The sequence below is a fragment of the Nocardioides albidus genome (assembly GCF_006335005.1).
GTDB lineage: Bacteria > Actinomycetota > Actinomycetes > Propionibacteriales > Nocardioidaceae > Nocardioides > Nocardioides albidus.
In genome coordinates this window covers 413,549-467,760 of record NZ_VDMP01000024.1, presented here as the reverse complement: position 1 = coordinate 467,760, position 54,212 = coordinate 413,549, and the positions used below count along the sequence as shown (strand labels likewise).

56 protein-coding genes, 1 pseudogene and 1 riboswitch (1 of these 58 cut by a window edge) are annotated in these 54,212 nt (G+C 71.9%); of the genes and pseudogenes, 33 read left to right on the top strand and 24 right to left on the bottom strand.

Annotated elements, in window-relative coordinates:
- The 9 genes from FHP29_RS13160 to FHP29_RS13120 all read left to right on the top strand — a co-directional run.
- Positions 1 to 343, top strand: the 3' end of a protein-coding gene (locus FHP29_RS13160) for a DUF881 domain-containing protein (protein WP_139623287.1). The gene continues 464 nt to the left of window position 1, outside the view; the window shows 343 of its 807 coding nt (coding positions 465-807); its start codon lies beyond the left edge, outside the window; the stop codon is at positions 341 to 343.
- Between the two features lie 10 nt (positions 344 to 353).
- Positions 354 to 743, top strand: a complete 390-nt coding sequence (gcvH, locus tag FHP29_RS13155) for a glycine cleavage system protein GcvH (protein WP_139623286.1) — start codon at positions 354 to 356, stop codon at positions 741 to 743.
- Between the two features lie 40 nt (positions 744 to 783).
- Complete coding sequence (locus FHP29_RS13150; RefSeq protein ID WP_139623285.1) at positions 784 to 1,296, top strand: FHA domain-containing protein; 513 nt, start codon at positions 784 to 786, stop codon at positions 1,294 to 1,296.
- Positions 1,296 to 2,027, top strand: a complete 732-nt coding sequence (gene ftsR / locus FHP29_RS13145) for a transcriptional regulator FtsR (protein WP_139623284.1) — start codon at positions 1,296 to 1,298, stop codon at positions 2,025 to 2,027. The genes FHP29_RS13150 and ftsR overlap by 1 nt, the downstream gene beginning before the upstream one ends.
- A 41-nt stretch (positions 2,028 to 2,068) precedes the next feature.
- Complete coding sequence (locus tag FHP29_RS13140; protein WP_139623283.1) at positions 2,069 to 2,539, top strand: bifunctional nuclease family protein; 471 nt, start codon at positions 2,069 to 2,071, stop codon at positions 2,537 to 2,539.
- A gap of 172 nt (positions 2,540 to 2,711) precedes the next feature.
- Positions 2,712 to 3,311 carry a MerR family transcriptional regulator gene (locus FHP29_RS13135; RefSeq protein WP_139623282.1) on the top strand — a complete coding sequence of 200 codons (600 nt, stop codon included), beginning with the start codon at positions 2,712 to 2,714 and terminating at the stop codon, positions 3,309 to 3,311.
- A 15-nt stretch (positions 3,312 to 3,326) separates the two neighbouring features.
- Positions 3,327 to 3,417: riboswitch (glycine riboswitch) on the top strand.
- Positions 3,418 to 3,502: 85 nt separating this feature from the next.
- Positions 3,503 to 6,340, top strand: coding sequence for an aminomethyl-transferring glycine dehydrogenase (gene gcvP, locus FHP29_RS13130; protein WP_139623281.1), 2,838 nt, complete (start codon positions 3,503 to 3,505; stop codon positions 6,338 to 6,340).
- 13 nt (positions 6,341 to 6,353) lie between these two features.
- Positions 6,354 to 7,661, top strand: a complete 1,308-nt coding sequence (locus FHP29_RS13125; RefSeq protein ID WP_158296561.1) for a serine hydrolase domain-containing protein — start codon at positions 6,354 to 6,356, stop codon at positions 7,659 to 7,661.
- A gap of 21 nt (positions 7,662 to 7,682) precedes the next feature.
- Complete coding sequence (locus FHP29_RS13120; protein ID WP_240044482.1) at positions 7,683 to 8,525, top strand: thioesterase family protein; 843 nt, start codon at positions 7,683 to 7,685, stop codon at positions 8,523 to 8,525.
- Between the two features lie 65 nt (positions 8,526 to 8,590).
- Here FHP29_RS13120 and FHP29_RS13115 read toward each other — a convergent pair whose 3' ends face one another.
- The 3 genes from FHP29_RS13115 to pepN are packed head-to-tail and all read right to left on the bottom strand — an operon-like array spanning position 8,591 to position 13,356.
- Positions 8,591 to 10,036, bottom strand: a complete 1,446-nt coding sequence (locus FHP29_RS13115) for a DNA recombination protein RmuC (RefSeq protein WP_205014068.1) — start codon at positions 10,034 to 10,036, stop codon at positions 8,591 to 8,593.
- A 60-nt stretch (positions 10,037 to 10,096) separates the two neighbouring features.
- Positions 10,097 to 10,933, bottom strand: coding sequence for a formate dehydrogenase accessory sulfurtransferase FdhD (locus tag FHP29_RS13110; RefSeq protein WP_139623279.1), 837 nt, complete (start codon positions 10,931 to 10,933; stop codon positions 10,097 to 10,099).
- A complete protein-coding gene (gene pepN / locus FHP29_RS13105; RefSeq protein ID WP_139623278.1) occupies positions 10,930 to 13,356 on the bottom strand; it encodes an aminopeptidase N in 2,427 nt (808 codons plus the stop codon). The genes FHP29_RS13110 and pepN overlap by 4 nt, the downstream gene beginning before the upstream one ends.
- Positions 13,357 to 13,383: 27 nt before the next feature.
- On the opposite strand from pepN, the gene FHP29_RS13100 reads away from it, so the two are divergent.
- On the top strand, positions 13,384 to 14,265 hold the full coding sequence (locus FHP29_RS13100; protein ID WP_139623277.1) for an oxidoreductase: 882 nt from the start codon (positions 13,384 to 13,386) through the stop codon (positions 14,263 to 14,265).
- Here the strand turns inward: FHP29_RS13100 and FHP29_RS13095 are convergent.
- A complete protein-coding gene (locus FHP29_RS13095; RefSeq protein ID WP_139623276.1) occupies positions 14,252 to 14,956 on the bottom strand; it encodes a peptidylprolyl isomerase in 705 nt (234 codons plus the stop codon). The two genes, FHP29_RS13100 and FHP29_RS13095, sit on opposite strands and share 14 nt — an antisense overlap.
- A 42-nt stretch (positions 14,957 to 14,998) precedes the next feature.
- Between FHP29_RS13095 and FHP29_RS13090 the strand changes: the two genes are divergently transcribed.
- On the top strand, positions 14,999 to 15,868 hold the full coding sequence (locus FHP29_RS13090; protein WP_139623275.1) for an LLM class F420-dependent oxidoreductase: 870 nt from the start codon (positions 14,999 to 15,001) through the stop codon (positions 15,866 to 15,868).
- On the opposite strand, the gene FHP29_RS13085 is transcribed toward FHP29_RS13090, so the two are convergent.
- Both FHP29_RS13085 and FHP29_RS13080 read right to left on the bottom strand, forming a co-directional pair.
- The gene (locus FHP29_RS13085; RefSeq protein WP_139623274.1) at positions 15,855 to 16,406 is read right to left on the bottom strand and encodes a hypothetical protein; all 552 of its coding nucleotides are present in this window, start codon (positions 16,404 to 16,406) and stop codon (positions 15,855 to 15,857) included. The two genes, FHP29_RS13090 and FHP29_RS13085, sit on opposite strands and share 14 nt — an antisense overlap.
- A 21-nt stretch (positions 16,407 to 16,427) precedes the next feature.
- Positions 16,428 to 18,077: an AMP-binding protein gene (locus tag FHP29_RS13080; RefSeq protein WP_205014067.1), complete on the bottom strand. Its 1,650-nt coding sequence runs from the start codon at positions 18,075 to 18,077 to the stop codon at positions 16,428 to 16,430.
- A gap of 133 nt (positions 18,078 to 18,210) precedes the next feature.
- Here FHP29_RS13080 and FHP29_RS13075 point away from each other — a divergent pair, with 133 nt between their 5' ends.
- Both FHP29_RS13075 and FHP29_RS13070 read left to right on the top strand, forming a co-directional pair.
- Positions 18,211 to 18,798, top strand: a complete 588-nt coding sequence (locus FHP29_RS13075; RefSeq protein WP_192904013.1) for a TetR/AcrR family transcriptional regulator — start codon at positions 18,211 to 18,213, stop codon at positions 18,796 to 18,798.
- Positions 18,799 to 18,849: 51 nt separating this feature from the next.
- Positions 18,850 to 19,158: an antibiotic biosynthesis monooxygenase family protein gene (locus FHP29_RS13070; protein WP_139623272.1), complete on the top strand. Its 309-nt coding sequence runs from the start codon at positions 18,850 to 18,852 to the stop codon at positions 19,156 to 19,158.
- On the opposite strand, the gene FHP29_RS13065 is transcribed toward FHP29_RS13070, so the two are convergent.
- A complete protein-coding gene (locus FHP29_RS13065) occupies positions 19,148 to 19,906 on the bottom strand; it encodes a sulfite exporter TauE/SafE family protein (protein ID WP_139623271.1) in 759 nt (252 codons plus the stop codon). The two genes, FHP29_RS13070 and FHP29_RS13065, sit on opposite strands and share 11 nt — an antisense overlap.
- Complete coding sequence (locus FHP29_RS13060; RefSeq protein ID WP_139623270.1) at positions 19,903 to 20,607, bottom strand: FadR/GntR family transcriptional regulator; 705 nt, start codon at positions 20,605 to 20,607, stop codon at positions 19,903 to 19,905. Before FHP29_RS13060 ends, FHP29_RS13065 begins: the two co-directional genes overlap by 4 nt.
- A 120-nt stretch (positions 20,608 to 20,727) precedes the next feature.
- Between FHP29_RS13060 and FHP29_RS13055 the strand changes: the two genes are divergently transcribed.
- Positions 20,728 to 22,050: an SLC13 family permease gene (locus FHP29_RS13055; RefSeq protein ID WP_139623269.1), complete on the top strand. Its 1,323-nt coding sequence runs from the start codon at positions 20,728 to 20,730 to the stop codon at positions 22,048 to 22,050.
- A gap of 3 nt (positions 22,051 to 22,053) precedes the next feature.
- Here FHP29_RS13055 and FHP29_RS13050 read toward each other — a convergent pair whose 3' ends face one another.
- The 3 genes from FHP29_RS13050 to FHP29_RS13040 are packed head-to-tail and all read right to left on the bottom strand — an operon-like array spanning position 22,054 to position 24,216.
- Positions 22,054 to 22,947 (bottom strand): EamA family transporter, encoded by an 894-nt coding sequence (locus FHP29_RS13050; protein ID WP_205014065.1) that lies wholly within the window; start codon positions 22,945 to 22,947, stop codon positions 22,054 to 22,056.
- Positions 22,944 to 23,609, bottom strand: coding sequence for an FMN-binding negative transcriptional regulator (locus FHP29_RS13045; protein ID WP_139623268.1), 666 nt, complete (start codon positions 23,607 to 23,609; stop codon positions 22,944 to 22,946). The genes FHP29_RS13050 and FHP29_RS13045 overlap by 4 nt, the downstream gene beginning before the upstream one ends.
- Before the next feature lie 10 nt (positions 23,610 to 23,619).
- A complete protein-coding gene (locus FHP29_RS13040; protein ID WP_139623267.1) occupies positions 23,620 to 24,216 on the bottom strand; it encodes a helix-turn-helix domain-containing protein in 597 nt (198 codons plus the stop codon).
- Between the two features lie 403 nt (positions 24,217 to 24,619).
- Here FHP29_RS13040 and FHP29_RS13035 point away from each other — a divergent pair, with 403 nt between their 5' ends.
- A complete protein-coding gene (locus tag FHP29_RS13035; RefSeq protein WP_139623266.1) occupies positions 24,620 to 25,135 on the top strand; it encodes a CbrC family protein in 516 nt (171 codons plus the stop codon).
- A 536-nt stretch (positions 25,136 to 25,671) separates the two neighbouring features.
- Here the strand turns inward: FHP29_RS13035 and FHP29_RS13030 are convergent.
- Entirely contained in the window at positions 25,672 to 26,265 is a 594-nt protein-coding gene (locus FHP29_RS13030) for a TetR/AcrR family transcriptional regulator (protein WP_139623265.1), read from the bottom strand.
- A gap of 58 nt (positions 26,266 to 26,323) precedes the next feature.
- On the opposite strand from FHP29_RS13030, the gene FHP29_RS13025 reads away from it, so the two are divergent.
- Complete coding sequence (locus FHP29_RS13025; protein ID WP_139623264.1) at positions 26,324 to 27,463, top strand: glycosyltransferase; 1,140 nt, start codon at positions 26,324 to 26,326, stop codon at positions 27,461 to 27,463.
- 134 nt (positions 27,464 to 27,597) lie between these two features.
- The gene (locus FHP29_RS13020; RefSeq protein ID WP_205014064.1) at positions 27,598 to 28,461 is read left to right on the top strand and encodes an alpha/beta hydrolase; all 864 of its coding nucleotides are present in this window, start codon (positions 27,598 to 27,600) and stop codon (positions 28,459 to 28,461) included.
- Between the two features lie 95 nt (positions 28,462 to 28,556).
- Here FHP29_RS13020 and FHP29_RS13015 read toward each other — a convergent pair whose 3' ends face one another.
- Positions 28,557 to 29,174: an Ig-like domain-containing protein gene (locus FHP29_RS13015; protein ID WP_139623263.1), complete on the bottom strand. Its 618-nt coding sequence runs from the start codon at positions 29,172 to 29,174 to the stop codon at positions 28,557 to 28,559.
- 288 nt (positions 29,175 to 29,462) lie between these two features.
- On the opposite strand from FHP29_RS13015, the gene FHP29_RS13010 reads away from it, so the two are divergent.
- From FHP29_RS13010 to FHP29_RS12985, 6 genes are all read left to right on the top strand, one after another.
- Complete coding sequence (locus FHP29_RS13010) at positions 29,463 to 30,530, top strand: hypothetical protein (RefSeq protein ID WP_139623262.1); 1,068 nt, start codon at positions 29,463 to 29,465, stop codon at positions 30,528 to 30,530.
- Positions 30,530 to 30,970 carry a hypothetical protein gene (locus tag FHP29_RS13005; RefSeq protein ID WP_139623261.1) on the top strand — a complete coding sequence of 147 codons (441 nt, stop codon included), beginning with the start codon at positions 30,530 to 30,532 and terminating at the stop codon, positions 30,968 to 30,970. Before FHP29_RS13010 ends, FHP29_RS13005 begins: the two co-directional genes overlap by 1 nt.
- 99 nt (positions 30,971 to 31,069) lie before the next feature.
- The gene (locus tag FHP29_RS13000) at positions 31,070 to 31,660 is read left to right on the top strand and encodes a dihydrofolate reductase family protein (RefSeq protein WP_139623260.1); all 591 of its coding nucleotides are present in this window, start codon (positions 31,070 to 31,072) and stop codon (positions 31,658 to 31,660) included.
- Between the two features lie 20 nt (positions 31,661 to 31,680).
- Positions 31,681 to 32,490, top strand: a complete 810-nt coding sequence (locus FHP29_RS12995; RefSeq protein ID WP_139623259.1) for a hypothetical protein — start codon at positions 31,681 to 31,683, stop codon at positions 32,488 to 32,490.
- Positions 32,487 to 33,032, top strand: a complete 546-nt coding sequence (locus tag FHP29_RS12990; protein ID WP_139623258.1) for an RNA polymerase sigma factor — start codon at positions 32,487 to 32,489, stop codon at positions 33,030 to 33,032. Before FHP29_RS12995 ends, FHP29_RS12990 begins: the two co-directional genes overlap by 4 nt.
- Positions 33,029 to 33,787, top strand: coding sequence for a hypothetical protein (locus tag FHP29_RS12985; RefSeq protein ID WP_139623257.1), 759 nt, complete (start codon positions 33,029 to 33,031; stop codon positions 33,785 to 33,787). The genes FHP29_RS12990 and FHP29_RS12985 overlap by 4 nt, the downstream gene beginning before the upstream one ends.
- A 45-nt stretch (positions 33,788 to 33,832) precedes the next feature.
- Here FHP29_RS12985 and FHP29_RS12980 read toward each other — a convergent pair whose 3' ends face one another.
- From FHP29_RS12980 to FHP29_RS12970, 3 genes are all read right to left on the bottom strand, one after another.
- Positions 33,833 to 35,551: a S8 family peptidase gene (locus FHP29_RS12980; protein ID WP_139623256.1), complete on the bottom strand. Its 1,719-nt coding sequence runs from the start codon at positions 35,549 to 35,551 to the stop codon at positions 33,833 to 33,835.
- A gap of 105 nt (positions 35,552 to 35,656) precedes the next feature.
- The gene (locus FHP29_RS12975) at positions 35,657 to 36,133 is read right to left on the bottom strand and encodes a hypothetical protein (protein ID WP_139623255.1); all 477 of its coding nucleotides are present in this window, start codon (positions 36,131 to 36,133) and stop codon (positions 35,657 to 35,659) included.
- A gap of 10 nt (positions 36,134 to 36,143) precedes the next feature.
- Positions 36,144 to 36,605: a VOC family protein gene (locus FHP29_RS12970; protein ID WP_139623254.1), complete on the bottom strand. Its 462-nt coding sequence runs from the start codon at positions 36,603 to 36,605 to the stop codon at positions 36,144 to 36,146.
- 147 nt (positions 36,606 to 36,752) lie between these two features.
- On the opposite strand from FHP29_RS12970, the gene helR reads away from it, so the two are divergent.
- The 4 genes from helR to FHP29_RS12950 are packed head-to-tail and all read left to right on the top strand — an operon-like array spanning position 36,753 to position 42,153.
- Positions 36,753 to 38,918 carry an RNA polymerase recycling motor ATPase HelR gene (gene helR, locus FHP29_RS12965; RefSeq protein ID WP_192904012.1) on the top strand — a complete coding sequence of 722 codons (2,166 nt, stop codon included), beginning with the start codon at positions 36,753 to 36,755 and terminating at the stop codon, positions 38,916 to 38,918.
- Positions 38,919 to 38,976: 58 nt separating this feature from the next.
- On the top strand, positions 38,977 to 40,173 hold the full coding sequence (locus FHP29_RS12960) for a hypothetical protein (RefSeq protein ID WP_205014062.1): 1,197 nt from the start codon (positions 38,977 to 38,979) through the stop codon (positions 40,171 to 40,173).
- The gene (locus tag FHP29_RS12955; protein ID WP_240044481.1) at positions 40,170 to 40,988 is read left to right on the top strand and encodes an SDR family oxidoreductase; all 819 of its coding nucleotides are present in this window, start codon (positions 40,170 to 40,172) and stop codon (positions 40,986 to 40,988) included. Before FHP29_RS12960 ends, FHP29_RS12955 begins: the two co-directional genes overlap by 4 nt.
- Positions 40,989 to 41,001: 13 nt before the next feature.
- Positions 41,002 to 42,153, top strand: coding sequence for a sulfotransferase family protein (locus FHP29_RS12950; protein ID WP_139623253.1), 1,152 nt, complete (start codon positions 41,002 to 41,004; stop codon positions 42,151 to 42,153).
- On the opposite strand, the gene FHP29_RS12945 is transcribed toward FHP29_RS12950, so the two are convergent.
- From FHP29_RS12945 to FHP29_RS12935, 3 genes are all read right to left on the bottom strand, one after another.
- Positions 42,146 to 42,622, bottom strand: a complete 477-nt coding sequence (locus FHP29_RS12945) for a nuclear transport factor 2 family protein (RefSeq protein WP_158296560.1) — start codon at positions 42,620 to 42,622, stop codon at positions 42,146 to 42,148. The two genes, FHP29_RS12950 and FHP29_RS12945, sit on opposite strands and share 8 nt — an antisense overlap.
- Before the next feature lie 110 nt (positions 42,623 to 42,732).
- Entirely contained in the window at positions 42,733 to 43,143 is a 411-nt protein-coding gene (locus FHP29_RS12940) for a VOC family protein (RefSeq protein WP_139623251.1), read from the bottom strand.
- Positions 43,144 to 43,148: 5 nt separating this feature from the next.
- Complete coding sequence (locus FHP29_RS12935) at positions 43,149 to 43,673, bottom strand: helix-turn-helix transcriptional regulator (protein ID WP_240044480.1); 525 nt, start codon at positions 43,671 to 43,673, stop codon at positions 43,149 to 43,151.
- Between the two features lie 36 nt (positions 43,674 to 43,709).
- Here FHP29_RS12935 and FHP29_RS12930 point away from each other — a divergent pair, with 36 nt between their 5' ends.
- Both FHP29_RS12930 and FHP29_RS12925 read left to right on the top strand, forming a co-directional pair.
- Positions 43,710 to 44,531, top strand: coding sequence for an alpha/beta fold hydrolase (locus FHP29_RS12930; RefSeq protein ID WP_139623250.1), 822 nt, complete (start codon positions 43,710 to 43,712; stop codon positions 44,529 to 44,531).
- Positions 44,528 to 44,923, top strand: a complete 396-nt coding sequence (locus FHP29_RS12925) for a hypothetical protein (RefSeq protein WP_139623249.1) — start codon at positions 44,528 to 44,530, stop codon at positions 44,921 to 44,923. The genes FHP29_RS12930 and FHP29_RS12925 overlap by 4 nt, the downstream gene beginning before the upstream one ends.
- Positions 44,924 to 44,968: 45 nt before the next feature.
- Here the strand turns inward: FHP29_RS12925 and FHP29_RS12920 are convergent, their stop codons facing one another.
- The gene (locus FHP29_RS12920; protein WP_139623248.1) at positions 44,969 to 45,772 is read right to left on the bottom strand and encodes a maleylpyruvate isomerase family mycothiol-dependent enzyme; all 804 of its coding nucleotides are present in this window, start codon (positions 45,770 to 45,772) and stop codon (positions 44,969 to 44,971) included.
- Between the two features lie 43 nt (positions 45,773 to 45,815).
- Entirely contained in the window at positions 45,816 to 46,832 is a 1,017-nt protein-coding gene (locus tag FHP29_RS12915; protein WP_139623247.1) for a zinc-dependent alcohol dehydrogenase family protein, read from the bottom strand.
- A 73-nt stretch (positions 46,833 to 46,905) separates the two neighbouring features.
- On the opposite strand from FHP29_RS12915, the gene FHP29_RS12910 reads away from it, so the two are divergent.
- From FHP29_RS12910 to FHP29_RS12895, 4 genes are all read left to right on the top strand, one after another.
- Positions 46,906 to 48,447, top strand: a complete 1,542-nt coding sequence (locus tag FHP29_RS12910) for a UDP-N-acetylglucosamine 1-carboxyvinyltransferase (protein WP_139623246.1) — start codon at positions 46,906 to 46,908, stop codon at positions 48,445 to 48,447.
- Between the two features lie 8 nt (positions 48,448 to 48,455).
- On the top strand, positions 48,456 to 49,241 hold the full coding sequence (locus FHP29_RS12905; protein WP_240044479.1) for a glycerophosphodiester phosphodiesterase family protein: 786 nt from the start codon (positions 48,456 to 48,458) through the stop codon (positions 49,239 to 49,241).
- On the top strand, positions 49,238 to 50,593 hold the full coding sequence (locus tag FHP29_RS12900; protein ID WP_139623245.1) for an MFS transporter: 1,356 nt from the start codon (positions 49,238 to 49,240) through the stop codon (positions 50,591 to 50,593). Before FHP29_RS12905 ends, FHP29_RS12900 begins: the two co-directional genes overlap by 4 nt.
- 138 nt (positions 50,594 to 50,731) lie before the next feature.
- Complete coding sequence (locus FHP29_RS12895; protein WP_139623244.1) at positions 50,732 to 51,121, top strand: RNA polymerase-binding protein RbpA; 390 nt, start codon at positions 50,732 to 50,734, stop codon at positions 51,119 to 51,121.
- 22 nt (positions 51,122 to 51,143) lie between these two features.
- On the opposite strand, the gene FHP29_RS12890 is transcribed toward FHP29_RS12895, so the two are convergent.
- The 3 genes and pseudogenes from FHP29_RS12890 to lnt form a co-directional block, all read right to left on the bottom strand.
- Positions 51,144 to 51,593, bottom strand: coding sequence for an FxsA family protein (locus FHP29_RS12890; protein WP_139623243.1), 450 nt, complete (start codon positions 51,591 to 51,593; stop codon positions 51,144 to 51,146).
- Positions 51,573 to 52,339 (bottom strand): annotated as a pseudogene (locus FHP29_RS12885) (polyprenol monophosphomannose synthase); the annotation flags it as partial. The pseudogene FHP29_RS12885 and the gene FHP29_RS12890, both read right to left, overlap by 21 nt.
- A 28-nt stretch (positions 52,340 to 52,367) precedes the next feature.
- Complete coding sequence (gene lnt / locus FHP29_RS12880; RefSeq protein ID WP_139623242.1) at positions 52,368 to 53,975, bottom strand: apolipoprotein N-acyltransferase; 1,608 nt, start codon at positions 53,973 to 53,975, stop codon at positions 52,368 to 52,370.
- Between the last annotated feature and the right edge of the window lie 237 nt (positions 53,976 to 54,212).

Here is a 54,212-nt window from a genome sequence, read left to right as displayed (position 1 = left end):
CGTGCGGCTGGGCTCCCTGCTCGACTCGATCCAGGAGCTGCGCACGGTGGGCGCCGAGGCGATCGAGATCAACGGCGCCGTGCGGGTGGTGGCGCAGACCTCGATCGCCGAGACGGACGGCGGCTTCGAGGTCGACGGGGAGCGGATCGAGGCGCCGTACGTCATCGTCGCGATCGGCGAGCCGACCGTGCTCGCGGACGCGATGACCTTCCCCCTCGGACCCGAGAAGCAGCTCGAGGAGGACGGCGCCCGCGTGGCGGTCCAGCAGCTGCGCACGGTCGACATCGAATCGGTCGTGCGACGCGACCGGCCGAGGTATGCCGTCCCCGACCAGGGGCAGTAGCCTTCGGGCCATGACGAACCCCGCGGACCTGAAGTACACCGTCGAGCACGAGTGGCTGCGGCAGCCCGGCGACGCCGAAGGCTCCGTGCGCGTCGGGATCACCGACTACGCCCAGGACGCGCTGGGCGACATCGTCTACGTCTCCCTGCCGGAGGTCGGCGCCTCGGTGACGGCCGGCGACTCGTGCGGCGAGCTGGAGTCCACCAAGTCGGTCAGCGACGTCTACGCGCCCGTCACGGGCGAGGTCGTCGCGGTCAACGACGCCCTCGACAGCACGCCCGAGCTGGTCAACAACGACCCGTACGGCGCCGGCTGGCTCTTCGAGGTCGTGCCCGCCGACGCCCAGGCCCTCGACGGCCTGCTCGACGCCGCCGCATATGAGGCCCAGCTCGACAACTGATCCGGTAGGTTCGACGTAGACCCACCGTGAGGAGCCACTGATGCCGTTCTGCACCGCCTGTGGTCGGCAGAACCCCGATGACGCCCGCTTCTGCTCGCAGTGCGGGACCCGCCTGGTCGCGCCCGAGCCGGCGCCCGCCCCGATGACCGACGCCACCGCCACCATCCAGTTCGGCGGCGGCGATCGGGTCGAGACCTCCGACCGCGCGCTGAGCCCGGTCGACGCCGCCGCCGTCGACGCGCTGCCCGTGGGCCACGCGCTGCTCGTGGTCCAGAAGGGCCCGGGCTCGGGCAGCCGCTTCCTGCTCGACGCCGACGAGGTGACCGCGGGGCGCCACCCCGAGAGCGGCATCTTCCTCGACGACGTGACGGTCTCGCGCCGCCACGCGGTGTTCCGCCGCGACGGCGACACCTTCACCGTCGAGGACGCCGGCAGCCTCAACGGCACCTACGTCAACCGGGACCGGATCGAGAAGGTCCAGCTCAAGGACAGCGACGAGGTCCAGGTCGGCAAGTACCGCCTGGTCTTCTTCGCCGGGCACGAAAGCGCCTGATGACTGCTGCCGTCGCCCGGGGGGAGCGGGAGCCGCGGCTCAACATCGGCCAGGTGCTCGACCGGCTGCGCGCCGACTTCGAGGACATCAGCATCCCCAAGATCCGCTTCCTCGAGGCCGAGGGCCTGGTCAAGCCGGAGCGCACCCCGTCCGGCTACCGCAAGTTCTCCGAGGGCGACATCGAGCGGCTGCGCTACATCCTGCGGATGCAGCGCGACCACTACCTCCCGCTGAAGGTGATCGGCGAGCACCTCGACGCCATCGACCGCGGGCTGACCCCGCCCGAGCCCGAGCCGGTCGTCCCGACCGTGCCGATCGTCGCGCTGGGCGCGGACGGGCTGCCGGCGCCCGAGTCGTTCCGTCGTACCGACCGGCTGCGGCTCTCGCGCAAGGAGCTGGTCAAGGTGGCCGAGATCGACGAGGACCTGCTCGCCCAGCTCGAGTCCTTCGCGCTGATCACCGCCTCGCCGACCGGCCACTACGACACCGACGCCCTGGTCATCGCCCGGACCGCGCGCGAGCTGGCCGACTACGGCATCGAGCCGCGCCACCTCCGCGCCTACCGCACCGCGGCGGATCGCGAGGTCGGGCTCATCCAGCAGGTCGTCACCCCGCGCAAGGGCCGCGACGCCGGGGCGAGCGCCCGCGCCGAGGAGGCGGTCAGCGAGATCGCCGCCCTGTCGGTGCGCCTGCACGCCACCTTGGTGAAGGCCGGACTGCGACGCGTCTGAGCCGCGGCCACCACCCATCGGCCGAGCAGTAGTCTGGATGCATGCGCGAGGTCGACGTGATGGGTGTGCGGGTGGAGATGCCCTCGAACCAGCCGATCGTGCTCCTGCGGGAGGTGTCCGGCGAGCGCTACCTCCCGATCTGGATCGGCGCCGTCGAGGCCACGGCCATCGCCTTCGCCCAGCAGGGCGTCGTCCCGCCGCGTCCCCTGACCCACGACCTGCTGCGCGACGTGCTCACCGCGACCGGCAACGAGCTCAGCGAGGTCCGGATCACCGACGTGCGCGACGGCGTCTTCTACGCCACCTTGGTCTTCGCCTCGGGCGTGGAGGTCAGCGCGCGTCCCTCCGACTCGATCGCCCTCGCCCTGCGGACCGGTACGACGATCTACTGCTCCGAGGACGTGCTCGCCGAGGCCGGGCTGGCCGCGCCCGCCGAGGAGGAGGACGAGGTGGAGGCGTTCCGGGAGTTCCTCGACCACGTGTCCCCGGAGGACTTCGGCGCCGAGGGCTGAGCCCGCTCCGCCCGGCCGCGGGATCGGCTTCTGGCTCAGCCTCAGGCTCAGGTTGAGAGTTTTGGCCGACACGCCCGCCCATGTCTTTGACCGGCCCGACACCGCGGCCGTACCGTGAGGGAGTCGAACCACAGCAGTGCAATCCGCATCAGTGCCCCGACCTGGAGGATCCGTGAACGAGCAGCAGCCCGAGAAGGTCGGTCAGGACGTGACCGCGGCGACTGCTGCCGCGCAGGAGCAGGGCCTGCTGTTCACCGACGACGTCTCCCCGCTGCCGAGCGACCTCGGCTACCGCGGCCCGACGGCCTGCAACGCCGCCGGCATCACCTACCGCCAGCTCGACTACTGGGCCCGCACCGGCCTGATCGAGCCGAGCGTGCGCGGCGCCAAGGGCTCGGGCTCCCAGCGGCTCTACAGCTTCCGCGACATCCTGGTGCTCCGCATCATCAAGCGGCTCCTCGACGCCGGCATCTCCCTGCCCCAGATCCGCACCGCGGTCGGCCACCTGCGTGAGCGCGGCACCGACGACCTGACCCAGGTCACGCTCATGAGCGACGGCGCCTCGGTCTACGAGTGCACCAGCAACGACGAGGTCATCGACCTCCTCCAGGGCGGCCAGGGCGTGTTCGGCATCGCGATCGGCGGCGTGTGGCGCGAGATCGAGGGCACCCTCGCCCAACTCCCCAGCGAGCACGCCAACGACTCCGAGGGCGACGCCCCGGTCGCCGGCGACGAGCTCGCCGCGCGTCGCGCCGCCCGCAACGTGGGCTAGGCTGTCGCTGCTGTTTGATGCTGCACGGGAGAGTCAGGCCCCGTGTCTGCGCCGAAGGGGCAATCCCTCCCCGGAACCTCTCAGGCGCCAGGACCGTGCAGAGCAGGCAACTCTGAAGGCGCAGTGAGGCGCTGACAGAGGGGGAGGGTTCGATTCATCTCATCGACCCGACCCGAGGAAACTCTCTGCTCATGAGCGCATCCCACGACTCCGCCCCCTTCGTCCGGCGTCACATCGGTCCCGACGACGACCAGGTCGAGACCATGCTCGCCCGCCTGGGCCACCCCTCGCTCGAAGCGCTGATGGACGCTGCCGTCCCCAAGACCATCCGCGCCACGGAGCCGCTGCGCCTGCCCGACGCCGTCGGTGAGGAGGCCGCCGCCGCCGAGCTCCGGGCATTGGCCGCCACGAACGTCCCCGGCGAGTCGATGATCGGTCTCGGCTACCACGCCACGGTCACGCCAGCCGTCATCCGGCGCAACGTGCTCGAGGACCCGAGCTGGTACACCGCGTACACGCCCTACCAGCCGGAGATCTCGCAGGGCCGCCTCGAGGCGCTCATCAACTTCCAGACCATGGTCGCGGACCTGGCCGGGCTCCACACGGCCGGCTCGTCCCTGCTCGACGAGGGCACTGCCGCGGCCGAGGCCGTCGCGCTGGCCTACCGCGCCAACCGGAAGGCGGCGGGTCCGTTCGTCATCGACGCCGACGCGCTGCCCCAGACCATCGACGTCGTCAGCACCCGCTGCGAGGGCCTCGGCATCGAGCTCCTGGTCGCCGACCTCGCCGACGGCCTGCCCGAGGGACCGGTGTCCGGCGTGCTCGTGCAGTACCCCGGCGCCTCCGGCCGGGTCGCCGACATCAAGCCCGTCATCGACGCGGTCCACGAGCACGGCGGCCTGGCCGTGGTCGCCGCCGACCTGCTCGCCCTCACCCTCCTCGAGGCGCCCGGCGCCCTCGGTGCCGACGTGGTCGTCGGGTCGGCCCAGCGCTTCGGCGTCCCGCTCTTCTACGGCGGCCCGCACGCCGGCTTCATCGCCGTGCGCGAGGGCCTCGAGCGCCAGCTGCCCGGCCGCCTCGTCGGCGTCTCCGTCGACGCCGAGGGGCGCCCGGCGTACCGTCTCGCCCTGCAGACCCGTGAGCAGCACATCCGCCGCGACAAGGCGACGTCCAACATCTGCACCGCCCAGGTGCTCCTGGCGGTCACGGCCGGCATGTACGCCGTCTACCACGGCCCCGACGGGCTGCGCGCGATCGCGAGCGGGATCCACGGCCTGGCTCGGCGCGCCGCCGCGTCGCTCGCCGCCGCCGGCATCGAGGTCGTCAACGAGACCTTCTTCGACACCCTCAACGTGCGCGTGCCCGGTCGCGCCGCCGAGGTCGTCGCCGCCGCTCGTGCGGCGTCCCTCCACCTGCGGGGGGTCGACGCCGACACCGTCGGCATCTCCTTCGGCGAGACGGCCGGCGAGGACACGCTCGCGGCCGTCCTGGCCGCCTTCGGCGTCACCTCCGTGTCGGCCGAGGGCGAGGCCGGGCTGCCCGCCGAGCTCGAGCGCACCACCGAGTTCCTCACCCACCCGGTCTTCAACACCCACCACAACGAGACCTCGATGCTGCGCTACCTCGCGCGCCTCTCGAACCGCGACTACGCGCTCGACCGCGGCATGATCCCGCTCGGCTCGTGCACGATGAAGCTCAACGCGACCACCGAGATGGAGCCGATCTCGCTCGCGGGCTTCGCGAACCTGCACCCCTTCGTGCCGGCCGCGGACGCCGAGGGCTACCGCGAGCTTATCGAGCAGCTCGAGGGCTGGCTGGCCGAGGTGACCGGCTACGACCGCGTCTCCATCCAGCCCAACGCCGGCGCGCAGGGGGAGTACGCCGGCATGCTGGCGATCCGCAACTACCACCGGGCCAACGGCCAGGGCCAGCGCGACGTCTGCCTGATCCCGTCCTCGGCGCACGGCACCAACCCCGCCTCGGCGGTCATGGCCGGGATGAAGGTCGTGGTGGTCAAGGCCAACGACGACGGCACGGTCGACCTCGACGACCTGCGCGCCAAGTGCGAGCAGCACGCCGAGACCCTCGCCGCGATCATGGTGACCTACCCCTCGACGCACGGCGTCTACGAAGAGACCATCACCGAGCTGTGCGACCTGGTCCACGAGCACGGCGGCCAGGTCTACATCGACGGCGCCAACTTCAACGCGCTGCTCGGCTACGCCGCGCCCGGCCGGTTCGGGGGCGACGTCTCCCACCTCAACCTGCACAAGACCTTCTGCATCCCGCACGGCGGCGGCGGCCCGGGCGTCGGACCGGTGGCGGTGCGCGCCCACCTGGCGCCCTACCTGCCCACCCACCCGCTCCACCCCGACGCCGAGCGTCGCGAGGGCACCGGCGCGATCAGCGCGGCGCCGTTCGGGTCGGCCGGCATCCTGCCGATCTCGTGGGCCTACATCCGGATGATGGGCGGCGCGGGCCTCACGCGGGCCACCGCCGTCGCGGTGCTCTCGGCCAACTACGTCGCAGCCCGCCTCGGCGAGCACTTCCCGGTGCTCTACCGCGGCGACTCCGGGCTGGTCGCCCACGAGTGCATCCTCGACCTGCGCCAGATCACCGCCGAGACCGGTGTCTCGGTCGACGACGTCGCCAAGCGGCTCATCGACTACGGCTTCCACGCCCCGACGATGTCCTTCCCGGGCGCCGGAACGCTGATGGTCGAGCCGACCGAGTCCGAGGACCTGGCCGAGCTGGACCGCTTCTGCGAGGCGATGATCGCGATCAAGGGCGAGATCGACCAGGTCGCCGCCGGCGAGTGGGAGATCGAGGCGTCGCCCCTGCGGAACGCACCCCACACTGCCCGCGCGCTGGTCGGCGACTGGGAGCGGACCTACTCCCGCGAGGTCGGCGTCTTCCCGGCCGGCATCTCGCCCGACAAGTACTGGCCGCCGGTCGCCCGCATCGACCAGGCCTACGGCGACCGCAATCTGGTGTGCGCCTGCCCGCCGATGGACGCCTACGCCGAGTGAGTCGCGCCCGCTCGTGACGACGTACGACGACGCGCTGGCGTCACTGCAGGCCGCGGGTCGGCTGCCGTCGGTCTCGGCGGCGGTCGCCCGCGGCGGCGCGCCGGTGTGGCAGGGCTGCGTGAGCGTGCTGCCCGACGCGGCGGTGACCGACGCGTCGGCGTACCGGATCGGGTCGATCACCAAGACGCTGACCGCCGTCCTCGTCCTGCAGTTGCGGGACGAGGGGCGGCTGCGCCTCGACGACCCGATCGGGCGGGTCGTGCCCGAGACCGGCTATGCCGCGGCGACGGTGCGCGAGCTGCTCGCCCACACCGCCGGGCTGCAGAGCGAGCCCGCCGGCCCGTGGTGGGAGCGGGTCGACGGCGGCACCTTCGACGAGCTGACGACCGGCAACGACGGCACCGGACGGGTCGCTGCGGCGGGGGAGTTCTACCACTACTCCAATCTCGGCTTCGCGCTCCTCGGCGAGGCCGTCGCGCGCCTGAGCGGCGCGTCGTGGTGGGAGGTCGTCCAGGAGCGCCTGCTCGGCCCGCTCGGCATGGGCGCGACGTCGTACCACCCGCCGGTCGACCATGCGCCCGGCCGCAGCGTGGACCACTTCGCCCACACGCTCAGCGCCGAGCCGCACTCCGACACCGGCGCCATGGCGCCGGCCGGTCAGCTGTGGAGCACCGTCGGCGACCTGCTCCGGTGGGCCGACTTCCTCGCGACCGGCCACCCCGACGTGCTGTCCGCGGCGACCCTCGCCGAGATGGCCGAGCCGGTCCCCCCGGCCCCGGCCTACGGACTCGGGCTGCGCCTGCTGCGGGTCGGCGACCGCGCGCTCGTCGGGCACACCGGCTCCATGCCGGGCTTCCAGGCGTCGTTGTTCGTCGACCGTGGGACCCGGGACGCGGTCGTCGCCCTCGCCGACGCGACGACCGGGCTCGGTCCGGACCGCGTGCCGGGCCGCCTCCTGGCGGCCCCCGACGACCCCCCGGCGGCGGCGCCGGCCCCGTGGCGCCCGTCGCCGCGCCCGGTCCCGGCCGCTGTCGCCGAGGTGCTCGGCGTGTGGTTCTGGGGCAACACCGCCTTCGGCTTCGAGTGGGTGGGCGGCGTGCTGCAGGCACACGACCTGCGCACCGGCGGGCTCGAGGAGCGGTTCCTCCCCGAGGGCGACGGCTTCCTCGGCATCGAGGGCTACCACCGTGGCGAGCGACTGCACCTGCGACGGCGCGCCGACGGCAGCGTGGGGCATCTTGAGTGCGCGACGTTCGTCTGGACGCGCACGCCCTACGACCCTCGGGCGCCGATTCCCGGGGGTCCTGCGGACCCGGCCTGACGGAGGGGGCATGATGCTCCCGTGAACGAGAACGCGTTCCAGTTCGCCTGGTTCGAGCAGTCGCCGGACGGCCTCGTGCCGCTACCCCTGGCGCAGAGCCTGTGGCGCGCCGACCAGATGCACGGCGTCGCGGTGAGCGGGCTGCTGGCGCGCGCCCTCGAGCAGACCGTGGGTGCCGCCGGACGCGGTGACCTGGTGCCGGCGCGCTACCACGTCGACCTGTTCCGCCCGGCCCGGATGATCGCGACCACGGCCTCCGCGCGGATCGTCCGGGAGGGGCCGCGCCTGGTCCTCCTGGACGCGGTCGTCGAGCAGGAGGGCGAGATCGTGGCGCGAGCCGGCGCCACCTTCCTCGCTCCGTCGGCCGACCCCGCCGGCGAGGTGTGGTCCTCGCCCGCGGAGCGACCGACCCCGCCTCCCGCCGACCGGCTGCCGGAGCCGGGCCAGCACCACGTCCCGTGGTTCGCGAGTGCCGCGCCGTGGTCCGACGACTTCGGCGACCACCAGAACGACGGACGGCACCAGACCTGGCAGACCGCGGTGCCGATCGTGCACGGCGAGGTGTGCTCGCCGTTCCAGGCGGTCGCCTCGATCGCCGACGCGACCAGCATGGTCACCAACTGGGGCAGCGGCGGCGTCGAGCACATCAACACCGACATCGACCTGGCCCTGTGCCGTCTGCCCGACAGCGACCGGCTGGGCCTGCGGGCCACCGACCGCGTCGCCGCGAACGGGATCGCGGTCGGCACCGCGGAGGTCTTCGACGCCACCGGTGTGCTCGGCACGGCGACGGTGACGTCGCTGGCCAACACGCGCCGTACGGTCGACCTCTCCGCCGGCGTGGAGCAGCGCGGCGCCGTCTGAGCGCATCCGCTCTAGGGGCGTCCGGCCGGGCGGCGCCTGCGGCGCCCGACCGGGAGTGGTGCTTCTCAGCCCGCCTGCGTGTCGTCCACGATGTCGGCCTCGGCGGTGCCGGGGAGGTCGAAGTCGAAGGCGAGCTCCTCACGGTCGAGGTCGGCCAGCGCGGAGAACTCGCTCGAGGTCAGCGCCTTCGGGGTCTCCTCGATCTCCTTCGGCGCGGGGATGGTCGCGACCGGGTCGGCCGCGTTGAGCTTGCGGGCCGCGGGGAGCACGGAGCGCTCGAGCGAGCCGGTGAAGTTGTTGTAGTCCTTCACGCTGCGCTGGATCGAGCGACCGAGCTTGTCGACGTGCTCGGAGAGCCTGAGGATGCGTCGGTAGAGGACCTGGCCCAGCTCGAAGAGCACCTGGGCGTCCTCGGTGAGCGCCTCCTGCTTCCAGGTGAAGGCGACCGTCTTGAGCAGGCCCCAGAGGTTGGTCGGCGTCGCCAGCACGATGCCCTGCTTGAACGCGTGCTCCATGAGCGAGGGGTCGACGTCGAGCGCCGCGTTGAGGAGCTGCTCGTTGGGGATGAACGCGACCGTGAACTCGGGGCTGATCGTCAGACCGGTCCAGTAGCCCTTCTGGGCGAGGGTGTCGACGTGGCCGCGGACCTTGCGGGCGTGGTCCTCCAGCAGTCGCACCCTGGCCTCGGGGTCGATCCCCTCGCGATGGGCGTCCATGAAGGCGTTGTAGGGGACCTTGGCGTCGATCGCCATCTGCTTGCCGCCGGGCAGGTTGATCACCATGTCGGGGCGGCGGGCGCCGGAGTCGGCCTCGACGGAGTGCTGGAGCTCGAAGTCGACGCGGTTGAGCAGGCCGGCCGTCTCGACCAGGGTGCGCAGCTGGGTCTCGCCCCAGGCACCACGCACCGCGTTGTTCTTGAGGACCGAGGCGAGCGTGTCGGCCGCCTTGCGGGAGTCCTCGACGGAGCGCTGGGTGTGCTGGATCTGGGTGGCGAGCTCGGTGTGCTGGCGCACCCGGGCCTTCTCCAGCTCGTCGACCTTCTGCTGCATCGAGCGCAGGTGCTCGACGACGGGGGTGAGGGTCTTGAGGACCTGGGTCTGCCCGGCCTCGCCGCGCTCGCGCTCGCGCTGGGCCTGCCGCTGCTGGTCGAGCAGGGCACGGTATTGCGCCCTGGCCTCGTCGACCGCGTCGCGGAGCTGGTCGACGGTCGCGAGGGCGCCGGTCAGCTCGGCCTGCACCTCCGCCCGCGCCGCCGACTCCTGGGCACGCACCTCGGCCGCGCGGGACTCGCCCACGAGCTGGGCGCGGTCGACCTCGTGACGCAGCTGCGCCACGGCCGCCTCGTGGTCGGCCCGCAGCTCGGCGAGCACGGCCTCGTGGCGCGCGGCGACCATCTCGGGAGACTCACCCGGGTCGGTCTCGACGGCCGGGGGGAGGGTGGCCTGACGCATCAGCCAGCCGACCCCTGCACCGAGCAGGAGACCGACGAGGAGAGCGAGGAGGGTGGCCATGGGAGCAGTCAAACAGCCGGGCCCGACACAACCCCTCGGGGCGCGCCGTGGTGCCCCGGATCACGCGTACCGCACGGTCCGCTCGTCCCTCGTCCACCCGTAGAGCGCGAGCCCGCCGGCCTCGGCGAGGCGCACCGACAGGCCCGTCGGCGCGCCGACGGCGACGAGCGCCCCGATGCCGCTGGCGACCGCCTTCTGCACCAGCTCGAAGCCCGCACGCCCGCTCACCACCAGCACCGCCTCGGCGGAGGAGGACCCCGCCAGCAGGCGTGAGCCGACGACCTTGTCGACGGCGTTGTGCCGCCCCACGTCCTCCCGGACGGCGACCAGGGTCCCGTCCGCGGTGAACAGCCCGGCGGCGTGGGCGCTGCCGGTGCGCTCGAAGAGCTGTTGGCGGGGGCGCATCAGTCCGGGCAGGCGCCGGATCAGGTCGGCCGGGGGGAGCGGTCCGGACCACGGCGGCGCCGGGCGGCGCGCGAGGACCTCGGCGACCTCGTCGGTGCCGCAGACGCCGCACGCGGCCGACCCGGCGCTCAGGGCGTCGAGCTGGCTCGGCACCCGGGCCGGCACGGACGCGAGGGTGAGCGTGACGACGTTGAACTCCTGCTCGGGGCGCAGCTCCATGTCGGTGCAGTAGGCGACGCCGGCGGCACTCCCGAGCCCCTCGTGGTGGACCCAGCCCGCGGCCAGCTCGAAGTCGTTGCCCGGCGTGCGCAGGGTGGTCCAGACCCGGCGGGCGGGGGCGCCCGGCCAGGCCAGCCGGATCTCCAGCGGCTCCTCGGTGAGCACGCGGTCCTCGCGGCGTCGTACCTGCTCGCCGTCCTGCTGGTCGACGCGATGGTCCTCGACCCGCAGGCGCGTCGTGGGGCCGGGTCTGCGGGGTCGCGCGGCCGTCACTGCACCGCCCGACGCCGGCGCAGCTCGTCGAACCGGTCGGCCAGGCGCCGCCGGACCGCGCCGGGGAGGTCCCTCTCGAGCGCGGCGGCGGTCGCGGCCTCGGTGGCGTCGTCGAGGTGGGTGATCGGGAAGTACGCCTCGACGACGTCGCCCTGCACCCAGCCCTGGTGGGCGCCGAGGATGGCGTCGAGCTCCTCGAAGTACGCCGCGGCGAACGGCGCGGTGACCTGCTGCTGGCCCGCCCGCCACAGGCCGGCTCCGGCGGCCTTCACCTCGTAGTTGGGCACCGAGACCTCGCCGGTGGCCCGCGCCCACGCGAACTCCTTGGCCTCGGTCGTCGGCAGCGACGAGACGGCCCGGGCGTGGTGGACGGTCGTCGACCCGCTGCGCTCGGCGTCGAGCGCGGCGTCCAGGGCGGCGCGGTCCGTCGCGCCGATCTCGGCGAGCCGATGCCGCGCCTTCCAGCGCAGGTCGCTGTCGCCGTCGATCCCCTCGGGCAGCGCCTCGCCGGCCGCCCAGCGCTCGAGCTCCGCCGGGTCGACGGAGGACAGCACCGTCGCCCGGAAGGCGGACAGCTGGAGCTCGGACCCCGTCTCCGCGCGCTCGGCGGCCGCGCGGACCGCGGCGTGGAAGCGCTCGGTGGATCCGGCAGGGGCGAGCGGGAGCACCGTCTCGAGGACCCAGGGGAGGAGGTTGCGGGCACCGTCGGCGGTGTCCTCGACGGGTGGTGCGGTCGCGAGCAGATCGGCCACCTGGGCGGGGGTGATCACGGCCTCGAAGAGCCCGAGCCGCACGCTGTTCCACATCGTCGCCCGCAGCTGCGGATCGGTCATGGCCGGCGCGAGATCCGGCAACGCCGCCAGCGTCAGCGGGTCCGGCGGGCTCACCGCCCAGGTGGTCTCGGTCGCGTCGAGGAGCACCGGCGTGTCGCCGGCGTCGAGCGGCGTGACCGGGCCGTCGACCACGAACGAGCGCTGGGTCCAGCCGTCCGGGCCGTGGGTGGCGACGACGAGGTCGTGGCGGCGGTCCGCGGGGTACGCCGCGGGCGACGTACGACGGACCACACCGGCCGCGCGGTCGAGCTCGATCCGGTCTGCCCCCGGCGTCAGCAGCCAGTCCTTGACGAACCCGTCGAGGCTGGCGCCGCCCGCCCGCTCCCAGCTCGCGAACAGGTCGTGCATCGTGGCGTTGCCGAAGCGGTGGAGCTCGAAGTGCTCGCGCACGCCGCCGAGGAAGGCGTCGTCGCCGAGCCGGCGCGCGAGCTGGCGCAGCACGTTCGACCCGCGCGCGTAGGAGATGCCGTCGAAGTTCTGCAGCGCCGAGAGCGCGTCGGGGGCGGCGTTTCCGGCGACCGGGTGCGTCGTCGGGCGCTGGTCTGCGGTGATGCCCCACGTCCGGCGGGCGTAGGAGTCGTGCAGGGGGCCGTCGACGTACTCCGTGGCGTCGGTGATGACGCGCAGCCCCATGTACTCGGCGAAGGACTCGTTGAGCCACAGGTCGTCCCACCACTTCGGCGTGACGATGTTGCCGAACCACTGGTGGGCCATCTCGTGGGCGACGATGTTGGCGCGGAAGCTGCGATCGGCCCGGGTGCTCGCTCCTTCGAACAGCAGCGGATCACGCAGCGTGACGCAGCCGGGGTTCTCCATCGCGCCGGCGTTGAACTCGGGCACGAACGCCTGGTGGTAGTCGCCGAAGGGGTAGCGGATGCCGAACAGGCGGTGCAGCTCGTCGAAGGACTGCCGGGTGAGTGTGAGGAGCTCGTCGGCCTCCCGGTCGAGGGTGGAAGCCAGGCTCTGCCGGGAGCTCAGCCCGAGCGGGATCCCGTCGTGCTCGTCGCGGATCAGGTGATAGGGCCCGGCGACCACGGTGACGAAGTAGGTCGCGAGCGGGGGAGTGGGGCCGAGCTCCCAGCGCCTGGTCGCGCCCTCGGAGCCCGCGTCCCGCGCCGGTGCGTTGCCGACGACCAGCCAGTCCGCCGGCGCGGTGACCCGCATCGAGTACGGCGCCTTGAGGTCGGGCTGGTCGAAGCACGCGAACACCGACGGCGCGGCGTCCATGAAGGACATGCCGTAGACGTAGGCCCGACCGTCGGCCGGGTCGATCGAGCGGTGCAGGCCCTCGCCGTCGTTGCGGAAGCCCATCGTCGCCTCCACGACGAGCTCGTGCTCCCCGGCGCCGAGGTCGAGCCGCACCCGGCCCTCGGCGAGGACGTCGACGTCGAGGCGCTGTCCGTCGAGGAGCAGGGCGTGCAGGGACCGCGGCTTCACGTCGACGAAGGTGGTCGCGGCCTCGCTGCGGAACCTGATCGTGGTGCGGGACGCGAAGACGTCCTCGGCGAGGGTCAGATCCAGGTCGACGTCGTACGACGACACGGTGAGCACGCTCGCGCGATGCTCGGCTTCGGCGCGGGTGAGACTCATCCGACAAGCCTATGGGAGCCTGCGGGCATGCGACCCTGGACCCAGGTGCCGCCCCAGCAGGGGCGGCGGTTCGTCATCACCGGATCCAACGGCGGCCTCGGCCTGGAGACCGCGCGGATCCTCGGCTCGCGCGGCGCGGACATCGTGATGGCCTGCCGCAGCGTCGAGAAGGCGGAGGCGGCCGCTCGCACCGTGCCCGGTCACGACCGGGGCCGGGTCGAGGTGCGGCAGGTCGACGTGAGCGACCTCGACTCGGTCCGGGCCTTCGCGACGGAGCTGGTCGCCGACGGCCGGCCCGTCGACGTGCTGATCAACAACGCCGGTGTGCTCGGCGTGCCGCACCGGGTGACGCCGCAAGGGGTGGAGCTGCACTTCGCGACCAACTACCTCGGCCACTTCCTGCTGACCCGGCTGCTGCTGCCGCACCTGCTCGACCGCGTCGTCGTGGTGAGCTCACGCGAGCACCGCTCGGGACGGATCGACCTCGACGATCTCGGCTGGGAGCGCCGTCCCTACCGCCCCTTCCAGGCCTATGGCGACTCCAAGCTCGCCGACCTGCTGTTCATGCGCGAGCTGGACCGCCGCCTGCGCGCCGAGGGCTCCGACCTGCGGGCCGTGGCCGCCCACCCCGGCGCCTCGGCGACCGCGATCACCAGCGGGTCGGGTCACCCGGTCGTCACCGCGGTCGGGCACTACGGCCAGCGGCTCGTCGGCATGCCGGCCTGGCGCGGCGCGCTGTGCACGGTCTACGCCGCGACGATGGACGTGCCCGGCGGCACCTACATCGGCCCGCACGGACGGACCGAGCTGTGGGGCTGGCCCGCTCCTGCCCGGATGTCGCCCAAGGCCGACGACGAGGTGCTGGCGCGGGCGCTGTGGGACCGGTCGGTCGCGCTCAGCCGACCTTGATGCTCTCGAAGGTGACCGGGGTGTTCGGGCGGCCGCCGCCGCTCTGCGCCCAGTAGCCGTCGTTGCCGCTGGCGGTCGCCTTCCTCAGCGTCTCCAGGGACGCCTCGTCGAGGTGGCCCCACACGGTGTAGTCCGGCGGGAACTGGGAGTCGCCGAAGACGATGAAGAACTGGCCGCCTCCGCTGTGGGGCGCTCCGGTGTTGGCCATGGCGAGGGTGCCGGCCGGATAGGTCTCGCTGCCGTCGACCTCGTCGGGGATGGTGTAGCCGGGGCCGCCGGTGCCGGTCTTCGGGTCGGCGTCGGCCGCCGTCGGGTCGAAGTAGGGGTCTCCGCACTGGAGGAACTCGAAGCCCGGGTCGTTGCCCTGGCGGTGGCAGGACGTGTCGTCGTAATAGCCCTGCTCCGCCAGGGACGCGAAGGAGGCGACGGTGCACGGCGCCCGGTCGGCGTCGAGGGTGACCTTGAGCTCGCCGACGGAGGTCGTCAGGACGACCGGGACGTCGCCGCTGTAGCTCGACGTCTTCGGGGGGAGATCGACCTCGCGCGCCGGGTCACCCGTCTCCGTCCAGTCGCAGGCGGCGGCCCCGGCGTCCTGATCGGTCGCGGAGTCCTCGGCCTTGTCGTCGCCGCAGGCGGACAGCGTGGCGAGCAGGAGCAGGGCCGGGACACCGGTGAGCAGGCGTGAGCGCATGGGCCGCATCGTACGCAGCGCCGCGGGCGTAGGTTGGCGCGCATGGACCTGGGCATCCACTACGCAAGCTTCAGCCACCCCGAGTGGGACCGCCTCCTCGCCGACCGGCTCGGCGCGACCGCGCGGATCGCGGACGACGGTGGGATCGCGCTCTTCACGGTGATGGACCACTACTTCCAGATGGAGATGTCGGGAGGTCCGCAGGAGCCGATGCTCGAGGGCTACACCACACTCGGCTATCTCGCCGGACGCACCGAGCGGATGGGCCTCGGCCTGCTCGTCACCGGCGTCACCTACCGGCACCCCGGGCTCCTCGCGAAGATCGTCACGACGCTCGACGTGCTGTCGGGCGGCCGGGCCTGGCTCGGCATCGGCGCCGCCTGGTACGACCGGGAGCACGCGGGCCTCGGCGTCCCCTTCCCGCCGCTGGCGGAGCGCTTCGGACGGCTCGAGGAGACGCTGCGGGTCTGCCGGCAGATGTGGAGCCCCGATGACGGTCCGTTCGAGGGCGAGCACTACCGGCTCGCCGAGACGATCTGCGTCCCACCGCCCGTCGCCGGCCGGGTTCCGGTGATGATCGGCGGTCAGGGCGAGCGCAAGACGCTGCGCCTGGTGGCGCAGTACGCCGACGCCTGCAACCTGTTCACCGGCGACGGCGTCGACGGCGTGGCCGCCAAGCTGGAGGTGCTGCGCCGCCACTGCGACGACGTCGGCCGCGACTACGACGAGATCCGCAAGACCATCCTGTGGTTCGGCGACCCGGTCGCCGAGAGCGACCGGTTCGCCCGCGAGATGGAGCGGTACGACGGCCTCGGGGTCACGCTCGCCGCGCTGATGCCCTCCGGAGACGACCCGGAGGCGTGGGCCGCCGCGGTCGTCGAGGACGCGTTGCCGCGCGTCAGCTCGCGGTGAGCGCGACGAAGTCGGCCGGGAGCTCGTGGTCCTCGAGGACCCGCATCTCGATCGGCCCGCCGGTGTAGGAGTCCTCGGCGACGATCATCAGGTCCTCGTCGAAGGACCAGAAGATCACGTTGCGCATCTTGATCAGGTAGTTCTTGTCGGCCTCGGCGAAGCCGGCGGCCATCGGGTGCTGGACCATCAGGGCGCCCGGCTGGATGAGCGTGAGAACGCCCTCGATGACGATGCAGTCGTCATCGACGACCATCCGCTCGCAGAAGAACTCCAGCACGTGGCCGTTGTTCTCGACCAGGTTGCGGTAGTAGTCGGCGACGCCCTCGCGGGTCTTGGGGCCGACGTCCCCCGACAGCTCCCAGAAGTGGTAGTTCGTGGCCTCGCCGAGCGTCCCGACGAGGGTCTCGAGGTCGCCGTCGCGCTCGGCGGCGGCGTGGACGCGCATCCGCTCGAGCATCGTGCGCTGGCGTGACGACTCGGTGGTCGCGAGGCGCTTGCTGATGAAGTCGACGAGGTGACTGCGGTTGAGCTCGATCATGGCGATGCCTTTCGTGAAGGGTCAGGGGAGCAGGGACTGGCGCCCGTGGGCGGTGAACGCGGCCTCGCGCTCGGACCGGTCCTGTGCGGTGAAGGGGCGATAGCCCCGTTCGGTGTGCACGTAGACGGGGTCGTCGACCAGCCACGCCTGGCCGCGCAGGGCCCGCTTGTCGAGCTTGCCGGTCCCGGTCAGGGGGAGGTCCTCGACCACGCGCACGAGGCGCGGACGCCACTTGGTGCCGAGGTCGGGCTGGTCCTCGAGGAAGCGGTCGAGATCGTCGGGGTCCAGCCGGGCGTCCGGCAGGAGCAGGAGGGACGCCATCACCTCGTCACCGGTCCGCGGGTCGGGGACGCCGTACACCACGGCGGTGGCGACCGCCGGATGGCGGGCGAGGATGCGCTCGATCGGCGCGGTGGCGAAGTTCTCGCTGTCCACGCGGATCCAGTCGGAGTTGCGGCCGGCGAACCAGAAGTTGCCGTCGGCGTCGGCGTACGCGAGGTCGCCGGTCCAGTAGTCGCCGTCGCGCACCTTGGCGGCCATCGCCCCGGGGTTGTTGTAGTAGCCCTCGAACCGGGCGGCGCCTCCGCGCACGACGATCTCGCCGATCGCCTCGGCCGCGTTGAGGAGTCGGCCGTCGTCGGCGATGGACGCGGGCGGAGCCTCCTCGCCGTCGGCGCCGACGATGACCAGGCCCATGGCGGGGTCGGGGCGGCCGAGCGCGCCCGGGGGAGTGCTCTCGTCGCGCAGGATGGTGCAGACGCCCTCGGAGGACCCGTAGGACTCGACGATGCGGCACCCGAAGCGCCGCTGGAACTCCTCGCGGTCGCGGGTCGAGGCCTCGGTGCCGAAGCCGAAGCGGAGCCTGTTGTCGCGCTCGCTGGGGCTCTCGGGCTGGGCCAGGACGTAGGACAGCGCCCGCCCGACGTAGTTGAAGAAGGTGGCGCCGAAGCGCTGGACGTCGGGCAGGAAGCCGGACGCCGAGAACCGCTCGCGCAGGGCGTAGGTGCCGCCGACGACGAGGATGGGTGCCCAGGCCGCCATCAGGGCGTTGCCGTGGAACAGCGGCATCGCGTTGTAGGCGACGTCGTCGCGGGTGAGGCCGTGCACGTTGAGCTGTCCGATCACCGCGAGCCGGAACGACGAGCAGACGACGGCCTTGGGAGCGCCGGTCGAGCCGGAGGTGAACAGCAGCAGCAGGGTGTGCGCCATGCCCGGAGGAGCGGTGGTGCGCACCGGGTTCACGGCGGCGTCGGCGAGCAGTTCGCGATAGCGGTCGCCGTCCTGGTCGAGCACGTCGACGCCCGCGAGGTCGAGGCCGTCGACCAGCGCGCGGTGCGTCGTACCCACGATCAGGGTCTGGATGTCGGTGCCCCGGATGTCGGCGGTCAGCTCGGCACCGCGCCGGGTCGGGTTGACGCCCACGATGGTCGCACCGGACAGGGCGGCCGCTGCGATGAGCAGCAGGTACTCCGGGTCGTTGTCCATGAGGACGCCGACGTGCCACGGCCCCGGCCGGCGCAGGGCCGTCAGCACGGCAGCCCGCTCGTGGGCGCCCGCGACGAACTCGCGCCAGCTGAGGGTCTCGTCCCCGAACAGCAGGGCGGGGTGGTCGTCCTCGGCGCGGGCGAGGAGCAACTCGGCGACCGAGCTGTGGGCGAAGGCGGGTGTCACTGGCGCTCCAGGGTGATCCGGATTACATTGCGTTGTGATACGAAACATAAATACGGTGGCGATCGGCGTCAAGGGGTTCGCGACAATGACTCCGCGACAATGACTCCGTGCTCGGGGAGAGGAGGTGGCAGCGATGAGTGAGACCGCCGGCGCCGGCCGCCCCCGGGACGCTCGGATCGACGAGGCCGTGCTGGCCGCGACCTGCGACCTGGTGGCGGAGATGGGCTACGCCGACCTGACCTTCCGGGCGATCGCCGAGCGGGCCGGTACGTCGGTCCCGGCGATCCGCCGCCGCTGGGCGTCCAAGGCCCACCTGGTCCACGAGGCGGTCTTCCCGTCGTCGGCCGTGGTCGACCCGGGCTCCGTCGGAGACCTCCGCGCGCAGGTGCGAGCGGTCGTCGAGAGCTGCCTCGCGGTGGTCGGCTCGCCCGCGGGTCGTCGGGCGATCCCCGCGCTGCTGGGGGAGCTGATGGCCGACCATGCCCTGGAGCAGGAGCTCAGTGCGCGCCTGCTGTCGTCGGGCTGGGAGAGTCTCGCCGTCCGGCTGGACGAGGCCGTCGAGCGGGGGGAGGCGCGCCCCGATGTCGACCTCGGGCTGTTCATCGAGATCGTCTTCGGGAGCACCCTGGTGGCGATCGTGCTCCGGGGTCGCGACGCCGTCGACGACGCCTGGGTCGAGGGTCTCGTGACCAGCATCATCGACGGCGTACGCGCGCCCTGAGCGGGCCGGGGTGAGGCTCTCGCCGGGCGCGTCCGATGAGAGGCTGGGACCATGATCCTCGAACACGCCGTCCTGCCCGTTCTCCCCGGCCAGGAGGCTGACTTCGAGGCCGCCTTCGGGCAGGCCCGGTCGATCATCTCCTCGATGCCGGGCTTCCGTGGCCTGGCCCTGCGCCGCTCGCTCGAGTCGCCGAGCCACTACCTGCTGCTCGTCGAGTGGGACACCGTCGAGGACCACACCGAGGGCTTCCGCGGATCCCCGCAGTACGACGAGTGGCGGGCCCTCCTGCACCGGTTCTACGACCCGTTCCCGGTCGTGGAGCACTTTGTCGACGTGCCCCTGGGAGACCTCAGAGCATGAGCACGGCGACGGCCACGCCCGCCAGCACCACGGCCGCCCGGAACACGCCGGACGGCAGTCGCCGCCCGATCCGGGCGCCGAGGTAGCCGCCGACCACCGAGCCGGCGGCGAGCAGTCCCACCGCGGCCCAGTCGAGATCCGCGACGACGACGAAGATCAGCCCGGCCACGAGGTTGCCGGCGAGCAGGGAGAGCGTCTTGAGGGCGTTGACGACGCGGAGCTCCACGTCGGTGCCGAGACCGAGCACGGCGACCATCATCACGCCCGCACCGGCGCCGAAGTAGCCGCCGTACACGCCGGTGAGGCCGGCGAAGGCGGTGGTGAGCGGCGAGAGGTGGTGACGGGGGGCGTCGCCCGCGTCGCGGTAGCGGGCCAGGCCGCGCGAGACCCAGGGCTGCACTCCGACCAGGCCGCAGGCGAGCAGGATCAGCCACGGGACGGCGGCCTCGAAGGCGGCCGCAGGCAGGGCCAGGAGCAGCGCGGCGCCGACCACGGCGCCGAGGGCGCAGCAGGTGAGGATCACCCGCGTGATGCGGGGGTGCTCGCGCAGCTCGGCGCGGTAGCCGAAGGAGCCGCTCAGCCCCGCTGGGATCAGGCCCACCGTGTTCGAGGCGTTGGCGACCACGGGCGGGAGCCCGAGGCCGACGAGGACGGGGAAGCTGAGGAGCGAGGCGACGCCGACGGTCGAGCTGAGGATGCCGGCTCCCAGTCCGGCCCCCAGGACGGCGAGCTGCTCGAGCCCGGTCACTGGCCCTCGCGGAGGAGGGCGACGTCGCTGACCATGCCGATGTGGTCGTGCATCGCCGCTGCCGCCGCGGCCGGATCGCCGGCGACGATGGCCGCGGCGATGCGCCGGTGGCCCGCGAGCGAGGCGCGCGGGCGTCCGGGCTGGGAGAGCGACTCTAGGCGCGACTCGGTGACCAGCGGCGCGATCTCGACCATCAGCCGCGCGAGGAGGGCGGAGTGGCTGGCGGCGGTCACCGCGGCGTGGAAGCGCTGGTCGCCCTCGACCCCGCGGCCGCCGGCCTCGACGTCGGCCTCCATCTCGGCGAGCGCGGCCTCGATGGCGGCCAGGTCGTCGTCGGTACGACGCTCGGCGGCGAGCGCGGCGAGCTTCGTCTCCAGCGCGTCACGGGTCTCGAGGATCTCGGGCAGCCGGCTGGCGTGTGCGCGGATGGCCTGGCCGATGGAGGCCGTGGTCGGTCGGACCAGCACCGTGCCGTCGCCGTGGCGCACCGCCACCACGCCGACGACCTCGAGGGCGACCAGGGCCTGGCTCAGGGTGGCCCGGCTGACCCCGAGCTGGACGGCGAGCTCGCGCTCCGGCGGCAGCCGGTCGCCGACGGTGAGCCCGCTCTGGGCGGCCCAGGTCGTGATCTGCTCGGCCACCTGCTCGTAGAGGCGGGTCCGGGTCACCTTCGGCGGGAGCGGACGTCCGGGGTCGGGCATCCCGTCATCTTATTGACAATCGGAGGAAGTGTCCTATTGGCTAGTCCACTGAACCACGTAGGGTGTGGCCCGGATCACTCGCACCGGCCCGCGGGCCGATCTCGGAGAAGGTGGAACCCCATGGGACCGGAATGGGTCGCAATCCTCGCGCTCGTCGCACTGTTCGTCATCGGCACCCTGTTGCCGATCAACATGGGCGCGCTGGCGTACGTCGCCGCCTGGCTGGTCGGCATGTACTCGCTCGATCTGGACGAGAAGGAGATCCTGGCCGGGGTCAGCGGTGACCTCATCCTGACGCTGATCGGGGTCACCTATCTGTTCGCGATCGCGCGCAACAACGGCACCGTCGATCTGATCGTCAGATCCGCGGTGCGCGCGGTCGGCGGCCGGGTCGCCTTCATCCCGTGGGTGATGTTCGCCGTCACGGCGCTGCTCACCGCGATCGGCGCCGTCAGCCCCGCGGCCTGCGCGATCATCGGCCCGGTCGCCCTCGGCTTCGCCGGTCGCTACCGGATCAGCCCGCTGATGATGGGCATGATGGTCGTGCACGGCGCGCAGGCCGGCGGGTTCTCGCCGATCAGCATCTACGGCTCGATCACCAACTCGGTGATGAAGGAGTCCGGGCTGCCTGACAGCGAGCTCACGATCTTCCTGGCCAGCCTGGTGGTCAACACGCTGATGGCCGCCATCCTGTTCTTCCTGCTCGGCGGGACCAAGCTGCTCTCGGTCCGGATCGATCCCACGGACGAGGGCACGACGGTCTCCGACGACCTGCACCGCGGCGGCACGCCGGTCGCGGCCCGGGGGACGGGCGCCGCGACGCCGGTCGGCACCCGTGCGCAGGGCGCGCGCCTCGACCAGGTCTTGACCCTGGTCGCCTTCGTCGCGGTCGCGACCATCGCGCTGGTCTTCGACAAGAACATCGGGTTCACCTCGATCACCGCGGCCGTCATCCTCGCCATGCTCTCCGCCGAGGAGCACAAGGACGCCGTCAAGCAGATCGCCTGGCCGACCGTCCTGCTGGTCGCGGGCGTCAGCACCTACGCCACGATCCTGACCACGGCGGGCTCCCCGGAGTTCGTGGGCAAGTGGGCGGCCGGCCTCGGCGTGGCCGCGGTCGGTGCGCTGGTGCTCTGCTACGTCGGCGGCGTCGTCTCGGCGTTCGCGTCCTCGACGGCGCTGCTGCCCGTGATCATCCCGATCGCGATCCCGCTCATCGCCGAGCACGGCATCTCCGCCGCGATGTTCGTGGCCGCACTGGCCGTCGCGTCGACCATCGTCGACGTGAGCCCGTTCTCCACCAACGGCGCGCTCATGCTGGCCAACCGGCCGGACACGATCGAGGAGCAGGTCTACTACAAGCAGATCCTCACCTACAGCGTGATCGTGGTCCTCGTGGGTCCGCTCCTGGTGTGGGCGGCGCTGGTGCTGCCGGGCTGGTGACGGTCAGCCGACCGACACCTCCGCCGCCGGGGAGAGGGCGGGCGCATCCTCGCGGCGGCCGCCGAGCTGGGCCGCGGCCCCCGCGATGACGACGAGGGAGATGCCCGCGACCTGCGCGGGGGAGAGGGCCTGGTCGAGGATCGCGAAGCCGAGCAGAGCGCCGAACCCGGGCTCGAGCGCCATCAACGTCCCGAACGCGGTGTGCGTCATCCGGCGCAGTGCGAGCATCTCGAGCGCCATCGGGAGCACCGGCATCAGCAGGGCGAGGAGCGCCGCCCACGCGAGGGCGTCCACGGTCAGGTGCGGAGCGGCCTGGGGGAGTCCGACGACAGCGGTCGCGACGGCAGCGACGGGGATCGTCACCGCCAGCCCGGTCACGCCGGCGTAGCGGTCGCCGACCCGCTGGGTGAGCAGGATGTAGCCGCCCCAGCCCACCGCGGCGAGGACCGCGAAGGCCACGCCCGGTGCGTTGACCTCCCCGTGCCAGGGCTGGGTGAGGACGACGACCCCGGCGAGGGCGAGCGCCGGCCAGGCGAGGGTCCGCCGGCTGGAGCTGCGCACGGCGGCCACCGTCAGCGGCCCGAGGAACTCGATCGCCACCGTCGTGCCGAGGGGGATCCGCTCGATCGCGGCCAGGAAGGCGACGGTCATCAGACCGGTGGTCGCGCCCAGGGCGAAGAGGACCGGCAGGTCGGCGCGCCGGATGCCGCGGAGACGCGCGCCTCCGATCGCCAGGAAGACGACCGCTCCGAGACTGAGCCGCAGCCACGCCGTGCCGGCCGGCCCGGCCTCCTCGATGAGCGGCATCGAGAGCGCGGAGCTCAGCTGGACCGAGACCATGGCGCCCACCGCGAGGGCCCAGGGCGGCACCGTCGCTCCGCCGGCTACGGGACTCATGCCTCGCTCCTTCCGGATCGCCACTCGCCGATCAGGCCGAGGCGGCGGCGCTGCTGGGCGGCGGCCGACGCGTCGAGGCCGCTCGCGCGGTCCTCGAGGCTCGCGGTGATCCGCTCCCGATGGTCGGTCGGGTTGTGATCGTCGTACTTGAACTTGGCATCCACCCGCTCGACCGCGAGCCGCAGGCCACGGATGCCCGGCAGCATGCGGCCGTAGCGTCCTTCGCCCGGCACGACGTCGGCGTAGTGCCCCTCGGGCTGGAAGTCGGCGAGCTGCGCGGACAGGATCTCCGCCTTGTCCTGCGGGTCGTCGACGATCGTGGGCCGGCACACGAACTGAACGCTCGCGTAGTAGCTGGTCGGCACACCGTCCTCGCTCGGATCGCCGGCCCGCGCCCGCCAGTAGCCGGGGATGAAGGCATAGTCGCCGGTCACGACGAGGCGGACCCGGCGCGCGGCCTCGAGATGGGGCCAGGCCGGGTTCGGCCGGGCGAGGTGGACGAGGAGCTCGTCCTCGGCGATCGTGAAGTGGGTGGGCACGACGACGGGCGCCTCGTCCGCGTCGACGTTGTTGACGGCGAGCACCCCGAACCGGTCGGTGGTGGCGAGCCACTCCCGCCACTCGGTGGTGTCGACGGCCGCGTCCCAGGGATGGATGAGCATGCGGTTCCTCTCAGTGACTGGCCGGCGAGGTCGCGCCCACGCCGGGCTCGAAGACCGACAGCGAGAAGCGCGCGACCTTGCGGCCGGCGTTGGCATAGGAGTGGGGGACGTCGCCCGGGAACGCGATCGCGTCACCGGCCCCGAGCCGCACCGTCTCCTCGCCCACGACGACGGTGATCGCGCCGTCGTGCACCTGGAGCAGCTCGCGGGTGCCCGCGGTGTGGGCCTCGCTGGCGTGGAGGTCCCCGACCCCGAGGGTCCACTCCCACAGCTCGAGCACGTCGGGCGGCTCGGTGCCGGCCACGAGCACGCCCCGCCCGCCGTGCTCTCCGGTCCACAACGCCGCGCCCTCGCCGTGTCGGGTCACCTGGACCGGCTTCGACTCCGGCGGCTCGACCAGTGCTGGGAGACCGACCCCGAGGGCGTCGCTGATGCGCAGCAGCGTCCCGACGCTCGGGTTGGCCGACCCCTGCTCGACGTTGACCACTGCCCGGCGGCTCACGCCCGCCGCCTCGGCGAGCTGGTCCAGCGTCCACTGTCGTGACTGGCGCTCCTGCTTGACGCGCGCGCCGATCGCGGTCGCGAGGGCCGTCGTACTCTCGTCCATGAGTGCAGCATAGTGCACTCATGGTGCACCGTCATATCGGAGCGCGATCGCGCACGCCAGGACGAGGAGCAGGCTCGCCTGATAGGCGACGAGGTAGACGGGGGAGGTCGCCACACCGGCGATCTGGCCGCGATGGTCTCCGACGGGTTGGGCGCACCGTGGACGTTGACCCGAGGTCGGCGCGCCTGGCTGGGACTTCCTCGGGACCCACCGGCTTCGAATGTCCGGTCGTGCCCCCCTTGTGACACCTACGGCAGCTGAGACGTCCTCCATTCCTGCCGCTCGCGTCACGAGGGCCGAAACGGCGCAGGACACCCACCTCGGCCAACCTCTGATCTGAGCTAGTGGACAGGCTGCGTATCAAGTCCGAACGTATTCCCGGCCGTTCTGAGAGACTCAGTTCATGGAGACCGTCGTGCCGCCCGTGTTCCGGTACCACCCGGACCCGCGTGCGACGGGGGCTGTGCGTCAGGCCGACGACGAGTGTGAGCGCTGCGGTCAGGCCCGCGGATTGATCTATGCCGGCCCTACTTATGCCGTCGACGAGGTCGAGTTCATCTGCCCGTGGTGCATCGCTGATGGCAGCGCAGCCAGCGAGTTCGAAGCCGAGTTCACTACGGTCGACGGAGCACCCTCAGACGTGCCGGAGGACGTGCTTGATGAAGTTCTGCGCCGAACGCCGGGGTTTGCGGGATGGCAGCAAGAGCGGTGGCTCTTCCACTGTTCGGATGCCGCTGAGTTCCTCGGCCGAGTTGGTTACGAGGACGTCGTAGACATCGAGAGTGCGATTGAGGCGCTGGTGCTCGACGGCTGGCCTTCAGATGTGCTGCGACACATGCGTGCCGACGGCGACCTGACCGGCTACCTGTTCCGTTGTCGACACTGCGGGACCAAGTTGGCCTACGCCGACGCATCCTGACGGGCTCCCTGGCTCCGCTGCTCAACGGCCTCGCTGCAGGGCCCGGGCCTGCGATGATCGACGCATGGACGCGTTTGACGAGGTCTGGAACCGAGCAGCGACGGCCAACGGCGGCCCTGATCCTCACCGTTACGCAGACTGCAAGATGACATAATGTCACTTATCGGCGCTACCAAACCCACCATCGCGGAGCACCGGCACAACTGCCGAGACGTCGAGATCGGCGGCGACTTCGACGTCGGCCGCGAATCCCGTGCTGATGAGCTCGCGGCGGCTGAGGCAGTCTGCATGCGCTGCACGAGACTGCTGAGGCCTGCGTCGAAGAGCTCGACGGCCGCCCGGGCTTCTGGGCCCAGCGCAGCGCGGGACGAAGTGAGTTGTCATAACTCCAACGCTCGTCAGCAGTGATCACCGCGATCGACTTTCCGGCTGCAACGGCCGGAGCCAACCTTTCGATCAGCGATGCGCTGAGGACACGCCACGGGAGACCTCAGTGCATCGTTGTTGGTAGCAACGCTTTTTGGGGGCGTCGGCGGTCAGTCGGCGTTGAGGTGGAGCCGGATCGTGGTGCGCACCCAGCGCCGGTACTGGTCGAGGGACCAACCTCGTTCGATGACGAGGCTCCTGTAGGTGCCGAGGCCTGTGAGGCCCCACAGCATGTCCGCGAACGCGCTGGCACGCATCTTCGGCGGCAGCGCGCCTTCTTGCTTGAGCCGTTGCGCTACGGCGAGCAGTACGCCGTAGCGGTCCTCCTCGCCCGGACGCAAGGTCTCCTCGACCTCCGGGTGCTGCCGTCGTGCCGTCGTAAGGGCCTCGTGGATCCGCCACACCCTCGAGGAGACCTCGACGTCCGCGGCGATCGTTGCGTCGAGCGCATCCAGCGCCGTCTTGGCGGCAGTGATCGGATGCCGATCCAGGACCGGGAGGACGTCGGTGGTGAAGATGTGCAGGTGGAGCGCAGTGAGCAACTCCGCCTTGGAGGCGAAGTGGAGATAGATCGCCTGGCGGGAGACTCCTGCCCGCGTCGCGATCGCCCCGAGCCCGGCGCCGTGGTAGCCCAGCTCCTCGAACATCGCGCGCGCCGCTTCGAGGATCTGGGTCCGAGTCTCGGGCCGCCCAACGCTTGACATGCTGTCAACCGTAGCCTACTTTACAGGCAGTCAAGTCAAGGGCTGAGGGCGGAGAGCCATGAGTCGCTATCTGATCGCGACCTGGGACGGCGCGGGCAACCTCGTGCCGACGCTGGGGATCACCCGCACGCTGGTCGAGCGTGGCCATGACGTCCGGATGCTCGGACACGACACGATCGCCGAGAGGTGCGGCGATGTGGGCGCCCGCTTCGTCCCGTTGACCCAGCGCGCAGGGTGGGACGCGATGGAGGATCCGGATGACTTCGAAGCCGAGGTGAAACTCATGATCGAGGGACTCTGCTTCAGCTCGACCATCGCCCGCGACCTCGCGCGAGAGTTGGATCGGGAGCCGGCCGACGCGGTGCTGGTCGACGCCATGTTGTTCACGGCCATCGACGTCGCGCTGGCATCGGGCACTCCGACCGCGGCCCTCTTCCACACGCCGTACACGATCTTCCGGGGCGGGCCCCTCGTCGAGGCGTTCGCGCCTGGCATCGCGATCGCCAACGCGCACAGGGCGGACCTCGGTCTGCCGGCGATCGAGAGGATCGGTGACATCCATGACGCCTGCGCGAAGGTGATCGTCGCGGTGCCGAAGGAGTTCGAGCCCGATGCGCCGGACGCCCCCAACGTGCTGCGCATCGGCCCCGTGCTCGACGCTCCCCCGCTGTCCCGCGAGATCGACGAGGTCGACATCCGCGACGGGTCGACACCGCTGGTCCTCGTCAGTCTCAGCACCAGCGAGCAAGGCCAGGCCGATCTGCTCCAGCGATGCGTCGACGCGGTCGCGCAGCTGCCGGTCCGCGCCATCGTCACGACCGGATCGGTCGATCCCGCCTCCGTCAACGCGAGCCCCGACACGCAGGTGGTGCGGTACGCGCCACACGCCGAGATCCTCCCGTCCACGTCGCTGGTGATCACGCACGCCGGCTTCGGCACCGTGATGGCCGCGCTCGGTCGCGGTGTGCCCCTGCTGTGCACGCCGATGGGCCGCGACCAGTTCTTCAACGCAGGGCAGGCGCAGACCCTTGGCGCGGCTCGGATGCTGATGCCGGACTCCAGCAGCGACACCATCGCCCAGGCCGCGGCCGACATCCTCGAAGACGATCGTTTCACGGCCGCAGCGAAACAGCTGGCCGTCGCCATCGGCGGCTACGGCGGCGCGGCGAAAGCCGCCACCGCGATCGAAGCGCTTTGATCACGTGCACCGGACAGCGGGCGATCGGCGGGACGCGCACCAGCGTGACGACCTCCACGACGCGGTTCAGAGGGCTGTCGGCGATCACGGGACAGTGACCTGGTCCGCGGCCGGGCGCCCGCTACTGTCCCCGCATGGAGATGGAGACGTGGCAGGTCGAGGTCGATGGCGGGACGCTGCACGGGCTGCGGTGGGGATCGGGCGACAACATCGCGGTGGCCGTGCACGGGATCACCGCCAACGCGATGTCCTGGCAGGCCGTCGCCGAGGCATTGCCTGACGACTGGAGTCTGGTCGCCATCGACCTGCGCGGACGGGGACGCTCCCGCGACCTGCCCGAGCCGTACGACGCCGAGCAGCATGCCCGCGACATCGGCGCTGCACTCGTGGCGACAGGAGCACGGGTGCTGGTCGGGCACTCGCTCGGCGCCTACCTCGCGGCCAGCACCAACCACCTCTCCCCCGGCCTCGTCGACCGTCTCGTCCTCGTCGACGGCGGGCTCCCGCTGCCGGTGCCCGCGGGAGTCGACCCCGACGAGCTTCTCGCCCTGACGCTCGGCCCCGCCCTGGAGCGGCTGCGCCAGACCTGGCCGGACGAGGAGGCGTACGTCGACTTCTTCCGCGCCCACCCGGCGATGGGTCCCTACTGGACGCCCGGGGTCGAGGCCTATGCCCGGTACGACGCGCTTCCCATCAGCGGTGGTGTGTCGGCTCGTGCCGTCGAGAAGTCCGTGCGCGTGTCCGGCCGAGAACTGCTCACCCGCGGTGACGAGGTCGGCCGGGCGATCACCGAGCTCGACGTACCCACCGACCTCCTCGTCGCCGAACGGGGGATGTTCGACCAACCCGGAGCACTGATGCCGGACGAGGTGATCGATGCCGCGGTGGCTGCGCAACCCCTCCTACGCCTGACCCGGGTGCCGGACACCAATCACTACACGATCCTGTTCGCGCCCGACGCCGCTGCCGCCGTGGCCGCGGCCATCGCAGGTCGGTGATGGTCGGGGCCAGCCCTGCGACAGCTGTCGCTGAGGCCGTGGCGGCAGCGGCCCGGGTCACTCCCGACCGCTGTCGCTCGAGCAACGGCCAATCTCTACTTGGCGCAGAAGATGCTGACCGGGACGGTGGCGGTATCGGTCGCGCCGGACGGGTCGGTGATCGTGTAGGTGAAGGAGTCGGTGAACGTGCAGTAGTCCCCATGGAAGTCGTCGTCTGCCCATTTGAGTGTGTAGATGAGCGGGAATGCGTAGATCGCATTTCCGCTGGGGTCGATCGTCACGCTTCCGAGCGATGGCTGGGTGTAACTCTGCACGCGCAACGTGTCCGCGTCGGCATCCGTGTCGTTCGCCAGCAGGTTGCCCTCGAACGAGCCCGTCCTATAGAACCCGACGGCGTCATCTCCACTGGACAAGTACATCGCGGCCAACGCGAAATGATCGTCGTTCGCGACCGGTGCGGTGTTCGCGGTAGGGGCGACATACGGCTGCAGGACGCCGCCGCGCGCAGCGTACGACGTACACGCCTCCTTGCTGGAGAACTGCACGTTGTCGCTGGTGGCGAGAGTCGTCCAGTTCTGCTCGCAGGACTTGGAGTTAGGCGCGTTGCCGGGGCCTGCGCCCGAGGGCTTGGCCGTGGCGGCGGTGGTGCCGACGAGAGTGAGGGCGGTGACCGCTGAGAGCGTGGTCGCGGCCCGGAACAGAGATCTGCGCATATCGAAGTCCTTCGGGAGGGAGCGGTTGTCGAGGGGTTGAGGCTGGGCATTGAGCCTATGGCTGGTCGAGCATCTGGGCGGCCGGATGTACGGGTGAAGTCGCGGGTGAAATCGTCGCCGCGAGCGAGTTGATTCGGCGGGTGACGACTCGGTGGACGACGACGGCTCTCGACCGTGCTGCCGCGGCGCAGAAGCCGTGAGCGTTTAGCCAGCGGTGCGTCGGGCAGGACGCCCTCCGGGCCCGTCGAGGCTGCCGCCGACCAGAACTGAAAGGTGATCACACCCGCGATGTCGTTCGAAGTAGTGCCGGGAGACCTCGCAGCCGCCGGAGGCCAGGTCAAGGACTTGTCCAACGCGGTGCCGCTGATGACGACATTCCTCGAGACCCATCTGCACCTCAACGGCGACTCGAAGCTCTTCGCTCAGTTCAAGGGTGAGGTCGACAAGGTCCGCACCACCCTGGTTGCCGACTACCCGGCCAGGGCGCAGCCGACCTTCGTCGCTGCCGGCGGCGCGCTGGAGGAGATGGCGGCCGACTACAGGCAGGTCGACCTCGCCCAGGCTGCCGCGTTCGACGCGTTGCTTCCCGACGACCATGAGCAGTCCGGCGTCAACGACATGTACGCAGGGGGTGTCACGCCGGGGGTCGACTTGTCTGAGTTCTCCGCGCTGCTGGCGGATCCGGCGAGCGAGTTCGCTGTATGGGAGCAGTTCCAGGCGATGCGAGACGCGGTGAAATCCGTCCTGGGCTGGGACTGGCTCTTCGACCTGCTGGGGCTCGTCGGGGTTCCGAACCTCTCGCAGACCGTGACGGAATGGCTGCAGGGTGACTATGACTCCATGGGCAGGTGCATGGCAGCCCTCAAGCAGGTCTCCGAGTTCTGGTCCCTCGTCCGGCGGGAGATGGCCGCGTCGATGATCCACGTGGACTCGACCTGGAGCGGAAACGCCGCGGATGCGGCCTTCACCTGGTTCAGCGAGTACGACGAGATCCTTGCCGAACACGCCACCAACGTGAACGGCGTGCACTCCCGCGTGTACGGATACGCGATGGGACTCCGGATGGTCCTCGACTCGCTCGCCTCGCTGTTCCAGACGCTCATCGAGTTCGTTACCGGCGTCTCGGGGTTCCCGAACTCATGGACTGATGTCCTCGAATGGCTGACGCGAGGCGCAGGGCGGATGGTCCTCAAGAAGATCTTCCTGATCGTCGACGCGATCCTCCTGCTGCTCGACGCCGCCATCCTGGTCTGCGGCCTGCTCACCATGGCGTTCTCCCAGATCGCCGGACACGGAGAGATCGCGCTTCCCGACGACACCCCTGCTCTCGAGCCCTCCGACGTGGACGGTCCGTGATGGTCTGGCCACGCGACCCCGAGCAGCCGTTCACCCTGCCACGGCTCACGCCACCCGACCTGCCGCCGGAGGTCAAGGCCCTGGTTGCACGTGCCCAGGAGCAAGCGCGGCGGGCCACCAAGATGCGGATCCCCCAGTCCGAGGCTGGCCCGGGGCAGGGTCGCGACCCGCTGGAGGCGCTCGCCCGTCGCACGACCGACCCCGAGTACCACGCTCTACTGGCCCAGCTCCGGGCCGGCGAACTGACCCGCGGTGAGGTGATGCGACACCCGGCCTACCTGCGCAACGCACGGCAGGCCATGCGCGACCTGCTGGCAGAGACGGCCAGGCTCGCCGACGGGGGCGCGAGCCTACGAGCCCAGGGCCGCGCCGCGTGGGAGGAGTTCCGCGCTGACCCCGACGGCGACGAGTACGACGAAGAGCCGGCGCACCGCACCTGACGGATCGGTTCTGTGAACGGCGGAAGCAGAGCAGAATCGTCAGGTACGACGGCCCGCCGGGCCCTGCCGTAGACCACCGACGCACGGGAGGCTGGTGCCATGCGCAAGCTCACGTTCGGGATGAACGTCAGCCTGGACGGCTACATCGCCGCACCCGGCGACGACATCGGCTGGAGCGTGCCGAGCGACGATCTGTTCCAGTGGTGGTCCGACCGGGTCGGCTCCACCGGGCTGGCGCTTTACGGACGCAAGCTGTGGGAGACGATGAGCTCGCACTGGCCGACGGCGGACCAGCAGCCCGGCGTCACGCCGGCGGAGCTCGAGTTCCGCCAGCGCTGGATGGCCATGCCCAAGGCGGTGTTCTCCTCGACGCTCAGCACTTCCGGCCCGCTCGGCACGCTGGGCGCGGAGGACGTGAACGCCCGCCTGGTCACCGGCGACGCGGTCGCCGAGATCAGTCGACTCAAGGCCGAGGACGGCCCTCCGATGGACATCGGCGGCGCCACCCTGGCTGCGGCAGCAATGCGGGCCGGGCTGATCGACGAGTTTGTGCTGGCCACCGCGCCGGTGCTGGTGGGCGGCGGCACCCCGTTCTTCACGGCCTTGGACGACTGGGTGAACCTGGAGCTCGTGGAGACGCTGACCTTCCCCGAGGGCGTCGTGCTCACCAGGTACGAGACCCGACGCTGATCCTGGGATAGAACTGCTCCGTGCTCTGGACGTGGCCCCGCCTGCGCTCGACCGTCGTGGCCCTGGAGCTGCCCGAGGACCAGTACGTGGTCGGACTCGCCGGTGCCATGCTCGCCAACGAGTCCGTCGAGTCCGCCGACGAGGTGGTGCTGCTCGCCACCGACCAGCTCCGCGAGGAGCTCACCAGGGAGGACTGGCCGTACAGCGCCGACAAGGACGGACTGACCTGCCCCGGCGAACCCGGTCTGGTGGTCCGCGGCGGCGACGTCAGCGACACCTACACCGCACCGATCGCGACCCTGATCGCCGACGCCTGGCACCAGGACGGGCTGCGCGTCGTCTCGGTGCTGCGGATCGAGCGGCAGGCCATCGAGAGCTTCCTCGCCCGGTCCGCCTCCGACTCCGAGCCGACGCCGGAATCCCTGACCTGGACCTGGCCACGTCTGCGGGAGGCGGTGACGGCGCTGGGACTCCCCCGCCCTGCGTACGTCGTCGGGCTCGCCGGCGCCCTGCTCGCCAACGAGTCCGTCTCCGCCGTCGACGGGGTCGAGCTGGTGGTCACCGCCGAGCTCCGTGACGACCTCGTGCAGCGCGGCTGGTCGGTCGATGCCGACGGTGTGCTGTTGTGTCCGGTCGAGGACGACCTCTCGGCCCGATCGAGCGACCTCGACGACACCTACGTCGGTGACGCGGACGAGCTGACGGGCGACGCGTGGCTCCGCGACGACGTACCGCTCGTCTCGATGGTGCGGGTGCGTGCGCCGGCGGTGGAGGCCGTCCTCAGGTCCAGCCGTAACACCGGGGGCCGGCCGGACACTACAAGGACATGAGCACTCCCGAGGACGCCGACTTCAGCGAGGCGTGGCGCCGCGACGGACCCCGCGTCGCGGCCTACGTACGCCGCCACGTGGCGCCCGACGACGTCCAGGACGTCGTCGCCGAGACGTTCATGCAGGCCTGGCGCCGCTGGGACGACGTCCCGGACCCGCCGATCGGCTGGCTGATCGCGACGGCGCGCAAGGTCGTCGGCAACAGCCGGCGCTCGGCCCGCCGCCGCACGGCCCTCCGCGACCGGCTCGAGCTGCTGGACCGGGCGGCTCGCCCCGAGGCCGACGCGGGCATGCTCGCGACCGACCGGATGGCCGCGCTGGAAGCGCTGGCCGCCCTCCCCGACGACCACCGCGAGGCGCTGCTCCTCGTCGCCTGGGACGGCCTGTCCCCCGACGCCGCGGCCGACGTCCTCGGACTGCGCCCGGGCACCTTCCGGGTCCGCGCCCACCGCGCCCGCGCCGCTCTCGCCGACCTCGACCCACCCACGGACCTGCGTGCCGCCACCCCCAGCCGACCCCTCACCGAAGGTGGACTGCGATGACCACGGACTCCCTCGCCGCCCGCGTCACGGACCTCGCCCCCACTCCCCCGGCCCTCGACCCCGACTGGTCCGAGGCGACTCTGGCCCGGATCCTCCGCGACGACCGGGCTGCCGCGCGGGCAGCGGCGGTACGCCGCCGACGCGGTCGCCGTCGGACCGCGATCGGGCTGGGGCTGGCGCTCTCGGCCGTCGGCAGCACCACCGCCTTCGCGCTCGGCGGTCCGATCGATGTCGTGACCAGCGCGATCGAGGACTTCGCCCGCCAGCCCAACACCACCGGCAACGGGCTCGGCGAGCTCCACGAGCCCGCGCTCGTCGCCCAGTTCGACACCGACCACGGCGTCTTCGCGATCTGGGTGGCGACGTCCTCGACGGGCAAGGTCTGCTACGCGATGAGCGACGGCGTCTGGGACGGCACGGGAACGCCCACGAAGAAGGAGCTCGAGTACGGCTGCGGCGGGATCATCTGGGTCGGCGACGACGTGCCGCCCCAGGAGCTCACGTCGCCGGACCAGCTCGGCGGCTACTTCACCGACAGCGAGCCCCTGGTCTACGGCGTCTCGCCGTGGCCGGCCGCCACGCAGGTGCGGGTCCAGGCGCCCGGCGTCGACCGCACGTTGCCGGTGCGGGACGACTCCCACGGGTACGGCGCCGCGCTGCCCGAGGCGGTCGGCGTGCCGCAGGTGACCTTGACCTTCCTCGACGCGCAGGGCCAGGTCCTCGGCACGAAGGTCAGCGTCGCTCCGGTCGGGTGACCCGGGCGCACCAGCACCGGCCCCAGGTCGACCACGCCTTCGGCGCTACTCCGTGGCAGCCTCCGCGTCGATGATCCCGTGGCCGTAGTTGCTGTTGAACGCAGGTGTTCCGACGCACGTGGCGTTCCAACTGGCCGGCCGTCCCTCCTGCGTGTAGTCCAGCAACGCCGGGTCCGGGCAGGCCGTGGGGGTCGCCGTGCCGGTCATGACCTGGTGGACCGCGTCCGGCGACATGCTGAAGCCGCCCGCTCCGTCCGGGGTGCCGTGGGCGGCGATGATCAGCGCCGCCACGCCCGCTGCGTGCGGGGATGCCATCGAGGTCCCCTGGAGGTACTGGTAGTAGGCGCAGGTGCCGTGGTCGCACTCCCGGAGGTAGAAGTGAGGATCGCTCAGTCCGCCGCCCGGGTTGACCGCGCCCTCCTCGGCGGCCACCTTCGCCGGGTAGGTCGACAGCACCATGTTCTCCGGCTCACGGTGGTCGTTGGTGCCGAAGTGGTCGCGGAACCAGCCGCCGGGGGCGGCGACGTCGATGGAGCCCAGGCCCCAGGTGGAGTAGTCCGCCTTCACGGTCGACGGTCCGATCGCGGACACATGGATCACCCCAGGCGCCTCGGACGGCAGGTCGAGGCAGTTGCTCGTGACCGTCCGCACCTTCTCGCTGCCGGCCGGGTAGTCCGGGCTGGTGTCGTCGAAGCGGGTCGGCGCGGCGAGGTCGGTGTGCTGGTTGCCCGCGGCCGCCACCAGTGTCACGCCGCGGCTACGCGCGTAGGCCACCGCGTCGAGGATGCCGCTGCGGATCGCGGCCTGCTGTGCGATCTCCTCCGGGGTCGGCGTCCCGGCGACGTAGTCGGCCGCCGACGCGCAGTTGTAGAGCCACGGGTCGGTGTAGAAGCTCATGTTGACGACGTCGAGGCCGGCGTCGCCGGCGTAGGTCAGTGCGGCGAGGGTCTCGAAGAAGAAGAAGTATCCCGAGTCCTGCCCGGCGCGGACGTTGACCAGGGTCGCGTCCGGCGCGACGCCGGCGATGCCGCGACCGTCGTACGCCGCGGCGATCGTGCCCGCCACATGGGTGCCGTGCCCGCCGTCGTCGACGTCGGCCGGGTCCTGACAGGTGGCGACCTCGCAGGGCCCGTCGATCTCCGGGATGTCGGTCGTGAAGTTGCGGCTCAGCTCCGCGTCGAAGTTGGGGGCGAGGTCGGGGTGGCTGGCGTCGATCCCGGTGTCCATGACGCCGACCAGGACACCCTCGCCCGTCGTGTGCGCGTGGGCGCCGTCGGCCGTGGCGCCGATCATCCTCATGTCCCACTGCAGCCAGGAGAAGCTCTCCGGCCCCGCCTTCTTGTCCTTCGGCCCGACCGGCCCGGCCTTGCCCGCGGTCGCGGCGTAGGTCGCGCGGTCGTCGAGTGCTCGCTCGTCGGCGAAGCGATGCTGCATCCCCTGCGTCCCGATCCCGACGGAGTGGTTGCGGACGACGGAGCGCACCGCTCCGGACCTGAGCACGGCGGCGGAGAACCCGCTGTCGTCGGTGGTGACCTTCGCGACCCCGAGCTGCGCGACCTCGTCCCGGACGACGCCGCCGGCGGCGGCGATGGCCTGCCGTGCCTGTCCGGCGCTGGTGCCGTCCGCGTAGAAGACGACGAACTCGCCCGTCCCGTTGGCCGCCGCGACGGCCGCCTGGGGCTCGGCCTGGGCTCCGGTGCCGGGTGCCGCGAGGGTCAATCCCGCGGCGAGGACGGCGAGAACTCCGATGTGATGCCGGCGCATGGGCTTCTCCTATCGGTGCAGGATCCTTCGCACACTACGCCCGCTTCCGGAGGCTGAACAGGGTCAGCCTTGCGAGCGCGAGCAGCGTGCCCGGCGCGCCGGTGCTCAGCCGCTGAGAGGGCCGAGGACCGGCGGATCGCCCGCGAAGCGGAGACGGGTCACGAGGGCGGGCGGCACGAGCGCGAGGCCGTCCGGATCGAGGACCGCGACCTGTCCCTGGGCCGCGATCTGCCCGACGGCCTCCTTGAGCAGATAGCGCGCGATGCCCTGGTCGTGCTTCATCCGCCGAACGAAGAGGCGCCCGATCACGAGGAGGCGCTCGGGGGCCACCCCGGCGGCCTCGGCTGCTCGGTCGACCCACGCAACGTCCGCCGGTGGTCGGTAGACCTGGACGTGCCCGACCACGTTCCTCGTCGGAGCCACGCTGACCGGTGCCTGGTCGAACACCCAGGAGAGGTCCGCCTCGATCTCGGTGAGCCATGTCCGCGGCGATCGGCCGGCCAGGACCCCCGGCCCGTCGGGGAGCTCGAGCAACATGTCGGCCAGGCGGCCGAGATCCTGCTCCCTGCGCTCACGGATCATCGCAGCGACCCTAGTCGAGGCAGAACTCGTTGCCCTCCGGGTCGGCCATCACGATGTGGCCGGCGGACATCGGGGGCGCGGGCTCGTGCCGCTCCACCCGAGTCGCGCCGAGCGCGACGAGGCGCTCGCACTCCGCCTCGAGCGCGGCCATCCGCTCCTCCCCCGCCGATCCGGGGGCCGCGCGGACGTCGAGGTGGACGCGGTTCTTGGCGACCTTGTCCTCGGGCACCTGCTGGAAGAACAGCCGGGGACCGTCGCCGTCGGGGTCCTCGATGGCCGAGCGCGCGTTGCGCGCCGGCTCCGGGACGCCGATCCGCTCGAGGAACGCGTCCCAGGCGGCGAGCGGGTCGTCGCCGGGCGCCAGGGCGACGCCGGGCGGTCCGGGGTGCACGTAGCCGAGGACGTCGCGCCAGAACGACGAGAGGGCGCGCGGGTCGTGGCAGTCGAACGTGATCTGGAGGTGTCGGCTCATGGCTCCGGTTCTACCGGGAGGCTCCGACAGTCTCTCTTCCACGCCCCGCCACTCTCAACGTATAGCGGACAGGGGGGCTTGCCGCAAGGCCCCTGGGAGGAGGCAGAATCCCGGTCTCCGCAGGGCCGACCGGCCACGAGAACCCCCATGGGAGCTGACGATTTGACCCACGCGACGACTCGCGCGTTCGACCTCCACGATCACCCGGCCAAGGCCGACCCCGGTCTCATCGCTGCCGACGAGGCGCACTTCGGGGCGATCGAGACCAGTCTCGAGCGTACCGTCGCCGAGCTCGAGGACCGCCTGGCCGACGTACGCCGTCAGCCGGGTGGAACCGGGCAGGAGGCGATGGACCGCGATCTCGAGGTGCACCGCCTCGGCTCGCGGCTGCGGGCGTTGCGCCGCTATCGCCTCGACCTGTGCCTGGGGCGCATGGTGACGGCTGACGGCGAGACGGTGTACGTCGGCCGGTTCGGGCTGACGGACGTCGACGGCCGGCGGCTCCTGGTGGACTGGCGCTCCCCCGCCGCCGAGCCCTTCTTCGGCGCCACGCACGCTCAGCCGATGGGGCTGGTCAGCCGACGGCGTTACCGCTGGACCGGTGGACGCGTCACCGACTACTGGGACGAGGTGTTCAGCGCCGACGCGCTGGCCGCCGGTGGCGCTGCGCTCGACGACCAGTCCGCCTTCGTCGCGAGCCTGGGCAGCAGCCGCTCGGAGCAGATGCGCGACGTGCTCGCCACGATCCAGGCCGACCAGGACGCGATCATCCGGGCCGGCTCCCGCGGCACCCTCGTCGTCGACGGAGGTCCCGGCACCGGCAAGACCGTCGTGGCCCTCCACCGCGCGGCCTACCTGCTGTACGCCGATCCCCGGCTGGGCGACGGGCGGGGCGGGGTCCTCTTCGTGGGGCCGCACCAGCCCTATCTCGCCTACGTTGCCGACGTCCTGCCGAGCCTCGGTGAGGAGGGCGTGCTGACGTGCACCATGCGCGATCTCGTCGTCGAGGGCTCCACGGCGGTCGAGGAGACCGATCCGGAGGTCGCCCGGCTCAAGTCCGACGCCGCGATGGTGACGGCCGTCGAGCCCGCGGTGCGTCTCTACGAGGAGCCGCCGACGGAGGGCATGGTCGTCGAGACGGACTGGGCGGAGGTCTGGCTGGGTCCCGGCGACTGGGCGGAGGCGTTCGGTGCGCCGGACCCCGGCACGCCCCACAACGAGGCCCGCGACCAGGTCTGGGATGCGCTGCTGGACATCCTCGTGGACAAGCACGACGACGTGGACGCCTCCCCGGAGCAGATCCGCCGTTCGCTGCGTCGCAACGACGAGCTCGTCGACGCGGTGACCCGGGCCTGGCCGATGATCGAGGCGACCGACCTGGTCGGTGACCTGTGGGAGGTGCCGGCCTATCTCCGGCACTGCGCCCGCTGGCTCTCGCCCGACGAGGTCCGCGCCCTTCGGCGTACCGGACCGCAGGTGTGGACCACCGCCGACCTCCCGCTCCTCGACGTGGCCCGGGCCAGGCTGGGTGACCCCGAGGCGGCCCGCGCGCGGCGCCGCCGGGAGGCGAGCGCCGCCGCGGAGCGCGAGGAGATGGACCGCGTCGTCGACCACCTGATCGCGACCGACGACTCCGACATGATGATCATGTCGATGCTGCGCGGGGCCGACCTGCGCGGCGCCCTGGCCGCCGACGGCGGGCGGCCGGAGGCCCTCCCCGGCGATCCGGGTCGCTTCGCCGGGCCGTTCGCCCATGTCGTCGTCGACGAGGCCCAGGAGCTCACCGACGCCGAGTGGCAGATGCTGCTGCGCCGCTGTCCTTCGCGCAGCCTCACGGTCGTCGGGGATCGCGCGCAGGCGCGGCACGGGTTCACCGAGTCGTGGTCCGAGCGGCTCGAGCGCGTCGGGCTGCGCGACGTCGGGCTCGCGACGCTGACGATCAACTACCGCACCCCGGTCGAGGTGATGGCGGCCGCGGCACCGGTGATCCGCGCGGTCCTGCCGGACGCCAACGTGCCGACCTCGGTCCGCAGCACCGGCGAACCGGTCCGGTACGCCGACCGGAGCGAGCTCGTCGCCATCGTCGAGGAGTGGCTCGCGGAGCACGACGAGGGCGTCGCGTGCGTCATCGGCGACCCGTCCTTCCCCGCGTCTCCGCGCGTCCGCTCGCTCGCACCGGAGCACGCGAAGGGCCTGGAGTTCGACCTGGTGGTGCTCGTCGAGCCGGAGCGGCTCGGCATCGGGATCGAGGGGGCGGTCGACCGATACGTCGCGATGACCCGCGCCACCCAGCGACTGGTCGTCGTCGCCTGATCCCGATGAGCGGGACCACCCCCGCGGGGGCCGAGCGCCGCTCCCTAGTTTCCGGAGGGTGCCGAACGACGTCGCGATCACGACCAGTGCAGGCCCCGGGCTGCTGACCGAGGCCATCCGCGAGGCGGAGCAGGTGCTGCTGGCTGCGCCCCATGTCCGCACCGAACGCGACGTCGCCGAGGGGCTCGACTACCTCGCCGGTCTGGTGCGGGTGGCGCTGGCGAGCGCGTGGGCCAGCGACCCGGCGGACCCGCACTTCGCCCGCCCGTCGGCCCAGTGGACGAAGATGGGCCTCGACAACCCCGACACGCTCTACTTCGCGGCGCAGATCTCCGGCGACGCCGAGTACGTCGTCACCGGCACCCGCGGCAGCAGCGCCGACCTGGTCTTCCAGGTGCTCGCCGGCTCCCACGCCGGCAACACCGCTCCGGCGAGTCACCTGGCCTTCGACGACCGCGACTTCCCGATCGCCGACGACGGCAGCTTCGAGATCCGGTTCGGGCCCCGTGAGGACGCCGGGCCCGGCTACTTCACCCTCTCCCCCGACGCCCAGCGCCTCCTCGTGCGCCAGACCTTCAGCGACTGGACGACCGAGCGCGGCGGCACCCTGCGGGTCCAGCGCGCCGACCGGATCGGCGCCCCGGGCAGTCCGCTCACGCTCGACACCGTCGAGACGCGCTACGCCAGGGCCGGCCGCACCCTGCTCGGCTACGCGCGGACCTTCCTCGAGTTCGTCGAGCGGTTCTACCTCGACCAGCCGGTCAACACGATGTACGACCCGAAGCTCACTCCGGGCGGGCTGGCCAGCCAGTACAGCTCGGCCGGCCACTTCGACCTGGCCGACGACCAGGCGTTGATCGTCACCGTGCCCGCTTCCGGCATGCCCTACCAGGGGATGCAGCTCGGCACGAAGTGGTACGTCTCGCTCGACTACGTCAACCACCAGACCAGCCTCACCGCGGACCAGGCCCACGTCGATCCGGACGGCCGGATCCGGTTCGTGGTGAGCAGGCAGGACCCCGGCCTGGCCAACTGGCTGGAGACCACCGGCCTGACCGAGGGCTACCTCCAGATCCGCTGGCAGCGCGTCGACCGCCCGCTCACCGCCGAGGACGGACCGACCACCGAGGTGGTCCCGTACGCCGAGCTCGCGCAGCGGCTGCCCTTCCACGACCAGCAGCGGGTCACCCCCGCGCAGTGGGCCCGGCGGATCGCCGCGCGCCAGGCGGCGGTCGGCGACCGGATGATGTCGTGACGACGCAGAACAGCACCGACCCGGTCACCGACCCGGTCACCGGCGTGCTCGCCGGCAAGGTCGTCCTCGTCGCCGGCGTCGGTCCCGGCCTCGGCCAGGCCCTCGCCGTCCGCAGCGCCGTGGCCGGCGCGGACGTCGTGCTGGCCTCGCGCAACGCCGAGCGGCTCGAGGCGGTCGCCGCGGAGGTCCGCGCGGCCGGGCGCCGCGCCGTCGTCGTACCGACGGACCTGACCGACCCGACCGCGGTCCGCCACCTCGTCGACACCGGCGTCGCCGAGCTCGGCCGGCTCGACGCGGTGCTGCACAACGCCTACCTCCCACCCAGCCGCGAGAACCTGCTCGACAGCGGGCTCGACCGGGTCCGCGAGGAGCTCGCGTCCCCGCTGATGGCGCTGGAGATGGTGCGCCGCGCCGCGCCGGCACTCGTCGAGAGCAAGGGCTCGGTCGTCGTGGTGAACTCGATGATCGTGCGCAACCGGCTCCCCCGGTTCGGCGCCTATCGGATGACGAAGGCCAGTCTGCTCGCCCTCGCCCGCGGGCTGTCCATCGAGCTCGGCCCGCAGGGGGTGCGGGTCAACTCCATCGCGCCCGGCTACATCATGGGCGACGCGGTAGAGGCCAGCTTCGCCAAGGCCGCCCGGGAGCGCGGCGTCACGCCCGACGTCATCCACGACGAGATCGCCGCCGACACCGACCTGCGCCGGCTCCCCCGCCCCGAGGAGATCGCCGACGCCGCGGTCTTCCTCGCCTCCGACCTCGCCCGGGCGATCACCGGGCAGTGCCTGGACGTCACGTCCGGCGCCACCCACCACTGAGACGGGAGCTCCCATGACCCTTGCCGACGAGCTGCACGAGCGCGCCGCGAGCCGCACCGGACTGACCGACTTCGGCGACCGGGAATACGTCGACGGGCTGGACGCCCTTCTCGAGGGCTACCGGGACGAGGCCGGGCTGACCGAGCAGGGTCGCGCGAAGGTCGAGGGGACGCTGGTCAACGCGCTCGCCGCGCGCCTGCGCACCGAGGCCGCGTGGCGCGAGCACCCCGCCCACGCCGAGACCCCGGTGACCCGGCCGATCTTCGTGACCGGCCTCCCCCGCTCCGGTACGACGGCCCTGCACCGGCTGCTCTGCGCCGACCCGCGCCACCAGGGCCTCCAGCTCTGGCTGGCCGCCGCGCCACAGCCCCGCCCGCCGCGCGAGGCGTGGGTGGACAACCCCGACTTCTCGGCCATGCAGGCCCAGATCGACCGCCGCAACGCCGCCGTGCCCGGACTCAAGGGCATGCACTTCATGGCCGCCGACGTGGTCGAGGAGTGCTGGTGGCTGGAGCACCAGTCGATGCGCTCGCTCGCCTTCCCGAGCGTGGCCCACCTGCCGTCGTACACCTCCTGGCTGGGCGAGCAGGACCTGAGCGGAACCTACCGGCGCCACCGCCGGATCCTGCAGCTGATCGGCATGACCAGCCCTGAGCGGCGCTGGATCCTCAAGAACCCCGGCCACCTCTTCTCGCTCGACGCGCTGATGGCGGCCTACCCCGACGCGCTCGTCGTGCAGACCCACCGCGACCCGCGCAGCGTCGTCGCGTCGGTCAGCAGCCTCACGTCCAAGGCGTCGGCCGGCAACTCCACCGTCTTCGAGGCCGCCACCGTCGGGCGCGACAGCCTCGACCTGTGGGGCACCGCCAGCGACCGCTTCCTCGACGCGCGCGCGACGTACGACCCGGCCCAGTTCGCCGACGTGCGCTACGACGAGTTCGTCGCCGACCCGGTCGGCACCGTCGCGCGCCTGTACGACGCCTTCGGGCTGTCGTTCGACGACGAGGCTCGCGCTCGGGTGACCGCGGCCGACGACGTCAGCAAGCGCGGCGACCGGCGGCCGGACCACGCCTACTCCCTCGAGGAGTTCGGCCTGAGTGCCGGCGAGGTCACCGAGCGGTTCGACCGCTACCTGACAGCCTTCCCGGAGCTCGCCCTCAGCTGAGGGCGAGCCCGGTCGCCGGGGTCGCGAGCACCCGGAATCCGGGCAGGTCGGCGAGCGACACCGAGGTCTCGCAGAAGCGCCGGTAGGAGATCTCCGTGATCAACCAGCCCCGCTCGGGATCGCGGCGATAGCGGTCGGTCGACAGCGAGGCGCCCTCGACGACGTACCCGACATCGGTGCACACGGTGCGGTCCGACACCGTCCAGACCCCGGTCGCCACATCGCCGTCGACGTCGATGCTGGGGTTGCCTAGCTGGTGCACGGTGATCCGCTCGTCGGTGAGGCGGGCGCGCAGCTCGGCGACCAGTGTGTCGGCGCCATCGGTCACCAGGTCGGGGCGATAGCGCGCCACCATCTCCGGCGCGAGGGTCGCAGCGAGGGCGTCCCAGTCACGCAGGTCGACGCTGCGCATGTAGCGGTGGCGCAGGTCCATCACCGCCCACCGGTCGGCGGACTGCGGGTCGTGCATGCTCGCTCCTCGCGTCGGTCGGAGGGCGAGCATGCCGCGACGGGAGCCGGGCGGCGCCTGCGGCTCCCGGCCAGCGGGACCGGAGATGGTCGGCGCGCGGACCAGGGGTCCTAGGCCGCCTGGTTGATGCGGATGTGGTTGCCCGCCGGGTCGCGGAAGGCGCAGTCGCGCACGCCGTACGGCTGGTCGATCGGCTCCTGGATGACCTCGGCGCCCGTGGCCTGGATCCGCTCGAAGGTGGCGTCGAGGTCGGGCGTGCTGAGCACGAGCGTGGCGTAGGTGCCCTTGGCCATCATCTCGACGATGGTGCGCTTCTCGTCCTCGGTGATTCCGGGATCCGCGGCCGGCGGGCAGAGCACGACGGACGGCGAGGGCCGGCCCTTCGGCGCGACGGTGATCCACCGCATGTCGCCGTAGCCCACGTCGTTGAGGATCTCGAAGCCGAGGACGTCGCGGTAGAAGGCCAGCGAGGCCTCCGGGTCGGTCTGCGGGAGGAAGCTGTGCTGAATGCTGATGTCCATGGCGCTCACGCTAGTGGCGCCTGGAAGCGGGGTGCTTCTCGATTCCTGACCGATGCCCCCTCGCCCGTCCGGACGTCCGGACTGGTCTGCGCACCGCCGCGCCGGACCGGCCGGGTGGCCTTCTTCGTCACGCACGACGGTGGCTCGGCCACCCCGTCGGCGGGCTCCGGCATGTCGTCGCGGTAGGCGCTCGGCGGCACCCCGACCAGCTCGGTGAACCGGGTGCTGAAGGTGCCGAGGGAGGAGAACCCGACCTCGAAGCACACGTCGGTGACGCTGAGGTCGCCGCGGCGCAGGAGCGCCATCGCGCGCTCGATCCGCCGGGTCATCAGGTAGGAGTACGGCGGCTCGCCGTAGGCCCTCTTGAACTCCCGGCTCAGGTGCCCGGCCGACATGTGGACGTCGCGGGCGAGGGCCTCGACGTCGAGGGGGCGCGCGTATTCGCGGTCGATCCGGTCCCGCACCCGGCGGAGCAGCGCGAGGGTGCGCAGGCGCTCGGGATCGATGCCCGGCGTGGACGGATCGGTCACGGTGCCATCTTGGCAAACGGGCGCTAAGTTGAGGAGATGGCCCGCCGGATCGAGCTGTCCGCACCCGTCGGGGTCCGGTGGGAGCCGGACTCGCCGACCGGCTGCGGAGCCCTCGTCCTCAGCGGCTCGAGCGGCCGGATCGAGGAGCAGCGGACTCGCCTGCTGGCCGAGCGCGGTGTGCTCGCCGAGTCGATCCGGTGGTTCGGCGGTCCCGACCAGCCGGCCGGGCCGTGGGAGGTGCCCCTCGAGACCTTCGCGGCGCGGGCCGAGTCGCTGGCCGAGACCTGTGACCGGGTGGTGCTCGTCGGGCTGTCCTTCGGCGCCGAGGCCGCTCTCGCGACGGCGACGCTGACCGACGCGCCGGTCGACGCGGTCGCCGCCTTCGCGCCGACCGACCTCGTGTGGGCCGGGGTCACCGACGAGGGAAGGCAGACCTCCCACTGGACCCTCGACGGGGTCCCGGTGCCCTTCGTCCGCTACGTCCCCTGGCAGCCGCCGACGGACCCGCCCGCCTATCGCGACCTGTACGCCCGCTCCCGCGCCGCGGACCCCGACGCCGTCGCGGCGGCGGCCCTGCCGGTCGAACGGGTCCCCGAGGTGCTGCTCGTCGCGGGCGAGGACGACCAGGTGTGGCCGGCGCGCGAGCAGGCCGAGGAGATCGTGCTGCGCCGCGCCCGCCACGGGCGCGGCACCGCCCTGGTCGCGGACGCCGAGGCCGGCCACCGGGCGGTCCTTCCCGGCGAGGACGTCGTCGACGGCGGCCTGCAGCTGCGCCGAGGGGGCACCGAGCGGGCGGACCGCCGGCTCGGAGCGGCCGCCTGGCCGGCCCTGCTCGACCTTCTAGGGTCGGCGTCATGACGTCACCGCCACCACCGCCGCCGGGCTATCTGAGGGTCACCGTCCAGGGCAACCGGATGCTCACGATGATCACGCCCGGCGTGCAGGTCAACGGCTACCCCGTGCCGGTCCAGTTCGGCCCGAACATCATCCCGATGCCGCCCGGCGTGCACACCGTCTCCGCCCACGCGCAGTGGATCTGGCGCTACGGGCAGGCGAGCCAGCAGGTCCGGCTGGCGCCGGGTCAGACCGTCGACGTGTTCTACGCCGCGCCGGTGCTGACGTTCCTGAAGGGCGCGATGGGCCCCACCAAGCAGAAGGTGCCCGGAGTGGTGGCGTTCGTGCTGCTCCTGGCCGCTGTGCTCCTGGTGGCGATCGGCTTGCCCGTGCTGGCGATCCTCGCCTCCGTCTGAGCGGGCGTGACCCTGAATCCGAGCTGAATCGGTGTGGACTCAGCCTCAGTCGATCGACTGACCGAGGACGGCCGCGACCTGCGTGCGGACGGCGTCGTCGCCGGTGATGGAGATCCGCTCGTCGCCGGCGCGGTGCCACAGCCACGCGTCGAGGTCGCTCGCCGTCCCGGTGACCACGAGGTCGGCCGGGACGCCGGGGTCGGCGACGACGTGCTGGTCGGGCTCCCCGCTGCGCTCCACACCCTCGGGCGTCGTGCCGGAGAAGGTGCCGAGCTGGACCCACACCGACGAGCCGGTGTCGGTGGCGCGGAACTCGGCGTACTGCTCACGCGGCTCGAAGCGGCCCCACGGCGGCAGTCCGCCGTACATCACGTCGAGGATCTCGTCGACGCCGTCGGCGGCCAGCGCCGCGGGCAGATCGGTGACCTGCCCGGCCGCCAGCTCCGCGTCGCGGCGGTGGATGAGCGCCTCGTGCGCCTGGCGGCGCGCGAGGTGGGCGATGTTCTGGTGGGCGGGGTTACCCGACCAGAACCATGCCGGGTCCGTCGGGTCGGCCTTCTCGAACTGGCCGATGAAGGTCTCGTGGGTGGCGCGGAAGAACGCGACGAGTCCGTCGAAGGACGACGGTCGCTCCGGCTCCTCGTAGCTCTCGGGCGGCTCGGGCCGGGTGCGCACCACGTGCTCCCAGAAGTGCTGCACCTCGCCGAGGTGCCACAGCAGGTCGGCGGCGTCCCAGTCGGGGCACGACGGCACCCTCGCCTCCGGGTCGCAGCCCTCCAGGACGGCGAGGAAGCGCGCCGACTCGGCGCGGAGGTGGTCGAGGTACGTCGAATGCTCGAGTCGCGTCATGGTCGTGACGTTAGGCGGCGGCACCGACGGTCCGCATCCGGATTCACGGCTGCAGCAGGACCTTGATCGCCCGCCGCTCGTCCATGGCGCGGTAGCCCTCGGGCGACTGCTCGAGCGGGAGGGTCAGGTCGAAGACCCGGCCGGGGTCGATCCGGCGGTCGAGGACCATCGGGAGGAGCTCGGGCAGGTAGCGGCGTACCGGCGCCATGCCTCCGCGGACGCCGACGTTCTTGTCGAACAGGCTGCGGGCGGACAGCTCGACGCCGTGCGGCGCGCCGACGAAGCCGACGCCGCCGCCGGGTCGGGTCACGGCGATCGCGGTCGTCATCGCCTCGTCGGTCCCGACGCACTCGAGGGTCGCGTCGACGCCCACGCCGTCGGTGAGCTCGCGCACCTCGGCGACGGCCGCCTCGCCCCGGGCCGCGATCACGTGGGTCGCGCCGAAGGCACGGGCGACGGCCTGGCGGGGCTCGTGGCGGGACAGGGCGACGATCCGCTCGGCTCCCAGCACGGAGGCCGCGAGCACGCCGCACAGGCCGACCGCGCCGTCGCCGACGACCACGACCGTGTCGCCCTCCTTCACGCCGGCCGAGACCGCGGCATGCCACCCGGTGGGCATCACGTCCGAGAGGGCGAGGAGCGAGGGCACCAGGTCGTCGTCGGGGACGCCGCCGGTGGTCACCAGGGTGCCGTCGGCCTGGGTGACCCGGGCGTACTCCGCCTGCCCGCTCAGGGTGAAGCCGAGGTTGGAGCACACCGACTGCGCCCCGTTGCGGCAGTGCGCGCAGGTGTTGTCGCAGTGGCAGAACGGGACGACCACGAAGTCTCCGACGCGCACGTCACGGACCTCGGCGCCGACCTCCTCCACGACGCCGATGCACTCGTGGCCGATGGTGGCCCCCTCCCGGATCGGGTTCTCGCCCCGGTAGGGCCACAGGTCGGAGCCGCAGACACAGCCCGCGGTGATCTTGACGATGGCGTCGGTGGGCCGCCGGAGCGTGGGGTCGGGGACCTCCTCGACGCGGATGTCACGGGTGCCGTGGATGGTGGTGGCGCGCATGCGAGGATCCTTCCAGATCGCCGCCCTCGGCCCCGAGGCTTGCGTTATCTCATATGTGAGTTACCGTCGAGACATGACGCTCCACGCGCCTCACGAGGACTACAAGGGCCGGATCGGCAACCTCATCCGCGACGCCCGCAAGCACCGCGGCCTCACCCAGGCCCAGCTCGCCGACCGGCTCGGCACCAGCCAGAGCGCGATCAACCGGATCGAGAAGGGCCATCAGAACCTCTCCCTGGAGATGCTGGCCCGGATCGGGGCGGCCCTGGACTCCGAGATCGTCGCCCTCGGCGCCGGTCCCACCCACCTGCGGGTCAAGGGTCCCACGACGCTGTCGGGCAGCATCGACGTGAAGACGTCGAAGAACGCCGGTGTCGCCCTGCTGTGCGCCTCCCTGCTCAACCGCGGACGCACCACCCTGCGCAAGGTGGCCCGGATCGAGGAGGTCAACCGCCTGCTCGAGGTCCTCGACAGCATCGGCGTCCAGACCCGCTGGATCAACGAGGACAACGACCTCGAGATCATCCCGCCCAAGGACCTCGACCTCAGCCGCATCGACGAGGAGGCCGCGCGTCGTACCCGCTCGGTGATCATGTTCCTCGGGCCCCTCCTGCACCGCGCCGACACCTTCGAGCTCCCGTACGCCCGCGGCGGCAACCTCGGCACCCGCACCGTCGAGCCGCACATGTCGGCGCTGCGTCCCTTCGGTCTCGAGGTGAAGGCGACCGACGGCTGGTACCACGCCCAGCTCAACCGCGCGATCGTCCCCGGCCGGCCCATCGTGCTCACCGAGCGCGGCGACACGGTCACCGAGAACGCCCTGATGGCCGCCGCCCTGCACCCGGGCACGACCGTCATCCGCAACGCCTCGTCCAACTACATGGTCCAGGACCTGTGCTTCTACCTGCAGGCGCTGGGCGTGACGGTCGACGGCATCGGTACGACGACGCTGACCGTGACGGGCTGCGAGTCCATCGACGTGGACGTCGACTACTCCCCCAGCGAGGACCCCATCGAGGCGATGTCGCTGCTGGCGGCCGCCATCGTGACCCGCTCGGAGATCACCATCCGTCGCGCGCCGATCGAGTTCCTCGAGATCGAGCTGGCGGTGCTCGAGGGCATGGGCTTCCGCTACGACCTGTCCGAGGAGTATCTCGCCGCCAACGGCCGCACCCGCCTGGTCGACATCACCACGCACTCCTCCGACCTGGTCGCGCCGGGCGACAAGATCCACCCGATGCCGTTCCCCGGCCTCAACATCGACAACCTGCCCTTCTTCGCGGTCATCGCCGCCGTGGCCGAGGGCACGACCTATCTGCACGACTGGGTCTACGACAACCGGGCGATCTACCTCACCGAGCTCAACAAGCTCGGCGGCAGGGTCACCCTCCTCGACCCGCACCGCGTGCAGATCGAGGGCCCCACCTCGTGGACCGGCACCGAGCTGATCTGTCCCCCGGCGCTGCGGCCCGCGGTCGTCGTGCTTCTCGCCATGCTGGCCAGCAAGGGGACGTCGGTGCTGCGCAGCACCTATGTCATCCACCGCGGCTACGAGGACCTCGCCGAGCGGCTCAGCTCGCTGGGCGCGGACATCGAGACGTTCCGGGACATCTGAGCCCAGCCGTGTACCTCCCTCCCGGCAAGGTGCTGGCGTTCGCCCACCGCGGCGGCGCCTACCACCCCGAGATCGAGGGCCTCGAGAACACCCTGGCCGCCTTCCGGCACGCCGCGGCGCTCGGCTACGACTACCTCGAGACCGACGTGCACGTCACGGCCGACGGCGTCCTGCTCGCCTTCCACGACGACGTCCTGGACCGGGTCACCGACCAGCGGGGAGCGGTGCGCGAGCTCACCCTGGCCGAGGTACGCCGGGCGCGGATCGGCGGACGCGAGCAGGTCCCGACGCTGGTCGAGCTGCTCGACGCCTTTCCGACGGCGCGGTTCAACATCGACCTCAAGGCCGAGGAGGCGGTCGACGCGCTCGCCGTCCTCGTCCGCGAGCGCGACCTGTGGGACCGGCTGCTGGTGGCCTCGTTCTCCCGCAAGCGGATCCGGCGCTTCCGGGCCCTGACCGAGGGCCGGGTCCCCACCGCCGCCGACCCGTGGCAGATCGCGGTCTACCGCCTCTCCCCCAGCGTGCGCCTCGCCCGGCGCGTCGCCGGCGGCGGCTTCGCCGCCTTCCAGGTGCCGCACCGCCGGGGCCGGCTCACGGTCACCACCCCCGGATTCGTCCGGCGCGCCCACGCCGCCGGCCACCAGGTGCACGTGTGGACCATCGACGACCCGGCCGAGATGACCGCCCTGCTGGAGCGTGGTGTCGACGGGATCTTCACGGACCGCACCGACCTGCTCAAGGATGTGCTGCAGGGACGCGGCCAATGGTGGTCCGCCCAGGGAGGGACATCATGAACGCACCGGCGCCGATCGCCGACCTGGGACCGCTCAACCGGGCCCGGGAGCAGCGCGCCTGGTACTTCACCGACTGGGCCACCTCGGCGTTCCAGACGACGGTCGCCGGCGTGCTGTTCGCGCCCTACCTGATCTCGGTCGCCGAGAACGCCGTCGGCGAGCACGGGCGGATCCACGTGCTGGGCCTCTCCATCGCGCCGGGGTCGCTGCCGTCGTACGTCATCACGATCTCGACCCTGCTCAGCGCGCTGATCTTCCCGATCGTCGGTGCGCTCGCCGATCGCACGGCGCGCAAGCAGGACCTGCTCGTCGGGCTCTCCTGGATCGGCGCCACCGCTGCCGGCCTGCTGTTCTTCATGAGCGGCGACAACTGGCTCTTCGGCAGTCTCGCGTTCATGGCCGCCAACCTCGCCGGCGGCGCCGCGATCGTGGTCAGCGACTCGATCCTGCCGCTCATCTCGACCGAGGCCGAGCGCGACCGGACCTCGTCGGTCGGCTGGGCCTACGGGTACGCCGGCGGCGGACTCCTGCTCGCGATCAACTTCGCGATGGTGACCTTCCACGACGCGATCGGGCTCGACAAGGAGATGGCGGTCCGGCTCTCCCTGCTGTCGGCGGCAGTGTGGTGGGCGGCGTTCATGGTCATCCCGTGGCGCGGCATCCGCCGTCACGAGCCGGTCGCCGTCGAGGCGGTCGAGGGCGGTCTGCTCAGCCGCTCGTTCGGCCAGCTCGGCGCCACCCTCAAGGATCTGCGCAACTATCCGGTGGCGCTGACGTTCCTGCTCGCCTACCTGTTCTTCAACGACGGCATCCAGACCACGATCAACTCGGCCTCGACCTTCGGCGTGGAGGAGCTCGGCTTCGGCGAGGGGGTCGTGCTCGGGACCTACCTGCTCGTCCAGGCGGTCGCCATGGTGGGGGCGATCGGGTTCGGCCGCGCCGCGGCCCGCTTCGGCGCGAAGCGGGTGATCCTCGCCGGCCTGGTCGGCTGGATGGGCATCGTCACGGTGGCCCTCGTCGTTCCGGACGAACAGCTGGTGCCCTTCCTCGCGCTCGGCGTGGCGATCGGCGTCGTGCTCGGCGGCACCCAGGCGCTCGCCCGGTCGTACTTCTCGCTGTTCATCCCGCGGGGCAAGGAGGCGGAGTACTTCAGCCTCTACCACGCCATGGACCGCGGGACGTCGTGGTTCGGCACCCTCACCTTCGGCGTCGTCTACCAGCTCACCGACTCCTACCGGCCGGCGATCTTCGCGCTGATCGCGTTCTTCGTCCTCGGCGGTCTCCTCCTGCTCCGGGTCGACACCGAGCGCGGCATCCGCGAGGCCGGCAACGCGCGTCCCGCCGTGATCTGAGCCTCGGATCTGCGCTCATCCGCGCTCGTCCGCGGCGGTGGTCTGGACCGGCGCAACCCCGACCGGGCGTTCGAGGTTGGAACCTTTTACCGCTGGGTAGCGTTGTAGAGCTAGACGAAACATGGGAGGTGGAGTCTGATGGCTGAGCGCACACTGCGCGGAGCCCGACTGGGAGGCCAGTCCTTCGAGGACGAGCGGGGTATCGAGTTCGCCGCCCGGCAGCAGGTCGGCTACAAGTGTCCCCAGGGGCACGAGTTCGAGATCACCATGTCCATCGAGGCCGAGGTGCCCGCTGTCTGGGAGTGCCCGCGCTGCGGTCTCGAGGCCGAGTCCACCGCCGGGATCGAGCGTGAGGTCAAGGCCGAGAAGCCTCAGCGCACGCACTGGGACATGCTGCTGGAGCGCCGCTCCGAGAAGGAGCTCGAGGAGATCCTCACCGAGCGCCTGGAGCTGCTGCGCGGCGGCGAGATCGGCCCGGCGCACCTGCACCGCGCCAACGCCCGGAAGAAGAAGCCGGCGAAGACCTGATCAGAGCGCGATCACGACGTGATCACTGCTCGTCGATGACCTCGCCCCGGACCACGGTCGGTCCGGGGCGAGTGTCATTTGCCCGGCGTACGACCTGGCGGCCGGCGTACGACACCAGGAGGCGGCGGAACACCGGTCGTGTCACGGGCAGGATCAACAAGATGCCGAGCGCGTCGGTGACGAAGCCGGGGCTGAGCATGAACGCGCCGCCGAGCACGACGAGCGCGCCGTCTGCGAGCTCCCGGTGCGGGAGCCGTCCGGTCTCGACCTGCTCGCGCAGCGCCAGCCAGGCCCGCCGGCCCTCGCGCTTGATCAGCCAGGCGCCCACCAGGCTGTCGAGGACGAGCAGCAGGATCGTCCACCACGGCCCGATGGCCTGACCGACCTGGATGAGGACGACGATCTCGAGGATCGGCATCACCACGAAGGCGAGGAACAGCAGGACGGCCGCCCGGCGGCTGCGCCTGCTCATCGCGCCTGCAGCTGACTGCTCGGCGCGACCGGACGCCGGGCCGACCGCAACCGGCCCCAGCGCTCGCGCAGACCCCACCCGGTGATCCGCTTGAGCGACTCCAGGGCGACCTGGCCGCTCATCTTCGACTCACCACGGACCCGCTCGACGAACTCGATCGGCACCTCGCGCACGCGCAGGCCCTCGTGCAGGGTGCGGGCGACGAGGTCGGTCTGGAAGACGTAGCCGGTGGAGCGGACCTCGTCGAGTCGGATCCGCTCCAGGGTCTCGCGCCGGAACAGGCGGAAGCCCGCGGTGGCGTCGCGCACCGAGATGCCCAGCAGCAGCTGCACGTAGAGGTTGCCGCCGCGGGAGAGCAGCTCGCGCTGCCAGGGCCAGTTGACCACCGAGCCACCCGGGACCCACCGTGAGCCGATCACCAGGTCGGCGTCGCGCAGGGCGGTGAGCAGACGCTGGAGCTGCTCGGGCTGGTGCGAGCCGTCGGCGTCCATCTCCCCGATCACGTCGTAGCCCGCGTCGAGGGCCCAGTCGAAGCCGGCGAGGTACGCCGCACCGAGGCCGCCCTTCGCCGTACGGTGCAGGACGTGGACGTGCGGGTCCGTCTGCGCGAGCCGGTCGACGATGGCGCCCGTGCCGTCCGGGGAGCCGTCGTCGACGACGAGGACGTCGACCTGCGGCTGGGCCGCGCGGAGGCGATCGACGATCCAGGCGATGTTGTCGGCCTCGTTGTAGGTCGGGATCACCATCACCGTGCGCTCCGCGGCGGGGTGCTGCTCAGACAACGGGCGCCTCGCTGGGGTCGGGGGACGGGACACGCGGCTCGGCGGGGTGCCGGTCCGGCTGGTCCTCCGGCTCATTCTCGAGCGTCGGCCCGTCGAGCTCACGCCTTCGACGGTACGTCACGGCCCCTGACACCAGGGCGCCGATCGTGAGGAGGCCGAGGATCCGCGCGGGCCACGGACCCAACCGCATCGCCGGCGTGAGTGCGGTGCTCAGTCCGACCCTCTCGACGAGGACGGCCGTGGTGCGCGGACGGGCCGAGGCCACCACGCTGCCGTCCGGGGAGATGACGCCCGTCTGCCCGTTCGTCGAGGCCACCGCGAGCCAGCGGCCGGCCTCGATCGCCCGCAGCCGGGTGATCGCGAACTGCTGCTCGATCTGGTGGGTGAAGATGAAGCTCGCATTGCTGGTCTGGACCGTGAGCAGCTCCGCCCCGTCGCGCACCTGCGGGGGCATCACGTCGTCGTAGGCGACGTCGAAGCAGATGGCGTCGCCGAGCCCGACCCCGGCCACGCGCAGGGGCTCGGTCCGGGTGCCGCTCCTCATGTCCCGGGTGATCAGCGCGAGCTGGCCGAACTTCGGATCCCAGATGTCGCGGAACGGGATGTACTCGCCGTAGGGCACGGGGTGGTGCTTGGTGTAGCGGTCCCCCGCCCCGGTCACCGGGTCCCACACGATGCCCTGGTTGAGGACGTGCTTCGCACCGTCGTCGACGATCCCACCGACGACCACGGGGACCTGCGCGGCCTCGACGGCTTCCCGGATCCCCGTGTTGACCCGGCCGGGCTCGAAGGGGTCCACGGCCGTCGAGTTCTCCGGCCACAGCACGAAGTCCGGCCTCGGGGCCCGTCCCGCGGCCACGTCGTCGGCGAGACCGATCGTGGCGTCGACGTGATTCCGGGTCACCTGCTCGTGGTCCCACAAGATGTCGTTGCCCGGCCCGGGGACGTCGCCCTGCACGACGGCCACGGTCGCCGAGCCCGCCTCGGGGACGTCGTAGGGCACCACGGCGGGAGTCACCAGTGCGGCCAGCACGCCGACGGCGGCGGCCGCCCAGGCCCGGCGACGCTCGCGGACCAGGGCCGCCTCGGCGAACCGCGCGAGGCAGAAGCCGGACAGGGCGAGGAGGAAGGACAGCCCGGTCATGCCGACGTACGCCACCGCCGGGGCTGCCGGGGTGTCGATCGCCGCGAAGGCGAGCCGGCCCCAGGGCATGCCGCTGAACGGCCACCCGCTGCGGATCGTCTCCATCGTCGTCCACGCCGCCGCCAGCCACAGCGGCCAGCCCGGCAGCCGGCGCAGGAGCGGCACGGCGAGCCCGAGGAGGCCGTAGAACGCCGCCTCGACGGCCGACAGCGCGACCCAGGCGTCGGGCCCGACCGAGTCCTTCATCCAGGAGATGTGGCTGAAGTAGAAGACGACGCCGAACACCAGGCCGACCAGCCCCGAGCGCCGTACGCCGAGGTCACGGGTCGCGAGCGCGTAGCAGCCCACACCGAGCGGCAGCAGCCACGGGATAGCCACCGGCTCGAAGGATGCGGTGAGCAGAACGCCACCGACGGCTGCGAGGCCGACGGCCGGGAGGAGGGGGCGCTGCACCACGGCGAGAGCCTAGACGAGCAGGCTCCGTCCGACGTGCGCGGCAGCGCAGCGACGACGCGCTCGCGCCCCATCCGTCGCGTCGGTCGTCGTGGGACGCGAGGGCGACGGAGCGCAGGGAGCGACGAAGGAGCGCCCGGAGCGGAGGAGCCGAGTCTTTCCGCGAGCCGACAGTGTGGCCGCCAGGCGGACGCAACCACCTACCGGACTCGACTGCGCGCGCGGCAGCGCAGCGACGAC

What these genes read in the sequence shown, in the direction of transcription:
- gcvH (WP_139623286.1), top strand. Translation starts at nt 354, where the DNA reads ATGACGAACCCCGCGGACCTGAAGTACACCGTCGAGCACGAGTGGCTG.
- FHP29_RS13150 (WP_139623285.1), top strand. Translation starts at nt 784, where the DNA reads ATGCCGTTCTGCACCGCCTGTGGTCGGCAGAACCCCGATGACGCCCGC.
- ftsR (WP_139623284.1), top strand. Translation starts at nt 1,296, where the DNA reads ATGACTGCTGCCGTCGCCCGGGGGGAGCGGGAGCCGCGGCTCAACATC.
- FHP29_RS13140 (WP_139623283.1), top strand. Translation starts at nt 2,069, where the DNA reads ATGCGCGAGGTCGACGTGATGGGTGTGCGGGTGGAGATGCCCTCGAAC.
- gcvP (WP_139623281.1), top strand. Translation starts at nt 3,503, where the DNA reads ATGAGCGCATCCCACGACTCCGCCCCCTTCGTCCGGCGTCACATCGGT.
- FHP29_RS13115 (WP_205014068.1), bottom strand. Translation starts at nt 10,036, where the DNA reads ATGGCCACCCTCCTCGCTCTCCTCGTCGGTCTCCTGCTCGGTGCAGGG.
- pepN (WP_139623278.1), bottom strand. Translation starts at nt 13,356, where the DNA reads ATGAGTCTCACCCGCGCCGAAGCCGAGCATCGCGCGAGCGTGCTCACC.
- FHP29_RS13100 (WP_139623277.1), top strand. Translation starts at nt 13,384, where the DNA reads ATGCGACCCTGGACCCAGGTGCCGCCCCAGCAGGGGCGGCGGTTCGTC.
- FHP29_RS13095 (WP_139623276.1), bottom strand. Translation starts at nt 14,956, where the DNA reads ATGCGCTCACGCCTGCTCACCGGTGTCCCGGCCCTGCTCCTGCTCGCC.
- FHP29_RS13090 (WP_139623275.1), top strand. Translation starts at nt 14,999, where the DNA reads ATGGACCTGGGCATCCACTACGCAAGCTTCAGCCACCCCGAGTGGGAC.
- FHP29_RS13085 (WP_139623274.1), bottom strand. Translation starts at nt 16,406, where the DNA reads ATGATCGAGCTCAACCGCAGTCACCTCGTCGACTTCATCAGCAAGCGC.
- FHP29_RS13075 (WP_192904013.1), top strand. Translation starts at nt 18,211, where the DNA reads ATGAGTGAGACCGCCGGCGCCGGCCGCCCCCGGGACGCTCGGATCGAC.
- FHP29_RS13070 (WP_139623272.1), top strand. Translation starts at nt 18,850, where the DNA reads ATGATCCTCGAACACGCCGTCCTGCCCGTTCTCCCCGGCCAGGAGGCT.
- FHP29_RS13060 (WP_139623270.1), bottom strand. Translation starts at nt 20,607, where the DNA reads ATGCCCGACCCCGGACGTCCGCTCCCGCCGAAGGTGACCCGGACCCGC.
- FHP29_RS13055 (WP_139623269.1), top strand. Translation starts at nt 20,728, where the DNA reads ATGGGACCGGAATGGGTCGCAATCCTCGCGCTCGTCGCACTGTTCGTC.
- FHP29_RS13050 (WP_205014065.1), bottom strand. Translation starts at nt 22,947, where the DNA reads ATGAGTCCCGTAGCCGGCGGAGCGACGGTGCCGCCCTGGGCCCTCGCG.
- FHP29_RS13045 (WP_139623268.1), bottom strand. Translation starts at nt 23,609, where the DNA reads ATGCTCATCCATCCCTGGGACGCGGCCGTCGACACCACCGAGTGGCGG.
- FHP29_RS13040 (WP_139623267.1), bottom strand. Translation starts at nt 24,216, where the DNA reads ATGGACGAGAGTACGACGGCCCTCGCGACCGCGATCGGCGCGCGCGTC.
- FHP29_RS13035 (WP_139623266.1), top strand. Translation starts at nt 24,620, where the DNA reads ATGGAGACCGTCGTGCCGCCCGTGTTCCGGTACCACCCGGACCCGCGT.
- FHP29_RS13030 (WP_139623265.1), bottom strand. Translation starts at nt 26,265, where the DNA reads ATGTCAAGCGTTGGGCGGCCCGAGACTCGGACCCAGATCCTCGAAGCG.
- FHP29_RS13025 (WP_139623264.1), top strand. Translation starts at nt 26,324, where the DNA reads ATGAGTCGCTATCTGATCGCGACCTGGGACGGCGCGGGCAACCTCGTG.
- FHP29_RS13020 (WP_205014064.1), top strand. Translation starts at nt 27,598, where the DNA reads ATGGAGATGGAGACGTGGCAGGTCGAGGTCGATGGCGGGACGCTGCAC.
- FHP29_RS13015 (WP_139623263.1), bottom strand. Translation starts at nt 29,174, where the DNA reads ATGCGCAGATCTCTGTTCCGGGCCGCGACCACGCTCTCAGCGGTCACC.
- FHP29_RS13010 (WP_139623262.1), top strand. Translation starts at nt 29,463, where the DNA reads ATGTCGTTCGAAGTAGTGCCGGGAGACCTCGCAGCCGCCGGAGGCCAG.
- FHP29_RS13005 (WP_139623261.1), top strand. Translation starts at nt 30,530, where the DNA reads ATGGTCTGGCCACGCGACCCCGAGCAGCCGTTCACCCTGCCACGGCTC.
- FHP29_RS13000 (WP_139623260.1), top strand. Translation starts at nt 31,070, where the DNA reads ATGCGCAAGCTCACGTTCGGGATGAACGTCAGCCTGGACGGCTACATC.
- FHP29_RS12990 (WP_139623258.1), top strand. Translation starts at nt 32,487, where the DNA reads ATGAGCACTCCCGAGGACGCCGACTTCAGCGAGGCGTGGCGCCGCGAC.
- FHP29_RS12985 (WP_139623257.1), top strand. Translation starts at nt 33,029, where the DNA reads ATGACCACGGACTCCCTCGCCGCCCGCGTCACGGACCTCGCCCCCACT.
- FHP29_RS12980 (WP_139623256.1), bottom strand. Translation starts at nt 35,551, where the DNA reads ATGCGCCGGCATCACATCGGAGTTCTCGCCGTCCTCGCCGCGGGATTG.
- FHP29_RS12975 (WP_139623255.1), bottom strand. Translation starts at nt 36,133, where the DNA reads ATGATCCGTGAGCGCAGGGAGCAGGATCTCGGCCGCCTGGCCGACATG.
- FHP29_RS12970 (WP_139623254.1), bottom strand. Translation starts at nt 36,605, where the DNA reads ATGAGCCGACACCTCCAGATCACGTTCGACTGCCACGACCCGCGCGCC.
- helR (WP_192904012.1), top strand. Translation starts at nt 36,753, where the DNA reads ATGGGAGCTGACGATTTGACCCACGCGACGACTCGCGCGTTCGACCTC.
- FHP29_RS12950 (WP_139623253.1), top strand. Translation starts at nt 41,002, where the DNA reads ATGACCCTTGCCGACGAGCTGCACGAGCGCGCCGCGAGCCGCACCGGA.
- FHP29_RS12945 (WP_158296560.1), bottom strand. Translation starts at nt 42,622, where the DNA reads ATGCACGACCCGCAGTCCGCCGACCGGTGGGCGGTGATGGACCTGCGC.
- FHP29_RS12940 (WP_139623251.1), bottom strand. Translation starts at nt 43,143, where the DNA reads ATGGACATCAGCATTCAGCACAGCTTCCTCCCGCAGACCGACCCGGAG.
- FHP29_RS12930 (WP_139623250.1), top strand. Translation starts at nt 43,710, where the DNA reads ATGGCCCGCCGGATCGAGCTGTCCGCACCCGTCGGGGTCCGGTGGGAG.
- FHP29_RS12925 (WP_139623249.1), top strand. Translation starts at nt 44,528, where the DNA reads ATGACGTCACCGCCACCACCGCCGCCGGGCTATCTGAGGGTCACCGTC.
- FHP29_RS12920 (WP_139623248.1), bottom strand. Translation starts at nt 45,772, where the DNA reads ATGACGCGACTCGAGCATTCGACGTACCTCGACCACCTCCGCGCCGAG.
- FHP29_RS12915 (WP_139623247.1), bottom strand. Translation starts at nt 46,832, where the DNA reads ATGCGCGCCACCACCATCCACGGCACCCGTGACATCCGCGTCGAGGAG.
- FHP29_RS12910 (WP_139623246.1), top strand. Translation starts at nt 46,906, where the DNA reads ATGACGCTCCACGCGCCTCACGAGGACTACAAGGGCCGGATCGGCAAC.
- FHP29_RS12900 (WP_139623245.1), top strand. Translation starts at nt 49,238, where the DNA reads ATGAACGCACCGGCGCCGATCGCCGACCTGGGACCGCTCAACCGGGCC.
- FHP29_RS12895 (WP_139623244.1), top strand. Translation starts at nt 50,732, where the DNA reads ATGGCTGAGCGCACACTGCGCGGAGCCCGACTGGGAGGCCAGTCCTTC.
- FHP29_RS12890 (WP_139623243.1), bottom strand. Translation starts at nt 51,593, where the DNA reads ATGAGCAGGCGCAGCCGCCGGGCGGCCGTCCTGCTGTTCCTCGCCTTC.